The sequence below is a fragment of the Curtobacterium guangdongense genome (assembly GCF_049341845.1).
GTDB lineage: Bacteria > Actinomycetota > Actinomycetes > Actinomycetales > Microbacteriaceae > Curtobacterium > Curtobacterium guangdongense.
In genome coordinates this window covers 1-44,131 of record NZ_JBMPIT010000017.1, presented here as the reverse complement: position 1 = coordinate 44,131, position 44,131 = coordinate 1, and the positions used below count along the sequence as shown (strand labels likewise).

Below are 44,131 nucleotides of genomic sequence, written 5' to 3'. Positions count from 1 at the left end.
CAAGGAGTGGAGAACCAGCTATCTGCGGCTGGTGAGCGCTCCGGGTGTTTCCCGGTCTGTGCATGGGATTCGGCACCGTCCCGGGAATGGTTTGGACCGGTTCTCCCTCGTTACCGTTCCGTTATGCAACAGGCCTGACCGTCGTGTGCCCCGGACGTGCGGCAGCGGTGGTCTGGATTGCTCTGCGAGGATCGGGCGACGCAAGGGGGAGCAGGTGCAGACGAGATGGGTCATCGCCGTCGCGGTCGTGGCGGCCCTGGTGGGAGGCGGGATGTGGGTCGGTGTCGCAGCCTCGGATGACGGTGGTGTCCGCCGCATCGCCGACCGGATCGCGGTGCCGTCGGGATGGGAACTCCAGGACGAGGAACTGACCCGCGGGGCCGGACTCTGCCTGCAGCTGTCCGGGTTCGGGCATCCGTGTCCGTCGGTGACGAGGACGTACCTGGCCCCGCCGACCCTCGACGACGCCGCCTTCCGCGGCATCCTCGGTCGCTCCGATCTGCGGCTCCGACAGACCGGCCCGTGTGCCCCTGCCGATGGTGCCGGTCTCGAGCTGACGTGCGGCGCAGAGGGCTCCGATGGGCGCTTCACCGTGGGGGTGTCGTACACGACCCCGCGAGTCGGGTCGGCGGTTGGGTCCTTGCGGGTGTCGGTGGCACTCCGGACCCGGCCGCGGTGAGCTCGCTCGATCGCGGGCTCGTCCCCCTTCTCCAGAACCACGTGACGGACACAGCACCGCGGATCGCCGCGGTGCTGTGTCCGTTTCGTGGTTCGGAGCGGGACATGCCGTGCTGGACACCTCGATTGCAACGTTGTAGCGTCGTGGCGATCCCTGGTACCAACTCAAGGAAGAGCCATGACCACGACCTCCCCGACGCCCCGCCCCGAGTACCCCCGGCCGCAGTGCACCCGCGAGCGGTGGATGAACCTCAACGGCCGGTGGGGCTTCGACTTCGACCCGGGTGACTCGGGCTTCGAGCGCGGCCTGTCGTCTCCCGATGCCGAGCTGTCGCGGGAGATCACGGTGCCGTTCGCGCCGGAGTCCACGCTCTCGGGCATCGGCGACGTCGACTTCCACCACGCGGTCTGGTACCGCCGGCAGGTCACGGTCCCCGGTGAGTGGGACGGCCGCGTCCTGCTGCACTTCGGCGCGGTCGACCACGACGCGACCGTGTGGGTGGGCGGTCACGAGGTCGGTCGGCACCGCGGCGGGTTCACGAGCTTCACGTTCGACCTCACCGCCCGCGCCGGGGTCCGCGCCGGCGACACGGTCACCCTGACGGTCCGTGCCCGTGACTCGAAGGACGCACCGCAGGCACGCGGGAAGCAGTCCACCGAGTACGCGAACCACGACGCCGACTACACCCGGACGACGGGCATCTGGCAGACGGTCTGGCTCGAGCCGGTCCCCGAGATCGCCATCCTCCGTCCGCGGATCACGCCGGACCTCGAGGGCGAGCAGTTCGCGATCGAGGTCCCGCTGAACACCGGACTCGCGGGCGGACGCGTGCGCGTCGTCCTCTCCGACGACCGGGGCGAGATCGGCACCCACGAGGTCCGTGCCGACCTCACCCTGACGCCGCGTGCCACCGTCCGCATCCCTGTCGACCGGGTGCGCGTGTGGTCGATCGAGGACCCGTTCCTCTACGACGTGCGCATCGAGCTCCTCGACTCGGCAGGCGAGCTCGTCGACTCCGTCGGCAGCTACGCCGGGCTCCGAAGCGTCGCGATCGTCGGTCGGTCGGTGTTGATCAACGGCGAGACGGTCTTCCAGCGGCTCGTGCTCGACCAGGGGCTCTACGCCGACGGACTCCTCACCGCGCCGTCGGACGCTGCGCTCGTGCACGACATCGAGCTCAGCATGCAGGCCGGGTTCAACGGTGCGCGCCTGCACCAGAAGGTCTTCGAAGAGCGGTTCCTGTACCACGCCGACCGACTGGGCTACCTCGTGTGGGGCGAGTTCGGGGACTGGGGATGCAAGACGACCGGCCCGAGCGACGACCGGCAGCAGCCCGACGCCAGCTACGTCGCCGAGTGGCTCGAAGCGCTCGACCGCGACTACTCACACCCCGCCATCATCGGGTGGTGCCCGCTCAACGAGACGCGTCAGCACATCTCCGACCGGATCACCGTCCTCGACGACGTCACCCGCGCGATGTTCCTCGCCACGAAGGCGATGGACACGACCCGTCCGGTGCTCGACGCGTCGGGCTACGCGCACCGCGTGTTCGAGACCGACGTCTACGACTCGCACAACTACGACCAGGACCCGGCCACGTTCAGCGCGACGCTCGGGATGCTCGATCCCACGACGCGGACGGCGTTCACCAACACCGAGGACGACGGCGACCGCCACGTGGAGGGCGCTCGCCCGTGGAGCCTGCCGTACAACGGTCAGCCCTACTTCTGCAGCGAGTTCGGCGGCATCTGGTGGAACGCCGAGGCCGCTGCGGCCGCCGATGCCCCTGAGCAATCAGGCACGACGTCGTGGGGCTACGGGGAGCGGGTCCGCTCCCTCGACGAGTTCTACGCCCGCTTCGAGGGGCTCGTGACCGCGCTCCTCGGCAACGAGCACATGTTCGGGTACTGCTACACGCAGCTCACCGACGTGTTCCAGGAGCAGAACGGCGTGTACGACTTCGCCCGCGGACAGAAGTTCGACATCGAACGCCTCCACGAGATCCAGACCCGGCTCGCCGCAATCGAGGCAGCTGCTCGTCCCTGAACCGCCCCGACCGGCAGGCGTGTGCAGCCACGTCTGTCACTACAACGATGTACCACTTCACGAAGGAGTGAACCCGAATGTCCCCCCTCTCCCGCCGGCAGTTGCTGGTCGGCGGCGCATCGATCCTCGGCGGCGCGGTGCTCGCCGGCGGCCTCACCGGCTGCGCGACCGGATCGACCGCCGCCTCCGGCGCCGACCGACTCCAGTTCTGGCACCTGCTGACCGGCGGTGACGGGGCGAAGATGGCCGACCTCGTCAAACGTGCCGACGCAGCGACCGGAGTCGCCGCCCAGCAGACGGTCCTCGCCTGGGGAACGCCCTACTACACGAAGCTCGCGATGGCGAGCGTCGGGGGCCGTGCGCCGGACCTCGCGATCATGCACGCGAGCCGCCTCGAGGGCTACGCGCCCGGTGGTCTCCTCGACACGTGGGACGACGACCTGCTCGCCGAGTTCGGCATCCGTGAGTCGGACTACCCCGCGGCTGTCTGGAAGAAGACCTTCGTCGACGGGAAGCACTACGCGGTGGCCCTCGACGCCCACCCGTTCGTGCAGTTCTACAACACGGACATCCTCGACAAGGCCGGGGCGCTCGGCAGCGACGGCCGTATCGTGGACATCTCGAGCCCGGAGCAGTTGCTCGAGGTCGGTCGTGCGATCAAGGGGGTCACGAAGACCCACGGCATCTCGTACGGGTACCTCAACGACGGCGCCAACCTGTGGCGGATGCTCTACACGCTCTACCGGCAGCAGGGTGCCACGATGGTGTTCACGCCGGGCAAGAAGGCCGAGTACGAGAAGGACGCGGCGATGGCCGCGCTCGACTTCATGAAGAAGATGCTCGACGGCGACATCGCGGCGAACGCGGCCGACGGTGGCACCGCCCTCGCCGAGTTCGTCTCGAAGAAGTCCGGGATCATGTTCACCGGCGTCTGGGACACCCCGTCGATGAAGGACGCGAAGCTCCCGTTCGACGCCCGGCCGATCCCGACGATGTACTCCGAGCCAGCGGCCTACGCCGACTCGCACACCTTCGTGCTCCCGCACCAGAACGTCGTCGACGAGCAGAAGCGCCGTGACGCGCACGAGTTCGTCGCCGCGATCGTCAAGCGGTCGCTCAGTTGGGCGCAGGCGGGGCACATCCCGGCGTACAACCCGGTCACCGACAGCGCCGAGTACAAGAAGCTGCTGCCCCAGGCGCACTACGCGGGCGCCGCGGACATCGCGAACTACGACCCGCAGGCGTGGTTCACCGGCGCCGGCAGCGACTTCCAGACCGCGGTCGGGAACGCGTTGCAGGGCGTGCTGCTCGGCCAGACCAAGCCCGAAGCCGGATGGGACCAGCTGATGGGCGTCGTGAACAAGAAGCTCTCCGAGCCGAACCCGGCCGGCTGACGGACGAAGGAGTCCAGAACATCGTGGCATCAGCAACCGCAGGTCCGACCCCGCACGCAGTCAGTGCCGGGGAGCGCGACGCGTCCCGTGCCAGGGGCCGGACCGTCAAGCGCAAGCGCGACAACCGCGCGGGGTGGGCGTTCGTCGCCCCCTTCGTCGTGTTCTTCGTCGCGTTCCTCGTCGTCCCCATCGTCTGGGGCCTCTACCTCAGCTTCACCGCCACCAGCCTCACCGGTGCCGGCAACCACCTCGTCGGCTTCGCGAACTACTTCGAGGCCTTCGGGGATGCCGACATGTGGCGCTCGATGGGCAACACCGTCTGGTTCACCGTCCTGTCGACGATCCCGCTCGTGGTCGTCGCCCTCGCGATGGCGCTCCTGGTGAACACCGGCCTGCCGGGACAGTGGCTCTGGCGACTGTCCTTCTTCATGCCGTACCTGCTCGCGTCGACCGTCGTCTCGCAGATCTTCCTGTGGCTGTTCAACCCGCAACTCGGGCTGTTCAACCATCTGTCGACCTCGATCGGACTCCCGGCGAGCAACTGGCTCAACGACCAGAACATCGCGATGTACGCCGTCGTCGGCACCACGGTCTGGTGGACCGTCGGTTTCAACTTCCTGCTGTACCTGGCCGCCCTGCAGAACATCCCGGAGTCGCAGTACGAAGCGGCGTCGCTGGACGGAGCCGGCACCTGGCGGAAGCTCTGGTCGATCACGCTCCCGCAGCTGCGCGGCACGACCGGACTCATCGTCGTCCTGCAGATCCTGGCGTCCCTCAAGGTGTTCGACCAGATCTACCAGATGACCACCGGCGGACCGAACGGCTCCACCCGGCCGATCGTCGAGTACATCTTCGAGTCCGGGTTCACCGGGTACCGCTTCGGCTACTCGTCCGCGATCTCGTACATCTTCTTCGCGATGATCGTCATCATCTCGATCGCACAGTTCACCGCCGGGCGTCGTGGTGACGCCATCGCCCGTGCCGATCGGGCCGACGCGCGTCGCAAGCGCGCCGCCGTCCGTGCCGCCACGAAGGGACAGGCAGCATGAGCACCGCCACCATCGACCCGCAGTCGCTCCAGACGAGCACCCCCACGACGACCGTCCGGGTCAGGACCACGAAGCACCACGGGCCGAAGTGGGGGCCCGCACGTATCGGTGCGCTCGTCGTCCTGATCGTGCTGGCGGTTAGCTGGCTGCTGCCGATCCTCTGGGCGATCGACACCTCGCTGAAGTCCGAGACCGACGCTGCGGCCGCGCAGCAGTCCTGGATCCCGGCCGGTGGCTTCACGATCGATGCCTACGTCAAGGTGCTGACCCAGGGGCAGATCCCGGTCTGGATCTGGAACTCGCTGTTCACGTCCGTCGTCGTCACCCTCGTCACCGTGATCCTGTCGACGCTGGCGGCGTACGCGTTCAGCCGCCTCGACTTCTCCGGTCGGAAGTGGCTCTACGCCGCGATCATCGGCTCGATCATGGTGCCGCCGCAGGTGCTGATCATCCCGCTGTTCTACGAGATGCTGGCGATGAACCTCGTCGACACCTACCTCGGCATCATCCTGCCGCAGGTGATCGCGCCGGCCATGGTGTTCATCCTCAAGCAGTTCTTCGACCAGATCCCGGTCGAGCTCGAGGAAGCGGCGCGCGTCGACGGAGCCGGGCGCCTCCGGGTGTTCTTCACGATCGTGCTGCCCCTGTCGCGACCGATCCTGGCCGCCGTGGCGATCTTCGTGTTCATCGGGGCGTGGAACAACTTCCTCTGGCCGTTCCTCGTGACGAACCAGGCGAACCTGATGACGCTGCCCGTGGGGCTGCAGACCGTGAAGAGCGCGTTCGGCATCCAGTACGCACAGAACATGGCGACGGCGATGCTCGCGGCTGCGCCGCTCATCATCGTGTTCCTGTTCTTCCAGCGGCAGATCATCAAGGGCATCGCGACCACCGGATTCGGTGGGCAGTGACGTCCTGAACCGGCTTCACGACGGACGGGAGGCTCCCCACCGGTCACGGCCGACCCGCCGCTGGCGCGTCGGTCCGGAACCGGCCGGTGTGGGCCCAGGGGCCAGCTGGCACCGTGCCTCCCGTCCGTCTCGCTCAGCGCACCATGAGCACGATCCGGCCGAAGACGCTCCCGGCGTCCATCCGTCGGTGCGCGTCGACGACGGCGTCGAGCGGCAGGAAGGCCTCGACGACCGGCGTCGGTCCTCCGGCGCCGGCAGTGGCGAGGAGTGCGGCGCGGGCGTCGTTGCGCTCGGCACGAGGCACGGTGTCGAGACTGAACGTCGCGAACGAGAGCGACCGCTGGAACAGTCGCATGAGCGTCATGCCGAAGTCGGCCGGCGGGTAGCCGCCCACCACCCCGATCGAGACCGCGCGCCCGTTCGCCGCGAGCAGCTCGAGGAACGACGGCAGGTCGGGGCCCCCGACGACGTCGATCAGGACGTCGAAGGCCGACGGAGCCGGGCCGTCGTCCAGGGGGTGGCCGGAGCGGTCGAGGACGTGGGTGGCACCGAGGTCCAGCAGTCGCCGGCCCCGTTCGGGCGACGACGTGGTGACCGCGATGGTCGTGGCGCCGGCCTGCGCGGCGAGCTGGACGGCCGCGATCCCGAGGCTGCCGCCCGCGCCACGGACCAGGACCGATTCGCCTGCCGTCAGACGTGCGTGCCGGAGCGCGAAGTGCGCGACCGTCGCGGCGCTGCCGACCGCGACCGCATCGACGGCGGACAGGTCGTCCGGGAGTACCGAGACGTCCTCGAGCCGGGCCACGGCCAGCTCGGCGTACGCCCCGCTGGTGCCCGTGAAGCCCCACACCCGTCGGCCGATCCATGCGCCGTCGACGCCGTGGCCGACCGCGGTGACGGTCCCCGCGACCTCGCTGCCCGGGATCATCCCGACCGGGAACGAGCTCCCGAGGGTCCCGCGGCGGATCACCGCGTCGACCCCGCCGACCCCGATCGCCTCGACCTCGATCAGCACCGAGCCGGTTCCGGCGACGGGGTCCGGGTGCTCCGAGACGACGAGGCCCTCCGCCGGCCCGTACTCCTCGATCGACACTGCGCGCACGACGTCCTCCTCATGTTCTGCCGGCACCAGTCGGTCGGCGCGATCGACGGTAGTGGACGCGGGCGTCCACTTCCGTAGAGTGAGAGACGTGCCTGCCCCGATGCCTCACTTGCGCTCCGACGCGCTCGACAACCGCGACCGCCTGCTCGACGCGGCCAGGACGCTGTTCGACGAGGTCGGTCTCGGGGTGACGATGCGCGAGGTCGCACGACGCGCTGGAGTGGGGCCGGCGACGCTGTACCGACGGTTCCCGACGAAACAGGACCTGGTCGGCGCGGCGTTCGCCGAGGAGCTCCGGGAGTGCCGTGCGATCGTCGAACGCGGGGCGGCCGACCCGGATCCGTGGCGTGGGCTCCGGTCCGTGGTCGTCGACTCGAGCGAGCTGAACGCGAGGAACCACGCGTTCGTCGAGGCGTTCACGAACGACTTCCCCGACGCCGTCGACTTCGCTCGCCACCGGGCCGAACTGCTGCGGATCCTCGCGGGCCTCGCGCGACGGGCGCAGGCGGCCGGTGCGCTCCGCGTGGACTTCGTCCTCGACGACCTCGTCCTGGTGCTGCTCGCCGGACGGGGTGTGTCGCGCGCGCCAGCTGCGCAGCGGCTCGCGGCGGCGCGGCGCTTCGCCGTCATCGCGGTCGACGGCCTCCGCGCGGCGACCAGCTGACGGACGGGAGGCTCCCCACCAACCGGCCACGAGCCTCCCGTCCGTCAGTGGGTGGAGTGAGCCGGTCCGCGCAGCCGGCCGATGCCGGTCACGACCGTGACCACGACCAGGCCGAGGGCCAGGCCGGCCACGGCCGACAGCGCGGTGTCGACGGTCCAGGTGACGACCGGGCCGGCGGCCTCGATCGCGTGCTCGACGGCGTGCAGGACGTCGAGCGGGCCGTGCCAGAAGGTCTCGGCGAGGTTCGCGATCACCAGGTGACCACCCACCCACAGCATGGCGACGGTGCCGACGATGCTGATCACGCGGAAGACGGCCGGCATCGCGGCGACGATCCTGGCGCCGAGTCGCCGGGTGCGACGGGCCGGGCTCTTCATCATCTGGAGGCCGACGTCGTCGACCTTCACGAGCAGCGCGACGGCACCGTAGACGACCCCCGTCATCGCGAGGGCGATCACCGCGAGCGCGCCGAGCGTCGCCCAGAACCCGAGGCCGGTGTCGAGGCTCGCCAGAGCGATGAGCATGATCTCGGTGCTCAGGATGAGGTCGGTCCGGATCGCGCCGAACACCAGCTTGGGCTCGGTCGTCGTCTCCGCGGCACCGCTCTCGTGGTGGAAGCCGAACCACTCCATGACCTTCTCGGCGCCCTCGAAGCACAGGTACGTGCCGCCGAGGACGAGCAGCCACGGCAGCACCCACGGGGCGAACGCCGTGAGCAGGAGCGCCAGGGGGATGATGATGACGAACTTGTTGAAGAGGCTGCCGAGGGCGATCCGCCCGACGACCGGCAGTTCGCGCGCTGGTTCGAGGCCCTGCACGTACTGCGGGGTCACCGCGGCGTCGTCGATCACGACGCCGGCGGTCTTCGCGCTGGCCTTGAGGGCGGCCGACAGGATGTCGTCGACGACGGCGAGCAGGCCGACTGACATGCGTGGTCCTCCTGGGGATCGTGGCTGTCGGGACGCTCAGACTACTGGCGTTCGCGCACTCCCAGCGACCGCACGGGATCAGCACTGTCGGAGAGTCGGTTCAACAGTGTTGAATTCGAGTGCCACCAAGCAACGACGCTCGTCGACCGACCGGGCCGGACCTGTGGTGGTGACGAAGGGAAACGCACATGTCCGCACCGCTCACCGGCTCCTCCACCGTCGGCACGTGGCTCGACGACCCCACCGGGGGAGCCCTGCTCCGCGACCTGCTCGCGCCGGCCGGCCTCGACCCGGAGGTCCTGACGCCCGCCCGCGGCATGGCGCTGAACCAGCTCGTCGTGCTGTCCGGCGGGCAGCTGCCGCAATCGGCCGTCGACGACCTCGTCCGGGCTGCGAACGGTGGTGAGATGCCTGAATCCACCGAGGACGCGGGCTGGACCGAGCAGGTCACCGCAGGCCGGTTCGCGGGCAAGACCGTCGTCGTGACCGGCGCAGCGTCCGGGATCGGGCGCGCGACCGCCTCCCGCATCGTCCGCGAAGGTGGCCGGGTCGTCGCCGTCGACGTCTCAGTCGACCGCCTCGCGGAGTTCGCGGCCAGCACGGGCGGCGGTGCATCGGCCGCCGGCGGCGCGGTCGTCACCGTCACCGGGGACATCACGAAGCAGGAGGACATCGACGCGATCGTCGCCGCCGCTGGAGACCGGATCGACGCGCTCGCCAACGTCGCCGGCATCAACGACGACTTCTCGCCCCTCCACGAGACCTCCGACGCCACGTGGGACCGGGTCATCGGCATCAACCTCACCGGCGGGTTCAAGCTCTCGCGGGCGGTCCTGCCCGTGATGCTCGCCGCCGGGAAGGGCGCGATCGTGAACGTCGCCTCCGAGGCCGGGCTCCGCGGGAACGCGTCGGGCAACGCCTACACGGTGTCGAAGCACGGCGTGATCGGCCTGACCAGGAGCGCCGCGTTCATGTACGCGCAGCAGGGCATCCGGGTGAACGCAGTGGCCCCCGGCGGTGTCGCGACGGGCATCCCGATGCCGGCGCACGTGTCGGAGGTCGGTGCGGCACGCCTCGGCCCGTTCCAGGCGGCGATCCCCTCGCTCGCCACGGCGGAGCAGCTGGCCGCGTCGATCACGTTCCTGCTGAGCGACGACGCCGTGAACATCAACGGCGCGGTCCTCGCCTCCGACGGCGGCTGGTCCGTCCAGTAGCCCAGACGCGACTCACGCGGGGTCGATCAGCTCCTGCAAGAGCCGGCCGTACTTCGCGACGACCTGGTCGTGGTCGGCGGCGAGCAGCGTCTCGTCGCCGACCACCCAGAGCGCGTAGAGCAGCCCGCCGACCAGGCCGGCGGCGAGCGACGCGCGGAGGTCCGCGTCGGCGCCGATCAGTCGAGCCCGGAGCGGTCCCACGAAGGCGAGCTCGTGCTGCCGACGGAGCTCCTCGTTGATGCTGTCCGAGTCCGCCGCGCGCAGCATCGCGAGGAAGGTCGAGCGCACCTGGGGCCCGGCGTCGAGCACGAACCGGATGAAGCGTTCCCCGAGCGAGTCGAGTGGACCCTCCGAGATCGGGTGCTGCGGCCCGACGGACTCCAGGACGGCCAGGAACAGGCCGTCCTTCGAGCCGAAGTGGTGGATCACGAGTGCCGCGTCGGCGTCGGCCGCGCGGCCGATGTCGCGGAGTGACGTCCCCGCGTAGCCCCGGTCCACGAACAGCGTCGAGGCCGCGGCCAGGATGGCCGCCCGCTTGGTGGTCCGCGCATCCGTCACGTCGCGAGCATAGCCAGCCACGTCGCGGACGGGAGGTTCGGTGCGGGCCGGCACCGTGCCTCCCGTACGTCGGGTGCTCACGTTCCCCGCTGCTGGTCGCGTTCCCGCTCGCGCTCTGCGATGCGCTCGGCCGCGCGCTCGAGGCGACGGGCTTCGGTCCGCCGGTCCTCGCGCCGGACCCAGCGGATCGCCGCGGTCAGGAGCGGGACGAACACCGCCGCCCCGACGACGAGGACGATCGTCCACGTCCGGGCGTCGTCGACGAGCGCGGTGCGGATCCGGTCGCTGCGGACGCGAGGCTCGTCCGGGTGCGCCGGGTCGACCATCAGTTGGACGCGTTGCCCGACCCGGTAGACGCCTGCCTCGTCCGCGGAGTCGTTGTCCAGGCGCGTCGACGTGGTCACGCCGTCGATGCGGGTCCTGACGGTCGGGGTGTACTCGGTCCAGTCCGGGTCGCCGACGTGCCGCGTCTCGCGGATGTCGGTGACCAGAGCGGAGACGGTCCGGCCCTCGTCGCGCAGCTGGGTGTCGTGGTGCAGCGCGACGTACTTGCCGGGGGTCGCGAACAGTGCGCAGAAGACCGTCAGCCCGCTCGCGAGGATGAGCAGTCCGGCCAGCAGGAACCAGGCCAGGAGCGCGAGCCCCTTGCGGTCCTCGCGCGGCATCGTCCTGATCCACGTCCAGGCGCTGCGGGTGCGGTCGAACGGCCGTCGCCTGGCGCGTGGCCCCACGTGCGTCATCGGTGTTCCCCCCTCTCTGCGAGGATATCGGTGACCACGAGGGGGAACGGTGGCCGGACGACACGGGTACTCGAAGACGGGGCTGGAGAACCGCCGCCGGGAGTGGGTGCGTCAGCACCCGCGGCGTGCCTGGGTGTGGTGGTGGCTCACGTTCCTGCTGGTCTTCGTGCCGCTGCTGTCCGTGCCGGTGTTCGTCTTCGGCCTGCCGGTCTACGACCGCACGCATCCCGTCACGCTCGACTGCGCGGTGGACGGGGCGGCCGTCGGCATCACGACCGGCCGGTACTCGCACTCGCCGTTCGTGCGGTTTTCCTCGCCGGACTGCGGCGACCTCACGCTGTTCCGCGGTGTCACGCGGGACAACCAGGACGACATCGCGGCCGACGTCGAGCAGGGCAAGCGCTACCGGGTCACCGTGGGTGGCGGGTCGTACGAGTTGCGTGCGTTCATCCGCGTGCTGAAGCTCCGGCCGGAGATCGTGCGGTACGAGCGGATCGACTGAGGCTCAGTCGCGCAGCAGTGCCGCGACCGCCTCGACGACGACCGTGCGGCGCCGCGCGACGTCGACGTCACGCATCAGCGCGCCGTACTCGGGGGTGCTGCCGCTCCAGAACGCGGCGGTGTGGATCACGAGGCCGAGCAGCTCCGTCGCGGTGAAGCGGGTCGGGAGTCTGCCGTCCCGCTGTGCTCCTTCGATCGCCGCGACCTTGCCGGCGTTGCTCCTGGCGGCCGCCTCGATGACGCTGTCCTCGCCCCGCTCGAGCCGGTACCACGTCGCGAGACGCTGCACCCACGGGCGTCGGAGGTACGAGTCGTGCAGCCGCCCCGCGTACTCGGGGAGGTCGTCCGCGTCGATCTGCACCTCGTCGAGCGTCGCCGCGACCATGTCGTCGAACACCGCGTCGAACAGCAGCTCCTTGCTGCCGAAGTAGTGGTAGATCTGCGCCTTGTTGCTCGACGCGACCGCAGCGATGCGGTCGACGCGGGCACCGGCGATCCCGACGGCGGCGAACTCGTCGCGCGCGGCGAGCAGGAGTCGGGAGCGGGTCGCCTCGGCGTCACGGGGCATCGGCGATGTCATGCGGTGAGGCTATCAACCACCTGGTTGACAACGCTGCGTTCCGGGTGTTTCATCAATGCTAACCAACCAGTTAGTCAGAAGATCGCCATGACCGTCTTCCTCATCACCGGCGCCTCGCGCGGCCTCGGCCGCGCCGTGGTCACCGCCGCGCTCGCCGCGGGGCACCAGGTCGTCGCCGGCGTCCGCGATCCCGCGGCGCTGGATGACCTCACCGACCCGGCGCTCGTCCCCGTCGCGCTCGACGTCACCGATCCGGCGGCTGCCGAACGGGCCGTCGCCACCGCCGTCGATCGCTTCGGGCGACTCGATGTCGTCGTGAACAACGCCGGGTACGCCAACATGGGCAGCATCGAGGACGTCGACCCCGACGACTTCCGTGCCCAGGTCGAGACGAACCTGTTCGGTGTGGTGAACGTCACCCGCGCGGCCCTGCCGGTCACGCGCGAACAGGGGAGTGGAAACATCGTCCAGGTGTCCTCCGTCGGCGGCCGGCTCGCGACGCCGGGGCTCGCCGCCTACCAGTCGGCGAAGTGGGCCGTCGGCGGGTTCTCGTCGGTCCTCGCGGCCGAGGTCGCACCGCTCGGCATCCACGTCACGGTGCTCGAGCCGGGTGGGATGCGGACCGACTGGGCCGGGTCGTCGATGCGGGTCGACCCCGTGCGGCCCGCGTACGAACCCACCGTCGGGGCGGTCATCCGCGCGCACGGATCCGGGCTGATCGGTGCGAGCGACCCGGCGAAGGTGGCGGACCTGGTACTGCGCGTGGCCGCGATGGACGAGCCGCCGCTCCGGTTGCTCGTCGGGCCGGACGCTTGGCCGCTCGCCACCGCGGCCGGCAGAGACCTGCTCGCCGAGGATGAGCGGTGGCGCGACCTCAGCCTGTCGACCGCCGCCGACGACGTGCACGAGGGGCAGCTCGACCCGCTCGCGAACGCTTGATCGAGCTGTGGGGGTGTACAGGCTGATCCGTTTTTAGGTTAGGCTTACCTTGCCCGGCGGTCGCGACCCGATCCGCGGTCGCGCGCCGGAACCAACCGCCCCACGACACTGTGCGCGCTCGACCGCGCCCAGGAAGGACCTCCCGTGCGCCCGCTCCGCCCCCTCGCCATCGTCGCAGCCGCGGCAGCAGTCATGCTGACCGCCGCGTGCAGCTCCACGCCGTCCACCGACAGCACCGCAGCAGCCGAATCCGACGGCGCGTTCCCGGTCACGATCGAGCACGCGCTCGGCACGACGACCATCGACGCGAAGCCGAAGCGGGTCGCGACAGTGCAGTGGGAGAACCAGGAGGTGCCGCTCGCACTCGGTGTCGTTCCGGTCGGCATGGCGGCGGCGAACTTCGGCGACGACGACGGCGACGGAGTGCTCCCGTGGGTCACGGAGAAGCTCGAGGAGCTCGACGCGAAGACCCCGGTGCTGTTCGACGAGACGGACGGCATCGACTTCGAGGCCGTCGCCGACACGGAGCCCGACGTCATCCTGGCGCCGTACTCAGGCCTCACCGAGGACGACTACGAGACCCTCAGCGAGATCGCGCCGACCGTGGCATTCCCCGAGGCGGCGTGGGCGACGAACTGGCGCGAGTCGATCGAGCTGAGCGCGAAGGCGCTCGGCCTGGCGGACGAGGGCGACCAGCTCGTCGACGACATCGAGGGCGAGATCGACGCCGCCGTCGCCGAGTACCCGCAGCTGGCGGGCAAGAAGACGATGTTCCTGACCCACGTCGACGAGAGCGACCTCAGCAAGGTCAGCTTCTACACGACGAAGGACACCCGAGCGCTCTTCTTCCAGGACCTCGGGCTCGACGCCCCGAAGTCCATCGCCGAGGCGTCCAAGGGCAAGGAGTTCTCCAAGACGATCAGCGCCGAGAAGGTCGACACCTTCGACGACGTCGACGTCATCGTGACCTACGGCGACGACTCCCTCGTGCAGACGCTCGAGTCCGACCCGCTGCTGTCGAAGATGCCGGCCGTGGCGAACAAGGCGATCGTGGCGCTGCCCTCGAGCGACCCGATCGGCACAGCGGCGAACCCGACGCCCCTCGCGATCTCGTGGGTCCTCGACGACTACGTGAAGATGCTGGCGGACGCCGCCGACAAGGCATAGGTGGCAGTCGTCCGCGCCGACTGGCCCCGCGCACGGCCGAGGAAGCGGCCGGTGTGGCTCGTGCTGAGCCTCGCCGTGCTGGCGGCGCTGGTCCTGCTGTCCGTGACGGTCGGCGCCCGCGCCGTCAGCGCGGACGAGGTGTTCGCCGGGCTGACCGGCAACGCGCGCACCGTGGGGGAGGCCGCGGTGGGGGTGCGTCTGCCACGTACCGTGCTCGCGGTGGTGATCGGAGCCTCCCTCGCGTTGGCCGGGACCGTCATGCAGGGCGTGACCCGCAACCCGCTCGCCGACCCGGGGATCCTCGGCGTCAACACCGGAGCATCGCTCGCGGTGGTGACCGGCATGGCGTGGTTCGGCCTGTCCGCCGCGGTCAGCACCATGTGGGTCGCGGTGGCGGGAGCCGCGGTCGCCGCCGTGTTCGTCTACGTCGTCGGCTCGCTCGGTCGCGGGGGCGCGACTCCGCTCAAGCTCGCACTCGCGGGAGCCGCGTCCTCTGCGGCGTTCGCGTCCCTGGTGACCGCGGTGTCCCTGCCGCGCGGCGACATCGCCGAGGGCGTCCGGTCGTGGCAGATCGGCGGCGTCGGTGGTGCGACGTTCGACCGCATCGTGCAGGTGCTGCCGTTCCTGGTCGTCGGCGCGCTGCTCTGCGCCGCCACCGCCAAGGGGCTCAACACGCTCGCGCTCGGTGACGAACTCGCCGCCGGCCTGGGGGAGCGGGTCGCGATCACCCGTGCCGTCGCCGCGACCGGCGCGGTGCTCCTCTGCGGTGCCGCCACGGCGGTCGCCGGACCGATCGGGTTCGTCGGGCTCGTCGTCCCGCACGCGTACCGGTTGCTCGTCGGGACCGACCACCGGTGGTTGCTGCCGTTCTCGGCGGTGGGCGGCGCGGTGCTGCTCGTCGCGGCGGACGTCGTCGGACGGGTGATCGCCCGCCCGGAGGAGATCGACGTCGGCATCGTGACGGCGATCGTCGGCGCCCCGGTGTTCATCGCGATCATCCGTCGGAAGAAGGTGCGGACACTGTGAGCGTCTCGGTCCCCACCGCTGGTGTCGTCCGCGCGGTGCGTCGTCGCCGCGCGGCCCGAGCCGGCGTCGTCATCGGTGCGCTCGTCGCGCTCGTGCTGGTCGCGTTCACGGCCTCGCTCGTCGTCGGCGAACGCTGGTACCCCCTCGACGACGTCGTGCGCGTGGTCGCCGGGCAGGACGTCCCCGGCGCCTCGTTCACCGTCGGCCGGCTCCGCCTACCTCGTGCCGCGATGGGCGCGGTCACCGGGTTCTCGTTCGGGCTCGCCGGTGTCGCGATCCAGACCATGCTCCGCAACCCGCTCGCGAGCCCCGACGTGATCGGCATCAGCTCCGGCGCGAGCGCTGCAGCCGCGTTCGCGATCGTCACGCTCGGTCTCGGCGGGACCGCCGTCTCGGCATTCGCGATCGTCGCGGCCCTCGGCGTCGCGGTCGCCGTCTACCTGCTGTCGTACCGCGGCGGTGTCGCGGGCACACGGCTCATCCTGATCGGCATCGGCGTGGCAGCGATGCTCGAGTCCGTCACGGCGTACGTGCTGTCGCGCGCGGCACAGTGGGACCTGCAGGAGGCGACGCGGTGGCTGACCGGCAGTCTCAACGGCGCCGATTGGGAGGCCGTGGTGCCGTCCGCCGTCGCCCTCGCGATCCTGGGACCCGTGCTCCTCGGACAGGGACGGAACCTCGGCGCGCTGCGGTTGGGCGACGACGCGGCGTCCGCCCAGGGCGTCCGCGTCGAGCGGACCCGGGTGCTCGTGATCGTCGCCGCCGTCGGGCTGGTCGCGTTCGCCACCGCGGCGTCGGGGCCGATCGCGTTCGTCGCGTTCCTGTCCGGGCCGATCGCCGGGCGCCTCGTCGGAGCCGGGACGTCACCGCTCGTGCCCGCCGGGCTCGTCGGTGCCGCGCTGGTGCTCGTCGCGGACCTGGTCGGCCAGAACGCCCTGGGCGTCCGCTACCCGGTCGGCGTCGTCACCGGCGTGCTCGGCTCGCCGTACCTCGTGTACCTCATCATCCGCACCAACCGCAGGGGGACCTCGCTGTGACCACCGCCCACGAGCTCCGGACCACGTCCCTGACGCTGGGGTACGACGACCGCATCGTGATCGATGACCTGTCGCTCGACGTGCCCGCCGGCCGGATCACCGCGATCGTCGGGGCGAACGCCTGCGGCAAGTCGACGCTGCTCCGGTCGATGTCGCGGCTGCTGCGGCCGTCAGGCGGCCAGGTGCTGCTCGACGGCCGAGCCGTTCACGACACCCCCGCGCGCGAGCTCGCCCGGACGCTCGGGCTGCTCCCGCAGTCGCCGATCGTGCCGGAGGGGATCACCGTTGCCGACCTCGTCGGCCGCGGGCGACACCCGCACCAGCGGGCGTTCCAGCGCTGGAGCCGGGCGGACGACGAGGCCGTCGGCGCGGCACTCGACGTCACCGGCACCGCGGCGTTGGCTGATCGGGACGTCGACGAGCTGTCCGGCGGGCAGCGCCAGCGCGTCTGGATCGCCATGGCGCTCGCACAGGAGACCGACGTGCTCCTGCTCGACGAGCCCACGACCTACCTGGATGTCGCGCACCAGGTGGAGGTGCTCGATCTGCTCCGCGACCTCAACCTGCGGAACGGCACCACGATCGTCATGGTGCTGCACGACCTGAACCTGGCTGCCCGGTACTCCGACCACCTCGTCGCGCTCGCCCGCGGGACCGTCGCCGCTGCCGGTGCGCCCGTCCACGTGCTCACCGAGGAGACCGTGCGCACGGTGTTCGGACTCGACAGCGTCATCACGACGGACCCGGTTTCGGGCTCCCCGCTGATGGTGCCGATCGGGCGGCACCACTCGGCTCCTCGGTCCTGATCGCTACCAGCCCATCGTCCCCGGTTCGCCCTTGAAGGGGCCGACCACCCGGGACGTGATCCAGCCGCCGTAGAAGTCGCCCGCCTGTGCGCGGACCCGCTCGCCGGCGACCTCGCAGGAGTCCATCCGGGACGGGTACACCGCCACCCGGTCGAGCAGCTCGGCGTACCCGGGCTCCGGCGACGGGTAGGTCCATCCGGCGCGGGGGACGGTCGTGTCGCCGCCGTGCACGTCGAAGTACGCCGCGCGGCCCTTGTACTCGCACATGCTCGAGCCGGTCGTGCGGGTCAGGGCGCCGTCCGCGAAGTCGGTCACGGGAACGTAGTACACCGGCGGGTGACTCGTCTCGAGGACGCGCACGGCACTCGTGGTGTCCGCGACGACCGCGCCGCCGAGCCTGATGACGACCCGGTCGGACACGGGTTCGACCCTCGGTGGACGCGGGTAGTCCCAGACGGACTCCTGGCCGGGGCCCGGCGTGATCGGGGTGGGGTGCTGCATGACTCGGTGTCCTTCCCAGCGTCGGACGAGAACGCCACCGACGATACCCCTGGCGCCAACGCGCTCTGGTGCGTCCGCGAGCATCGTCGTAGGCTGGCCGCACAGCTGCCCCAGACCCCGGCCGCCGTACCAGTTCTGCCTGCCCCGACGCTCGTCGGTGCGTCAGGACCGGCCGCCGAGGGCCCCTGATCCGCTCTCGGTCGGTCGACTCCGTGGTGACACCGGGGCGACGCACTCCCCACCGCACCACGGCAGGTCGCACCGTGTCGACGGCGACACTGGATGCGACCGGGTCGGCGGAGTCTCGTACCCGACGAGGCCCCGCCGACCTCTCCGGACCGAGTCTCGCGCTCAGCGACAGATCACGGCGTGGACCGCGCGAGGACTGTCGCCCAGCGCGAAACTCGGGCCGACGGGCCGACGGGCCGACGGGCCGACGGGCCGGCGTCCCGCGTCAGTCGAGGCAGAACTCGTTGCCCTCGACGTCCTGCATCACCAGGCACGACTCGTTCTCGTCGTCGGCCGGCAGCAACCGCACGCGCGTCGCCCCTCGCTCGACCAGGCGGGCCGCTTCGGCCTCGAGCACCGCGAGCCGTTCCTCGCCGACCAGCCCGGTGCCGACCCGCACGTCGAGGTGCACGCGGTTCTTCACGACCTTGCCCTCTGGCACCCGCTGGAAGTACAGCCGCGGGCCGACGCCGTTCGGGTCGCTCGCGGAGTCCTCGTCGGCGACGTACCCGAGCACGTCGGCCCAGAAGCGCGCGACGCGCGCCGGATCGGCGCAGTCGACGGTGACCTGGATCTCGCGGACGCTCGCCATCGCCTCACCCTGGCCAGCAGCCGGACGGGAGGCTCGTGGCGGCGCGGCCACGAGCCTCCCGTCCGCCCCGTGGCCGGGATCCGGGCCGCGCGACGACAGATGTGTGACCGTTGCGGGCATGCCCGCGAAATGGGGGTGTACATTGCGGCTTTCCGCACCTGAATGATTCTCCGCTTCTGTGAGAATGTGTACATGACGACACCCGAGTCGCCTCTGGGTGGCCAGTACCAAGCCCCCGTTGCGAACCCCAATCAGCCCTACCTTCCCGGTCAGCCTGGACCTCAGCGACCGCTTCCAGGCCCGAAGGGTCTGGCGCTCGCGGCGTTGCTCGTCGGCATCGCGGCGTTCCTCTTCGGCCTCATTCCCGTGTTCGGCGCGATCGTCGGCATCGTCGCGATCGTTCTCGCCGTGCTCGCACTGCGAGGGAAGCAGCCGAAGGGGCTCGCGGTGACCGGGCTCGTTCTCGGGGCGGTTGCGGTGTTGTCATCGATCGGAGTGACCCTCGGGATCGGCGCGGCGGTCGACCAGGCGTCGAACAAGCCTGCTGTGGCCGTGACCGAGGAGGCAGCTCCTCGGAACGATGAATCCGCAGCACCTGCGGCCGCTGCGACGACCGCACCGGAGCCGGAGGAGACGACGGCGCCCAAGGCGGATGTCCCCGCAGTCCCAGCGGACTTCGCATCTGCACTCATCAAGGCGGGTAGCTATGCGCATGACATGAACATGAGCAAAGCGGGGATCTACGACCAACTGACCTCGGAGTACGGCGAGAAGTTCTCGGCTGAAGCCGCGCAGTACGCGATCGACAACGTGCAGGCGGACTGGAACGCCAACGCGCTTGCGAAGGCGAAGTCCTATCAGGCGGATATGGCGATGTCGCCCGAGGCGATCCGTGATCAGCTGACGAGCTCATACGGCGAGAAGTTCACCCCTGAAGAAGCGGACTTCGCCATCCAGCACCTGAACGACTGAGCAACGGGACCGGGCAGGAGCGTCCAGCGCAACGAAAAACACCCCGCACCACGGATATCCGTGGCGCGGGGTGTTCTTCGTTGTGCGGCGACGAACAGTACAAGCGCAGCCGCACACAGCGGGCACGGGCCGTCAGCCGCCCGTCATGTGCGCGACGGTCCGCATGGCGGTGGCGAAGATCGTGAGCACCGGGTTGACGCCGCCGTTCGTCACGTGCACGGAGCCGTCCGTGACGCGGAGGTTGTCGTGTCCCCAGACCCGTCCGTACTCGTCGACGACCGAGTTCGTCGGGTCGGACCCCATGCGGAGCGTGCCGGCCTGGTGCTGCCCGCCGGACGGTCCGGTGGGGGTACCGCCGACCTCGACGGCCGTCGTGGCTCCGGCCGCACGGAGCCACGACGCGGCCAGCGCGCTCGTCGCGTCACGGGCACGGAGGTCCTCGGCGTGCACGGAGCCACTCAGCCGGGCGACCGGGATCCCGTGCCGGTCGACGACCCGGTCGTCCACGCGGACGCGGGAGTCGGCTGAGGTGACCTCCTGGATGGGGCCCATCAGCCGCATGGTCCGGCGGACGAGGTGCCGCATGCCGTCCGTCGACCCCCGGCCGGTGCGCGGCAGGAGCCCCGCGCCGACGAGGTACCGGTAGGTGTTCGACGGGGTCGCGACGAACTCGTTCGCGATCATCCCGCCGCCGACGATGCCGGCGTTGCCGTGCCGGCGGTCGGTGGTCGCGATCGAGGGTCCTGGCCCGACGAGGTCCTCGACGACGTCGTCGAACACCCCCGTCGCGCCGCCGTAGACGTGTCCCTGCAGGTGTCGCCCGACGAGGTCGTTGCCGTTGCCGATGCCGTTCGGCTCCCGGTCGCTCCGGCTGTTCAGCAGCAGGCGTGCGGACTCGATCGCACCGGCGGCGACGACGACCTCGGCGGCGTCGACGTCCTGCTGCCAGGGCTTCCCGTCGACCGTGCCGACGAGGGTGACGCCGACGACCCGTCCCCCCGCGTCGGTGCGGAGTCGGGCCGCCCGGGTCTCGAGGACGATCTGTGCCCGGCCGGTCGCGAAGGCCCGGGGCAGCATCGTGTTCTGCGAGCCGTTCTTCGCGTCGACGGGGCAGGCGAACCCGACGCACATCCCGCAGTTCGCGCAGGCCCCACGCCCGAGCCACGGCGTGCTGTTCACGAGGAGCGGGACGTGCACCGTCCCCAGACCGAGGTCCGTCGCGGCCGCCGCGAGTCGTTCGCGCGACGGCCCGGACCGCACCGGCGGCATCGGGAGCGGTCGGGAGCGGTGTCCGGACCAGCGGCCGTCGTCGGGCCCGCCGCTCACGCCGAGCTCCCACTCGGCACGCGTGTAGAACGGCTCGAGGTCGTCGTAGCCGATCGGCCAGTCCGCCAGCGCGCTGCCGTCCGGGACGCCGTACGTCGTCGCCATCCGGAAGTCGAGCGGCGCGAACCGCCAGGCCTGCGCACCGTAGACGCGGGTGCCGCCGCCAGCTGTGAACGCGTTGTTGTTCCACCCGGGGTCGGCGGGGCTGATGGGCAGGCGGGTGCGCCCGTCGTCCGCGACGCGGAGGTCGAGCGGGTCGGTCGGGCCGGACAGCGGCGCCAGACCCCAGTCGGAGCGGGGGTTCCGCAGGTGGTCGCGGGCGAGCGTCGCGGTGTCCGGCCACGCGCCCGCCTCGACCACGAGGACGCGCCGACCGGCCTCCGCCAAGCCGCACGCCGCGACGCCGCCGCCGGCACCCGAGCCGACGACGACGGCGTCGTACCGGGGTTCCAGCTCGGACGGGTGCACCGTCACCGGCCGGTCCGTCGGCACTGGGACGGGGAGGGGCCACCCGTCGAGGGGCTCCGGCTGCCAGTCCACCGCGGGCCACGACGCCGGATCGGCCCAGTGCCCACCGGCGACGAGCTCGGCGAACCAGTCCCAGTCGGTGCTCGCCGACCCGTGCTCGGCGACGTCGCGGAACCGCGCTGCCCACTCCGGGCGTTCCGGGAGCAGCGAACGGAGGAAGTCGACGCCGGCTGCCGAGGAGCCGGGGACCACCTCGTCCACGCGCTCCTGAAGTCGTGTCGCGGTTGCGTCGTCGAGCTGGGGATCCGGCACCGGGACTCCTTCGTCGTGGCGGTGATCGCCCTGTACGTCTACCACGGACGCGGCATGGGGTGTACTTTTTGAACGTGTTCGAAAATGATGACGCGCCGCTCCCCAAACGTGAACGCACCCGCGCCGCCATCCGCGCGGTCGCGATCCGGTCGCTGCGCGAGAAGGGCTACGACGCCACGACGATGCGGGGGATCGCCGAGGAGGCCGGGCTGTCGGTCGGCAACGCGTACTACCACTTCCCGACGAAGGACCACCTCGTCCAGGAGCTCTACGTGGACGTGCAGCACGAGCACGGAGCGGCCGCGCTCCCGCTGCTCGACACCACGGACGACCTCACAGCGCGCATCGGCATCGTCCTGCGCACCGGGCTCACGAACCTCGCCGGCTACCACGCGATCGCGCCGCAGTTCCTCGCCGCGGCGGTCGCACCGAACTCGCCGATCAATCCGCTCGCGGCGGAGTCGTCCGAGGCACGCGACCTCGTGCTCGACCTCTTCACGCAGGCCGTCGGCGGCGCCAGACAGCAGCTTCCGGGGCGCCTGGCCGAGGACCTCCCCTCGGCGCTGTGGATGGGGTACCTCCTGCTGGCGCTGTTCTGGACGTACGACACCTCCGACGCGCAGGCCCGGACGCACCGGCTCGTGGACGCCATGCTCCGTGTGCTCCGGTTCGCGCTCCCGATGCTCCGGATCCGGCCGTTCCGCGCCACCGTGACCGAGATCGTCGGCATCGTCGCGGGACGTGCGGCATGACCGGGGCGGCAAACCCGACGTGGTCGGACAGCTGGTGGCTCGTGCTCCGCGCGCTCGGGTGGCTGCTCGGCGTGACCCTCCCCGTCACCGTCGTGCTCGCGCTGTCGATCCCCGGTGCGCTTGAGGGGTGGGGGATGCAGCCCCAACCGTGGTGGCAGGCGATCGTCAACGTACTGCTGTGGATGCTCATGGTCGTCGCCCTGTCGTCGTTGCCCGCGGTGCTCGCAGCCGTCGTCGCGTGGCCGTTCACGATGCTGCTCGGACGGGCGATGCGCTCGGTGCGGTCCCGGACGCTGCACGTCGTCGCGACGTCGGCGCTCGCCGGGGTCCTCGCCGCGCTCCCGCTCGCGTTCCTGCCGGCGTACGTCCTGTTCGTCCCGATGTCGATCGCGGCGGGTGCTGCCGCCGCCCTCGCGCGGAACGGCGAGTTCCGTCGCGCCGACCGCCTGGCCGCGGCCGCCGCCGCAGCCGCACACGAGACCGACGAGACCGAGAGTGCGCCTGCTGGCTCATCCTGACCAGCGCCGCACACCGCGGCGAGGAGCGTGAGGGCCGCACGGCGACGACGTCGTGCACGAGGAGGACCCATGTACTTCCACGCTCAGACCTGGATCAACGAGATCCCCGCCGGAGACCCGGACCCCGCTGCCGCGAACGCACTGCAGGAGGGCCTCGGCGGTCAGTTCGGTGAGATGCGCACGATGATGCAGTACCTCTTCCAGGCGATGAACTTCCGCGGCCCGGCCGCGAAGCCGTACCGCGACCTCATCCAGGGGGTCGGGACCGAGGAGATCAGCCACGTCGAACTCATCGGGACGACGATCTCCCGGCTGCTCGACGGCGCACCCGGCTACTCGGGCAAGCTGACCGACCCGCTGGACACCCCGGGAGCGACGGGCGCGACGCCGCTGAACATCGCCCTCGACACCGGCAACATCCACCACTACCTCGTCGGTGCCCAGGGCGCGCTGCCGGTGGACGCCGCCGGCAACCCCTGGAGCGGCAGCTACGTCTACAACTCCGGCAACCTGCCGCTCGACCTGCTCTACAACCTGATGCTCGAGTCGACGGGGCGCCTGCAGAAGTGCCGCATCTACGAGATGACGGACAACCCGACCGCGCGCGCCACGCTCGCGTACCTGATCGTCCGCGACCAGGCCCACGAGAACGCCTACGCGAAGGCGCTCGAGTCGCTCGGCGTCGCGTGGAACTCCCTGCTGCCGATCCCGAAGACGAACGCCGAGCGGTTCCCGGAGGTCAAGACACTCGTCGACCTGGGCCTGCAGAGCAAGCAGTACAGCTTCGACCTCGACGGGGCGTCGGAGGCGGCGAAGATCTTCCGCGGGGCGTCGCCGTCCGGCGACGGCACCGACCTGGTGGCGGACGAGCAGGCGCCGAAGGGCGTGCCGTCCTTCATCGCCGACGAGCGGCTCGAGGAGTTCGCGCCGGGACTCGACGCCGACCTGCTGGCCCTCATCCAGCAGACGGCGGAGCTGGAACTCGACCAGGCCGAGACCAGCCTGTACGGCCCGGTGAGCTGACCGGAGACGGACGGGAGGCTCGTGGCGACACCGCCACGAGCCTCCCGTCCGTCATCTGCTCGCGCTGGTCGTGGTCCTCCCCGCTAGGTTTGGCCACATGACGAAGCGCGTGATGATCGTGGTCCGGCTGGTGCTCGCCGTGGCCGTCCTCGTCGCACAGGTCGCGCAGCTCAGCGTGTCGATCCGCCTCGACCTCGGCATCGTCAACTTCTTCTCGTACTTCACGAACCTCAGCAACACGATCGCCGCGGTGGTCTTCATCGTCGGCGCGGTCCGGCTCGCCCGCGGGGTGCCGGACACCCGCACGTGGAGCATCGTCCGGTTCTGCTCCGTCGTGAACATGGTCTTCGTCGGCCTGGTCTTCAACACCCTGCTCGCCGGCCTGGACCTCGGTCCGCTCATCCCGTGGGTGAACGTCACGCTGCACATGGTGATGCCCGCGATCGTCCTGATCGACTGGCTCGTGCTCCCGCCGACGGTCCGACTCGCGTGGCGGGACGCCTGGATCGGCCTCGTCTTCCCGGTCGTCTACAGCGTGTACTCGCTCATCCGCGGGCCGATCACCGGCTTCTACCCGTACCCCTTCTACAACCCGGCGGCGGTCGGCGGGGTCGGCGGACTGGTGCTGTACCTGCTCGCCCTGATCCTCGCGCTGGCCGTCCTGTCGGTCCTGCTGCTCGGGCTCGGGCGGATCACCGGTCGATACCGGAGCCGCGAACCGGGTACCGTACCAGGATGAGCTCCGAGACGACCAGCACCACCGAACCCACCGACGAGGGGCCCGTGGTGACGTTCGCCGACCTGGGGCTCAGCGACAACGTCCTCAAGGCCGTCAAGGAGATCGGGTACGAGACCCCCTCCGCGATCCAGGCCGCCACCATCCCGACGCTGCTCGAGGGGCGCGACGTCGTCGGCCTCGCGCAGACCGGTACCGGCAAGACCGCGGCCTTCGCGCTGCCCGTCCTGTCCCGCATGGAGTCGGGCTCGAAGCTGCCGCAGGCACTCGTGCTGTCCCCGACGCGCGAGCTCGCCCTGCAGGTCTGCGAGGCGTTCGAGCAGTACGCGTCGCACATGCGCGGCGTGCACGTCCTCCCGGTCTACGGCGGCCAGGCGTACGGCGTCCAGCTCTCCGCGCTCCGCCGTGGCGTCGACGTGGTCGTCGGCACGCCCGGGCGCATCATGGACCACATCGCCAAGGGCACGCTCGACCTGTCCGAGCTGAAGTACCTGGTGCTCGACGAGGCCGACGAGATGCTCAAGATGGGCTTCGCCGAGGACGTCGAGACGATCCTCGCCGAGACCCCGGACACCAAGCAGGTCGCGCTGTTCTCCGCGACGATGCCCGCGCAGATCCGGCGCATCTCGAAGCAGTACCTGAACGACCCGGCGGAGATCACCGTCAAGGCGAAGACGACCACGTCCGCCAACACGACGCAGCGCTACCTCATCGTGTCGTACGCGCAGAAGGTCGACGCGCTCACCCGCATCCTCGAGGTCGAGGACTTCGAGGGCCTCATCATCTTCGTGCGCACGAAGAGCGAGACCGAGAACCTCGCCGAGAAGCTCCGCGCCCGCGGGTACGCCGCGGCCGCGATCAGCGGTGACGTCGCGCAGGCCCAGCGCGAGCGCACCGTGAACCAGCTGAAGTCCGGCAAGCTCGACATCCTCGTCGCGACCGACGTCGCCGCCCGTGGCCTCGACGTCGACCGCATCACCCACGTGGTGAACTTCGACATCCCCGTCGACACCGAGTCCTACGTGCACCGCATCGGCCGCACCGGTCGTGCCGGCCGCAGCGGTGCCGCGATCAGCTTCGTCACGCCGCGTGAGCGCCGCCTGCTCACCGCGATCGAGAAGGCCACGCGCCAGCCGCTGACCGAGATGACGCTCCCGAGCATCGAGGACGTCAACGTCACCCGCCTGACGCGCTTCGACGACGCCATCACGGCAGCGCTCGAGTCCCGCAGCCGCATCGAGGCGTTCCGCGACATCATCGCCCACTACGTCGAGCACCACGACGTGCCGGAGCAGGACGTCGCCGCAGCACTCGCCGTCGTCGCGCAGGGAGACACCCCGCTGCTGCTCGACCCGGCCGAGGACGCCCTCCGGCGCCAGGTCGAGCGCGACCAGCGTCGCGACGAGCGCAAGGGCCGCGAGCGCGAGGCGGACGGCGGCGACCGTCGCCGTCGCTCGGTCCCGATGACCCCGTACCGCATCGAGGTCGGCCGGCGTCACCGCGTCGAGCCGCGCCAGATCGTCGGTGCCCTCGCGAACGAGGGCGGCCTGCGCCGCGACGACTTCGGCGCGATCCGCATCCAGCCCGACTTCTCCATCGTCGAGCTCCCGACGGACATGCCGGGCGACGTGATCGACAAGCTCAGCGAGACCCGGATCAGCGGCCGGCTCATCGAGATCAAGCCGGACCGTCGTGGCGGCGGTGGCGGGTACCGCCGCGGACCGCGTGACGACCGTGACGACCGCCGCGATCGCGACGACCGTCCGGCGCGCAAGCCCCGCTACTAGACCCCACCGATCACGGACTGGAGGCACTGCGCACGACGTGCGCAGTGCCTCCAGTCCGTGTCGTGGTTGCGGGAGTCCGCAGATCGCACCGCACATCGTCCTCCGGCGGTTCCGCGCGGCGCTGCGTGGTGCTTCGCTGGCCGCGTGCGCGACGCAGGGAGCCGCGCGGACAGGGGATCGATCGTGTACAGAGCAGTGTTCACCGCCGCAGCAGCGGCCGTGCTCGTCGTCGCCGGGGCACTCCCGGCGCAGGCAGCACCACGTTCCAGCACGCCGGGGACGCCGACCTCGGTGTCGGTGACCGGGACGGCGACCGACGCCGACGTCACGTGGGACCTGCCGCGGTCCGGGGCGAAGGTGATCGGGTGGGCGGTCACCGTCCGTCCGGCCGAGCACCAGCCGCGGCACGGGGTCGACCTGCTGCGGGCATCGGCGCGGTCCGACCACTTCGGCCACCTGACGGCCGGCACGACGTACTCCTTCACCGTGCGGGCGGTCGGTGCCCGGGGCGCCGGGCCTGCCGCGACCGTGCGGTACCAACCGGTCGCGCCCACTCCGGTGGGGCAGTCGCTGTTCGCGCTCGACGCGGCGGGGAACGTCGTCCGCTACCCGACGACGGGCACCGGCGCACCGACCACGATCGCGCCGAACGGTGCCGGCTACACGGCGAACGACGAGGGCGACGTGTTCGTGCCGTCGGCCGACCGGACCTCGATCGTGATGTACCCGGAGGGCGGGGGCGCTGCACAGACCATCGCGACGGGTCTGCACCTCACCGCTGATCTCCGGACGGACCTCACGGGCAACCTGTACTGGGTGGACAGCGTCACGGGCGGGGTCGTGAAGCTCCCCAGGGCCGGTGGGCCGGCGACCCCGTGGGTGTCCTTCGGGCCGGTGCCGAACTCGGGCACCACGACCCTGTGGGCCGTCGGACGGGACGGCACCGTGTCGACCTGGACGAGCACGACGACGACGGCCTCGGTCGTGACCAGGACCCCGGCGGGGACGACGACCACCAGGACCATCAGCTCCGGTGCGACGGGGGCCTTCGGCTACGTGCGGGCGCTCCTCGCCGACGGCCACGGCGGGCTGTACGTCGACTGGAGCTCGCCCGGTGGAGCGGGTTCGTACATCTGGGCCGCGCTGCCCGCCGGTGCGACCACCTGGGTCTCGGCCGAGCCCCGGCTGGCGTTCGAGTACGGCGCGACGAACTCGTCCTCGTTCCGGCTGCTGCAGTCGGAGGAGTGGTGCACCTCGCCGGCCGAGAACTCCGGGCAGTGCTCGGTCGACCGGTCGATCCCGTCGCTGCTCGTCCGGGCGCTCGACGGCACGACGTCGTCGGTGCCCGTGTCCGGGCTGACCGCCGGGTCGCGCGGGTCGAACGTGGGTGCTGCGGACGAGGCCGGCGACGTGTTCATCGACGTCGACCAGGCGCCGACCGCGGGACTGTGGCGGGTCCCGGCTGCCGGGGGTGCGGCGCAGCAGCTGTCCACCGCGCAGTTCTCCCGCTTGCTGGTGATCTAGGGCCGCTGCCGGGCGGGGCCGGCTGCCGAATCGCGCGTGGGAGGTCGAATCGCGCGTAGGAGGTCCGGATTTCCGACCCCCTACGCGCGATTCCGCCTGCTACGCGCGGTTCGGCCAGGTGGGCGGCACGCCCGCCCGCGTCAAGCGAGGCCGGCCGTCCGGCGGCAGACCTCGTCCCACGGGGTCGGCTCGATGCCGAAGTGCTCGCGGGACAGGGTGTCGTCGAGCACGTACGGCGCTGTCCACTGGTAGCTCATCTCGGCGATCTCCTGCATCATCGGCGACACGAGCCCGATCGCCCGGATCGCTCCAGCGGGCAACCGCCGCACCGTCACCGGGGGCTTCCCCGCGGCGGCCAGCACGTCGGTCAGGGCCTCGACCTGCGACTTCGGCGGGTTCGACGGGACGTGCCAGACCTTGCCGAGCGCCTGCTCGTCGGCCGCCGCCGCGACGATCGTCCTTGCGACGTCGAGCACGTCCGTGAAGGTGTGCGGCAGGTCGGTGCGTCCGACCATCGTCACCGCCTTGCCCTGCAGCGCCGAGGGCAGCACGCGGGTGATGTGTCCGTTCTCGCCGATGCCGGGGCCGACGTAGTCCGAGCCGCGGACCTCGACGGTGCGGATCCGCCCGGCACGGTGCAGCTCGAGCGCGTCGTGCCACATCCGAGCCCGGAGCACGCCCTTGTGGTCGGTGGCGGCGTCCGGCATGCCCTCGCGCATCGGGGTGGCGACCGGGCCGTACGGGTAGAGGTTGCCGGTGATCGCGTACACGGCGCCAGTTCGTTCGGCCGCCGTCAGCAGCGAGGCCGCGAGTGGGGGCCAGGTCTGCTCCCACTGCGTGTAGTTCCCCGGGTTCGCGCAGTTGTACAGGACCGCCGCACCCTCGGCGGCCCGGGTGAGCGCCTCGGGATCCGACGCGTCCAGGGCGACGTGACCAACATCCTCTCCCCGCGGGCTCGGCCGGCCCGCCGCTCCGCGGGCTCCGCGGCGGTCCGGAACCGGCCCGAGGGGGCCCAGGCCGGTGTCCCGGCCCGAGCGGGTGGCGACCGTGACGCGCTCGCCGCGGGCCGCGAGCAGTGCCGCGACGTGTCGGCCGACGGGTCCGGCGCCGATGACCAGGTGGAGCTCCGACATGGTGTGTCCTTCCGGATCGTTGGGAGAGCAGTGCTCTCGTTTCCTCGAGCATGACACCGCTCCGAGGCAAAAGCAAGAGCAGTGCTCTCTCTTGTGTGCAGTGCTCTCGCGTGGCAGGGTTGGGGCATGGCAGACCGGACTCCGACCGCACGTGACCTCGCTCGCGAGACGATCCGGACGCGCATCCTCGACGCGGCCCGGGCACGACTCACGGACGAGGGGCCCGCGCAGCTGAGCTTGCGTGCCGTGGCACGTGACGTCGGCATGGTCTCGTCGGCGACCTACCGGTACTTCCCGAGTCGCGACGACCTGCTCACCGCGCTGCTCGTGCAGGACTACAACGAGCTCGGCGCAGCCGTCGAACGCGCGGACGCGGCGCACGACCGTGCCGACGTCGGCGGCCGCTGGGTGGCTGCGTGCCGCGCGATCCGGGAGTGGTCGGTCGCGCACCCCGGCGACTTCGCGCTGCTCTACGGCAGTCCGGTGCCCGGGTACGCGGCGCCGCAGGAGACGATCGAGCCCGCCACGCGCGCGACGCTCGTGCTGGTCCGGATCGCGCTCGACGGCACGGCCGGGAGGCCCGGGTCGGGTCCGACAGGCGCGTCGGGACCCGGGGTGGCCGGGTCGGGCCCGGATGCTGCCGGGCCGTCGCCGGGTGCGGCCGGGCCGGTGGTGGCCGATGCGGTGGCGTACATCCGGGCGCTCGGGTACGTGGAGGACATCGACGACGAGGTGGTCATGCGGACGCTGATGGCGTGGACGTCGCTCTTCGGCACGGTGTCGTTCGAGCTGTTCGGCCACTACGTCGGGTCGGTGTCGGACCACGCCGCGTACTTCGACCTCGTCGCCGAGCGGCTCGCTGCGGACATCGGGTTCGTGGCGGTGGCATCAGGGGGTCCCAGTCCTGCTGTGGACGGTGCGGATCGTCCCCAGATCGGGGCGGCACGCTGACGCGCCGGGCGCTCCTGGGGTAGACAGGTCCCGACGCCGAGACCGACCCGACGGCCGGACCAACCACCCGCAGCCGTGATCAGGAGGCATGTTGCAGCGCAGCAAGAGGCCCGTCGGGGCCCGTCGATGACCTCGATCGACGTCAGCAGGCAGGACCGCCGTCGACTCGGGCGCGGGACCTCCCGCCGTCGCATCGTGACGGTGCGCACCGTCGCGCTCCTCGCGTCGCTCGCCGGCATCAACTACGTGGCGTGGCGCTGGGCCGCGTCCGTGAACTGGCACTCTTGGTGGATCGCGGTGCCGCTGATCCTCGCCGAGACCTACAGCGTGATCGACTCGCTGCTCTTCGCCTTCGGCGCCTGGCGGCTGCGTGAGCGTGGTGAACCGCCCACGACGCAGAGCACGGACGTCACCGTCGACGTCTTCATCACGACGTACAACGAGCCGGTCGAGCTCGTCGTGCGGACCGCCACCGCCGCGAAGGCGATCACGTACCCCCACGCCACGTGGATCCTCGACGACGGCAACCGCCCCGAGATGCGCCGGGCTGCCGAGGAACTCGGCATCGGCGTGATCACCCGGGGGCAGGACTGGATCGACCGTCCTCGTCACGCCAAGGCCGGCAACCTCAACAACGCGCTGCTGGCCACCCAGGGCGAGTTCCTGCTCATCCTCGACGCCGACCAGGTCCCCGACCCCGCGATCCTCGACCGCACCCTCGGGTACTTCAAGGACCCGCAGATGGCGCTCGTGCAGACCCCGCAGTGGTTCGAGAACGTGCCGGACGCCGACCTGCTCGGCAGTCAGGCGCCCCTGTTCTACGGCCCCATCCAGCAGTCGAAGGACGGCTGGAACGCGGCGTTCTTCTGCGGGTCGAACGCGATCCTCCGTCGTGAAGCGCTGATGCAGCTCGGGATCTCGCGCTACGTCGCCGAGGTCGAAGCGTCGGTGCAGCGCACGATCAAGACCTCGCGCAAGCTGCTGTCCCGTGCGCGGGAGACCGAGACCGACGACCGCGTGCTCGGGGCCCTCGACGACGCCGAGGCCGTGGTCGACCGGGCCCGCGACGCGATCACCCGTGGGGAGCCCCTCGGTGACGTCACCTACGAGTTCCAGCGCGGCATCGACGCGATCGCCTTCCGGTTCGCGGCGGCCGACCTCGAGTCGGTGCGCGACGACCTGCAGGAGCTCGCGGCGATGTCCACCGATGCGGGCACGTTCGCAGGGCTCGACGACGCGGCGCTCGACGTGCTCGGGCAGCGCGGCGCGTCACCGGTCGCCGCCATCGAGTCGATCGCCGTGCTCGCGCGGGCCGTCGACGTCAACCGTGGCGACGAGGCGCAGGCGATCATGCCGCTGGCGACGATCTCCGTGACCGAGGACATGGCGACCGCGATGCGCCTGCACGGCCTCGGCTGGAAGTCCGCGTACCACGACGAGATCCTCGCGAAGGGCCTGGCGCCGGAAGACCTGCCGACGATGCTCGTGCAGCGCCTCCGGTGGGCGCAGGGCACGATGCAGGTGTTCTTCCGCGAGAACCCGCTCGTGCAGAAGGGGCTGTCGTTCGGGCAGCGCCTCATGTACTTCTCCACGATGTGGAGCTACTTGTCGGGGTTCGCGGCGATCGTCTACATCGCCGCGCCGGTGCTCTGCCTGTCGTTCGGGGTGGTGCCCGTGCAGGCGTACAGCGTGGACTTCTTCGCACGGCTGATCCCGTTCCTGGTCCTCAACCAGCTGCTCTTCTGGGTGGTGGCCGCCGGCAGACCGACATGGCGCGGGCAGCAGTACTCCCTCGCGCTGTTCCCGGTGTGGATCGAGAGCGTCACCAGCGCGTTCGAGAACGTGTTCCGCGGCAAGCCGCTCGGGTTCCGGGTCACGCCGAAGGTGCGCGACGAGACCGAGCAGAAGCCACGGTGGGACCTGGTCCGCCCGCAGCTGTTCGCGATGGGCGCGCTCGTCGCGGCGCTGATCCTGATCGGCATCCGGTACCTCAGCGGCCAGGCGTCCGGGATCGCTCCGCTCGTGAACACAGCGTGGGTGGTGTTCGACCTCTGCATCTTCAGCATCGTGATCCGCGCCGTGCTCTACCGCGGCCCGTCGACCCCGGTGCAGTCCGAGCACGAGTCGAGCACCGCGGGGGGTCCGCTGTGAGCGCCGCGTTCGACGTCCCCGCGACCGTGGAGTCGCTCGACACCGTGCAGGACCGCTTCGCCGCGTGGTGGGACGGCCTCGGCATCGACGACGTCCGTCCCCGTTTCGCGCTCGAGACCGCCGTGGCGGAGATCGCGGCGAACATCGTCGAGCACACCCTCCGCACCGACCAGGAAGCCGGACGGCGCTACTCGGTCGAGCTCGACGCGACCGAGCACGCCGTGACCGCGGTGCTCCGCGACAACGGGCGTCCGGCGGACGTCGACCTCAGCGCCGTGACGATGGCGGACGTCGACGCGGAGAGCGGGCGTGGTCTGGCGCTCGCGATCGCCGCGCTCGACCGACTCGAACACCGGCACGAGGACGGCCACAACGTCTGGACCCTGGTGTGCGCACGGTGAGGGCAGCGCTCGTCCGCGCGGTCGCCGTCCTGGTCGCGTCGGCGAGCCTCCTCATCGGCGGAGCACTGCCGGCACAGGCCGTCACGGCGTCGACTCCGGCCCAGCCCGCCACCGGGAAGACCTGGTTCGGACCCGACCTCGACTGGGGCTCCGACGCACCCGACGGGTACGAGGGCCGGCTCGGCGCGACCCCCTCCAGCTACGGCGTCGAGATCGACTACCCGATCGACCGGAGCGCCGAACGAGAGCTGTTCCGCTCGACCCGGGCGGCTGCGACGCAGGGCGCGACCCTCGTCGTGAGCCTCGAACCCGACGTGTCGCTCCGGTCCCTCACCAGGGCAGACGCGCGCCACGCCAACGAGCTGCTGCAGGAGATCCACCGGCAGTACGACACGACGGTGCTCGTCCGGTTCGCGCCGCAGATGAACGGCACGTGGGTGCGGTGGGGGCAGCAGCCGACGCAGTTCGTCACGGCGTTCCGCACGCTGGCGGGGCAGGTGCACGCGGGGACCTCGGGCGCGGCGATGGTGTGGTCGCCGTCGTACGGCGCCGGGTACCCGTTCGGCGAATCAGCCGGACGACTGCAGGACCTCTCCGCGACCGACGTCGCGAAGCTCGACACCAACGGCGACGGGCAGCTCACCACCGCCGACGACCCGTACGAGCCGTACTGGCCGGGCGACGCATCGGTCGACTGGGTCGGCATGTCGATGTACTACTTCGGCAAGGGCAAGGCGACCGAGGCTGCGGGCCGCGACGTCCCGCTCACCACGAACGACGTGCCGGAGTCCGGTGAGGTCCAGGCGCGCTTCGACGAGACCTGGGGCTACGAACAGCCGCAAGCACGCGGTGACTTCTACGACCGGTTCGCCGTCGGGCACGACCGTCCGATGCTCCTCGACACTGGTGCGCTCTACGACCACTCACTGCGGGGCGCCGCGGAGCTCGACGTCAAGCAGGGGTGGTGGCGACAGGTCTTCACCGCGCTCGAGGACCGTCCGCTCATCCGGGGTGTGACCTTCCTCGAGACCAACCGTCGCGAGCCGGAAGCCGGCAACCGCGTGGCCGACTGGCGCGACACGGCCGTGCCGGGCATCGCCGGGTCGTTCCGGACGGACCTCGAGGCCGCCGACCGGTTCGTGTTCGGCCCGGTCACCGAACGGGTGACCCCGCAGGACGGCAACGCGGCGACGAACCAGCAGCTCGACACCGGCGGCGACCAGATGGCGTGGATCGTCTGGTGCGCCGTGGCACTGGCGATCGTGTTCCTGCTGAGCGGGGTGTTCGGCAGGCTGCTGCCGAGCTGGCGGTACCCCGACGACGGCAAGCCTGGGCGCGACCTGCGGCTCGACCTGTTCCGCGGCTTCATCATCCTGGCGGTCGTGATCACGCACATCGAGATCGGCGGCCCGTACTCGTACATCACGCTGCACGCCGTCGGAGCGATCACCGGCGCGGAGATGTTCGTGTTCCTGTCCGGCATGGTCCTCGGCATGACGTACCCGCTGGCGATCAAGAAGTTCGGCGAGTGGGTGGCCGCGCTCGGGGCGTGGAAGCGTGCGCGAAAGCAGTACCTCGTCACGCTGGCGGTGATCGCGGTCGTCTTCGCGCTGAGCTTCGTGCCGTTCCTGAACACCGGCGCGATCACGACGTTCACGGACCGGGGGACCGGCACCGGCGGCGTGGGTGCCGAGGGGCGCGTCTACGACCTCTACCCGAACGCGATGCAGCTGCTCGCCTACCCGCCGCCCTGGTACGCGATCCGGCAGTTCCTGCTGCTCGAGATGGGTCCGTGGCCGTTCAACATCATGGGCCTGTTCGTGGTGCTGAGCCTCTTCATCCCGCCGCTGCTCTGGGTGATCCGCCGCGGGTTCTGGTGGGCGGCGCTCCTCGTCAGCTGGGCGCTGTACGTCTTCCAGGCGCTCGTCCCGGGGTTCCAGCCGCTGAACTCGCAGTTCGAGTCCGTCTTCCCGCTGCTCACCTGGCAGGTCGTGTTCACCCACGGGCTGGTGCTCGGGTACTACCGGCGGCAGATCGTCGGCGCGCTGACCGGCCGGCTCGGCAAGGTCCTCATCGGCGTCGGGATCTGCGGCTACGCCGGCTTCCTGGTCTACGTCTGGGCAGCGAACCACTTCGGGTTCACGCCGGTGCCGTTCCCCGCCTCGATGTACGACGACCTGTACAACACCGCGTACCAGCGCGTCGACCTGCAGTGGGGCCGACTGGTCGACATCGCGTTCTTCGCGATCGTGTCGTACGCGATCCTCACGGTGTTCTGGAAGCCGATCGCGGCGGCCATCGGGTGGCTGTGGATCCCGATCGGGCAGGCGAGTCTCTACGTGTTCGTCTGGCAGGTGTTCTTCGCGCTGGCCATCGCGTCCATCCCCGGTGTCGACTGGGGCAACGCCTGGATCGGCTTCGCGACCCACTCGGCGCTGATCCTGCTCGCCTGGTACATGGTCCGCAAGAAGTTCCTGTTCAGCGTGATCCCGCGCTGACGCGGCCGATTCGCGCGTAGGAGGTCGAATCGCGCGTAGGAGGTCGGATCTTCCCGCCTCCTACGCGCGATTCGGCTTTCCATTGCGCGCCCGATGGGTCGGAACGCACGCACACACAGGACGGGAGGCATGGTGCCAGCCGGCACAGTGCCTCCCGTCCGTCGGCGATCAGCGCTGCCGCGTCGTCTCCGTGAAGAGGTCGTCGAAGAGCCCGGGTTCGTCCGTCTGCTCCTCGCCGAACTTCCACTTGCGGCGCATGCGCCGGAACGTCGTGATGCGGACCGGCTCGATGCCCGGCTCGGTGTCGTAGCTGCTCATGGTCCTTCCGCTCCTGATCGGTTCCCCGTATGCATCCCCGCGGCGAGGCTACGTCCCTGCGCTCCGGGCGGACCGGATTCCGGGAGAAGAATCACCTTGTTGCGCTCCATGGACAATCGGACGAGCAGCAGGCACTGCTCCCCCTACTCTGCCGTTCAGGGCCTGCGGGCGCCGCGGTCGAGCGCCGTGATCACGCGCTCGACGACGCGCACGAACTCGGCCCGGTCCCGATCCGAGAAGGAGGCCACCAGCGCGTGCAGATGCTCGTTCGTGCTGTCCATCGCGGCTGCGGAGCGTGCCCGGCTGGTGTCGGTCAGCTCGATCAGCCGGCTGCGTCCGTCCTCCGGGTGCGGTCGTCGCTGCAGGTGCCCGGACCGCTCGAGCCGGTCGACCGCCGCGGTGACCGCCGGGCCCGTGATGCCCAACGACGTCACCGTCGCCTCGCGGACCCGCGTGGGTGCCGACCCGCGGCGTGGCGCTCGGTCGGCTGATGGACCAGATGATCCGCATCGAGATCTCGGCCCGCGATCCCGAGACCGCGGTCCGTGAGCTCGCGGCCGTCGGCATCGGCCGGCAGTGGAGTTCGCGGCGCACCGCGGACGAGTACTCGTTCCGGTACTCCGCGGTGGGCGACGACGAGGTCACGATCCGTCGCTCACGCGTCCGCGGTCTGCTGCGCGGAGTCGTGGCGCCTGGCGACGACCTCGTCGTGCAGTGGACCACCGACGGCTCCGTCGTCATCGACGCGACGGGGACGCGCTTCGAGCTGCGGCACGACGAACCCGTGCTGTCGCCGTCGGACCAGGAGTACGTCTTCGTCGGCACCGACCAGGACCAGCGGGTGGTGCACCTCGGACGCGCCTTCGTCGAGGTCGTCGCCGCCGAACGGTACGGCGCCGCTCCCGGTCCGCTCGTGTTCGACCGCGTCCACGTCGTCGACGAGGCGGCGCTCGGACCCTGGCGCGAATCGCTCGGCGCGCTGTCGCGCGCACTGCGTGACGGTGTGGAGTCCGATGCCTGGGCCGAGGCGAAGCAGGCGGCCGCCGAAGCGTTCCTCACGATGTTCCCGCCGCGGCTGGACGCCCTGCCCGCCGAACTCTCGAGCCCACGGAACGCACGGCTCAAGTCCGTCGTCGAGTACCTCCACGCCCACATGCGCGACTCGATCGCGGTGGCGGACCTGGCCGACGTCGCCGGGCTCAGCGTCCGGTCGGTGCAGGAGTCCTTCGCGCGGGTCCTCGGTGTCTCACCGCTGACGTACCTCCGTGAGATCCGGCTCGACCGGGTCCGCGACGACCTGCTCGCACTCGATCCCCGGACCGTGACGGTGGGGGACGTGGCGCATCGGTGGGGGTTCGCACACCTCGGGCGCTTCTCCGCCGCGTACGTCGACCGGTTCGGCGAGTACCCGAAGCAGACGCTCCGCCGCTGATCGTCCCGAGCGGTCAGTCGGCTGCCGGCGGCGCCGTGCTCCGTCGCACCTGCAGGGTCGTCGCGAGCCGGACGTGCTCGGGGGTCGGCTCGCCGCGGAGCATGGAGAGCAGCATCTCCACCGCACTGGCGCCGAGTTCCGCGAGCGGCTGCGCGACCGTCGTCAGGGGTGGTGTCGTCATCGACGCCTGCGGGACGTCGTCGAAGCCGATCACGGAGACGTCCTCGGGGACGCGGAGTCCGAGGTCGGCGGCCGCGTGCAGCACACCGATGGCGGAGGAGTCGTTCGCGGCGAACACCGCCGTGGGGCGGTGGGGGCCCGCGAGGAGTTCCCGGGCGACGGCGGCCGCGTTGCCCTCCTGGTAGTCGCCCGCCCGGAGGAGTGCGTCGTCCACCGGGATCCCCGCGGCGGTGAGGGCGGCGCGGTACCCGGCCTCGCGCAGCTGCGCGGACGCGAGGTCGGCGCGGCCGTGGATGTGGGCGATGCGCGTGTGTCCCAGCGCCAAGAGGTGCTCCACGGCGATGCGTGCGCCGCCCTCGTTGTCGGTGTCGACGGTGGCGTGTCCCTCCGGCCCGGTGTGGGGGTCGATCGCGACCACGGGGATCGACGAGCTCGGCAGCGCGGTCGACGGCGTCACGACGATGGCCCCGTCGATGAGGGTGCCGGAGAGGCGGGAGAGCGATCGCCGTTCCCACCCGGGTTGGCTCGCGCCGGTGACGAGTCCGGCGTACGCGAGCAGCTCGTAGCCGGTGCCGGTCGTCGCCGACGAGATCCCGCGGAGCAGCTCCGTGGAGAACGGCTCGAACTCGGGCACGAGGATGCCGATCACCCCGGTGCGCGAGCTCCGGAGACTCCGCGCGACGAGGGACGTCTCGTAGCCGAGGCGCTCCACGACCTCCTGCACCCGCAGCATGGTGGCGGGGGCGACGCCGTCGCGGTGGTTCACGACCTTGGAGACGGTCGGGATCGACACCCCGGCTGCCCGTGCGACGTCCGCGATCGTCGCCCGCCCAGGGCTGCTGTCCACACCGGGAGCGGTCTCCATGTGCTCACCGTACCGCCGATGCCCTCTCACGACCGACCGCGGGCATCACGATAGAAAACGTTATCGATATCGATTGACAAAGCATCGCAGCGCCTGGCACGCTCTCCGCAGCGGCAGCGATGCCGCAGCGGCACCCGATGCCGCGGCGGCACCCGATGCCGCGGCGGCACCCCGTGCCGCAGCTGTCAACGACGACACTTCAGGAGCTCCACGATGACGAGGAAGATCCGAGCCACGGCGGCCATCGCGCTGATCGGGGCCACAGCACTGCTGGCGACCGGCTGCTCGAGCGGTGGCAACGCCGCTGACAGCAACGGCAAGGTCACGATGACCTTCTGGCACAACTCCACGACCGGACCCGGCAAGGCGTTCTGGGAGAAGACCGTCAAGGACTTCGAACAGGACCACCCCGACGTGACGATCAAGATCCAGGCGATCCAGAACGAGGACCTGGACGGCAAGCTCCAGACCGCGCTCAACTCCGGATCGGCCCCCGACGTGTTCCTGCAGCGCGGCGGCGGCAAGATGAACGCGATGGCCCAGGCCGGCCAGCTCATGGACATCACCGACTCCATCGGCAAGACCGCGAAGTCCGAGGTCAGCGCCGGTGCGTTCAAGGGCTACGAGCTCGACGGCAAGACGTACGCCATGCCCGTCGACGTGAACCCCGAGGGCATCTGGTACAGCCAGGACCTCTTCAAGCAGGCCGGCATCGAGGGCACACCGACCACGATGGACGAGCTCAACGCGGACATCGCCAAGCTCAAGGACGCCGGTATCCAGCCGGTCGCCGTCGGTGCGAAGGACGCATGGCCAGCGGCGCACTGGTACTACAACTTCGCGCTCCGCGCCTGCAGCGAGAAGACGCTCAACGGCGCCGCGAAGGACCTGAAGTTCACCGACAGCTGCTGGAAGGCCGCCGGTCAGGACACGAAGGACTTCTTCGACACGAAGCCGTTCAACGACGGCTACCTCACCACCGCCGCGCAGCAGGGCGCCGGCAGCTCGGCCGGCCTCATCGCGAACCACAAGGCCGCGATGGAGCTCATGGGTGCATGGGACCCGGGTGTGATCTCCTCGCTCACCCCGGACGGCAAGCCGCTGTCCGACCTCGGCTTCTTCCCCTTCCCGGAGGTCTCCGGCGGCAAGGGCGCACCCGGCTCGATGATGGGCGCCGTCGACGGGTACTCGTGCTCGGCGAAGGCCCCGAAGAAGCAGTGCACCGAGTTCCTCAACTACATGACCGAGAAGCCCGTGCAGGAGGCGTACTACAAGGCCTTCAACGCCATCCCCGCGAACGAGTCCGCACAGTCGGTCGTCACCGAGCCCTACCTGAAGACGGTGCTCGCCGCGTACAACAAGGCCCCGTTCGTGTCGAACTACCTCGACACCCTGTACGGCCAGAACGTCGGCAACGCGCTGAACACCAGCGTGGTGAACCTGCTCGCCGGCAAGGGCGACGTCGACGACATCGTCAAGACGGTCAACCAGGCCGCGGCGAAGGGCTGACCGCACCCATGGCCACATCAGTCGCCCCCCGCCCGTCCGGCTCCAGCGAGCTGACGGGTGCGGGGAAGGACCTGACCGGGGCCGGCGGCACGACGCCGTCGGCCCCGGCCGGCCGGGGCCGGAAGAAGCCGGTCGCCGACGTCCGCAAGCGGGTCGAGATCGCCCTGCTCGCCGGACCCGCGACGATCATGTTCGTCGGGTTCGTGATCCTCCCCGTGGCGCTCGCCGCCTACTACGGCTTCTACAAGTGGCAGGGCTACGGGGCACCGACGGACTTCGTCGGCCTCGACAACTACAAGATCATCTTCACCGACCCCGACTTCCGCGGCGTGCTGCTGCACAACGGGTTCATCGTGATCGGATCGCTGCTCGTGCAGGGCCCCATCGCGATCATCCTCGCGCTGCTGCTCAACCAGCGGATCCGGGGCCGAGGGCTCATCCGGGTGCTCATCTTCGTGCCGTACGTCATCTCCGAGGTGATCGTCGGCACCGGGTGGAGCCTCATGCTCTCCACGAGCGGCGCCGTCAACGACCTGCTCCAGGCGATCGGCCTCGGGGCGCTGCGGAACGACTGGCTGTCGAACCCGGACATCGCGATCTGGACCCTCCTCGCGATCATCTCGTGGAAGTACATCGGCTTCGCGGTGATCCTGTTCCTGGCCGGGCTGCAGAGCATCCCCGAGGAGCTGTTCGAGGCCGCCCAGCTCGACGGCGCCGGCTACTGGCAGATCCAGCGGCGGATCACCCTGCCGCTGCTCGGCCCGACCATCCGCATCTGGGCGTTCCTGTCGATCATCGGCTCGCTCCAGCTGTTCGACCTCGTCTACATCATCTGGGGGCAGTACATCGCCTCGACGGCCGGGACCTCGACCATGGCGACGTACATGGTCGCCAACGGTCGGAACTCCGGCAACTACGGGTACGGCAACGCCGTCGCCGTGGTGATCTTCCTCATCTCGCTGGCGATCGCACTCGTCTACCAGCGGTTCGTCCTGCGCCGCGACACCGCCGGCGCCCTCACGGAGAAGGCAACACGATGACCGCAACCACCGCCGGCGCACGGGTCGCCGCACTGGCGGAGAAGGCCACACGATGACCGCCACCGCATCGATCGTCGCTCCCCGACGCGGCCACAAGCGGCCGAGCGACGGGCCGGTCCGCCGCGAGCGCAACCTCGGCACGTACTTCATCGCGCTGCTGTTCATCGCGGTCTGCATCGGCCCCGTCGCGTACATCGTCCTCGGCGGCTTCCGCACGAACGCGCAGATCACCGCGAGCCCCGCCGGGCTCCCGGCACCGTGGAACTTCGGCAACTACGCCGAGGTCCTGTCGAGCGGCGTGTTCTGGCAGCAGCTCGGCAACTCCCTCATCGCGGGCGTCACCACCACGGTCGGCGTCGTCGTGCTCGGGCTGATGGTGAGCTTCGTGCTCGCCCGCTACCGGTTCCGGGGCCGCGGCGTGCTGTACTCGCTGTTCGCCGCCGGTCTGATGTTCCCGATCACCGTCGCGATCACGCCGCTCTACCTGCTCGTGAAGGACCTCGGCCTGACGAACACCCTGGCCGGCGTGATCCTGCCGCAGATCGCGTTCGCGCTGCCGACGACCGTCATCATCCTGGTGCCGTTCCTGCGGGCGATCCCGGACGAGCTCGAGGAAGCGGCGTCCATCGACGGGGCGAGCCGCCTGGGCTTCTTCTTCCGGATGGTCGTGCCGCTGTCCCTGCCCGGCGTCGTCACGACGGGCATCCTGGCCTTCATCGGCAGCTGGAACAGCTACATCCTGCCGCTGTTCATCCTCAACGACGCGTCGGCCTACACGCTGCCGCTCGGGGTGCAGGCGTTCTCGTCGCAGTACTCCGTCGACACCGCAAGGGTGCTCGCGTTCACGTCCCTGTCGATGATCCCCGCGCTGGCGTTCTTCGCGGTGTTCCAGCGTCGCATCGTCGGCGGTCTGACCGGGGCGGTGAAGGGATGACCGCCACCGACGCGACGGCGTCGGCAACGGGCGGCCGGGAGGCTCGCCCCGCGTCGACGACGCCGGTCACCGCGACCGACGGCCGGGCCGCCACCGACGGTGCGTCCGCGACCGACGCTGCGTCCTCGACCGACGGCCGGGACGCGACGCGTGGCGGGGCCGACCCGAGCCTCCCGTCCGCCCCGAGCCGACCATCGGACCGGATGCCCGCTCCGGACCGCGCCGCCGCCCTGCTGGCGGCCATGACGCTCGAGGAGAAGACGGCGCAGCTCGTCGGGTACTGGCTCGACCAGAACGGCGTCGTCGCACCCATGCAGGGCGAGATGACGACCCAGGCCGACGGCCGCACCCTCGCCGACATCACCCGTGACGGCATCGGCCAGTTCACGCGCGTCTACGGCACCCGCCCGGTCGAGCCCGACGAGCGCGCCGCCTGGCTGTGGGACGAGCAGCGGCGCCTGAAGCGCGAGACCCGCCTGGGCATCCCGGCGCTCGTGCACGAGGAGTGCCTGACCGGCCTCGCCGCGTGGAAGGCCGCGACCTTCCCGACGCCGCTGGCGTGGGGCGCTGCCTTCGACCCGGACCTCGTCGAACGGGTCGGCGCCGTGATCGGCGACTCGATGCGCCGGCTCGGGGTCCACCAGGGCCTCGCACCCGTGCTCGACGTCGTCCGCGACCCGCGCTGGGGACGGGTCGACGAGTGCATCGGCGAGGACCCCTACCTGGTCGGCACGGTCGGCACCGCCTACGTCCGGGGATTGCAGAGTGCCGGGGTCGACGCGACGCTCAAGCACTTCCTCGGGTACTCCGCGTCGCAGGCGGGTCGCAACCACGCACCCGTGCACGCCGGAGCGCGGGAGATCGCGGACGTGTTCCTGCCGCCGTTCGAGATGGCGCTGCTCGACGGTGGCGCCCGGAGCGTGATGAACTCCTACGCCGAGATCGACGGCGTGCCCGTCGCGGCGAACGCCGACCTGCTGACGGGGTTGCTGCGGGACCGCCTCGGCTTCGAGGGCACCGTCGTGGCCGACTACTTCTCGGTGGCGTTCCTCGAGGTCATGCACGGCATCGCCGCCGACCGCGGCGAGGCCGCCGCGATGGCACTCGAGGCCGGCGTCGACGTCGAGCTGCCCACCGGTGACGCGTACCTGGCACCACTGGTCGAACGCGTCCGCGCAGGCCTGGTCGACGAAGCGCTGGTCGACCGTGCGGTGCTGCGAGTCCTCCGCCAGAAGGAGCGGCTCGGGCTGCTCGATCCCGACGTGTTCGAGGACGAGCCGCCCACCGGCATCGACCTGGACACCGCGGCGCACCGGGACCTCGCACGGCGGCTGGCGGCGGAGTCGCTCGTCCTGCTGTCGAACGACGGTGTCCTGCCCCTGGGAACCCTGCCGGGGCGCGTCGCGGTGATCGGCCCGAACGCCCACCGTGCCGAGGCCCTGCAGGGGTGCTACTCCTTCGCGAACCACGTGCTGGCCGACCACCCGGAGCTGCCGCTCGGCTTCGCGATCCCCACCGTGCTCGAGGCACTGCGCGCGTCCCTCGGCGGCACGGTGTCCACCGCGGTCGGCTGTGCCGTGGAAGGCGACGACCGCTCCGGCATCGCCGAGGCCGTCGCCGTCGCGCGGGACGCCGAGGTCGCGGTTGTCGTCGTGGGGGACCAGGCGGGACTGTTCGGCCGCGGCACCGTCGGCGAGGGCAACGACACCGCATCGCTCGACCTGCCCGGCGTGCAGCGCGAGCTGGTCGAGGCCGTCGTCGCGACCGGCACCCCGACCGTGGTGGTCCTGCTCACGGGGCGCCCGTACGCGATCGGGTGGGCGCTCGACGGGCCGGGACCGCGTCCGTCCGCCGTCGTCCAGGCGTTCTTCCCGGGGGAGGGCGGGGGACTGGCGATCGCCGACCTGCTCACCGGTGCCGCTGCGCCGTCCGGCCGCCTGCCGGTCTCGCTGCCCCGGGCCGCCGGCGCGCAGCCGTACACGTACCTGCACCCGAGGCTCGGCGGTCCCTCGGACGTCACGGCCGCCGACTCGACACCGGTCCGGCCGTTCGGCTTCGGCCTGGCGTACACGACCTTCGCGTACCAGGACCTGGTCGTCGACGACACCGTCACGACCGACGGCACCTTCACCGTGACGGTCACGGTCCGGAACACCGGGCAGCGCGAGGGCTCGGACGTCGTGCAGCTCTACGGGCACGACGTGCACGCCAGCGTCACCCGTCCGGTCGTCCAGCTGCTCGGGTACGCCCGCGTCGACGTGCCGGCGGGGGAGTCCCGCCGCGTCTGCTTCACCGTTCCGGTGCAGCGCTTCGCGTTCAGTGGACGCGACCTGCGGAAGGTCGTCGAGCCGGGGGACGTGCAGGTGTGGGTCGCGTCCCACGCGGCGGCGTCCCGGCCGGGAGGCCCGCTCGAGTCCGGCGGGATCGTCGCGCTGTCGGACGGGTCGGCTGCAGTGCCCCTGCCGGGCACCGCCACGGAGCGTGCGACCCTGCGGGTCACCGGGCCGGTGCACGAGGTGCAGCTGACGGATCCCCGCCTCGTCACCTGGACGGTGGGCTGAGCCCGCGGCGCGTGCCGCGTGCGCGCCGCGTGCCGCGCCCGCGCCCGCGCGCCCGCGCGCCCGCGCGCCGCGCGCCG

At 70.8% G+C, this 44,131-nt stretch carries 41 protein-coding genes; 29 read left to right on the top strand and 12 right to left on the bottom strand.

Translation table 11 applies throughout. The features are described 5' to 3' along the window. The first annotated feature begins 214 nt into the window (after window positions 1–214). The 5 genes from ACO0E1_RS18255 to ACO0E1_RS18235 all read left to right on the top strand — a co-directional run bounded on the left by ACO0E1_RS18255 (window position 215) and on the right by ACO0E1_RS18235 (window position 6,079). Window positions 215–679 (top strand): hypothetical protein, encoded by a 465-nt coding sequence (locus ACO0E1_RS18255; protein WP_422875464.1) that lies wholly within the window; start codon window positions 215–217, stop codon window positions 677–679. A 177-nt stretch (window positions 680–856) separates the two neighbouring features. Next, window positions 857–2,725: a glycoside hydrolase family 2 protein gene (locus ACO0E1_RS18250; RefSeq protein WP_422875463.1), complete on the top strand. Its 1,869-nt coding sequence runs from the start codon at window positions 857–859 to the stop codon at window positions 2,723–2,725. A gap of 77 nt (window positions 2,726–2,802) precedes the next feature. Next, the gene (locus tag ACO0E1_RS18245) at window positions 2,803–4,119 is read left to right on the top strand and encodes an extracellular solute-binding protein (protein ID WP_422875462.1); all 1,317 of its coding nucleotides are present in this window, start codon (window positions 2,803–2,805) and stop codon (window positions 4,117–4,119) included. 23 nt (window positions 4,120–4,142) lie between these two features. Continuing rightward, window positions 4,143–5,168, top strand: coding sequence for a carbohydrate ABC transporter permease (locus ACO0E1_RS18240; protein WP_422875461.1), 1,026 nt, complete (start codon window positions 4,143–4,145; stop codon window positions 5,166–5,168). Continuing rightward, entirely contained in the window at window positions 5,165–6,079 is a 915-nt protein-coding gene (locus ACO0E1_RS18235; protein ID WP_281267019.1) for a carbohydrate ABC transporter permease, read from the top strand. Before ACO0E1_RS18240 ends, ACO0E1_RS18235 begins: the two co-directional genes overlap by 4 nt. 133 nt (window positions 6,080–6,212) lie before the next feature. Here ACO0E1_RS18235 and ACO0E1_RS18230 read toward each other — a convergent pair whose 3' ends face one another. Next, the gene (locus ACO0E1_RS18230; protein WP_422875460.1) at window positions 6,213–7,181 is read right to left on the bottom strand and encodes a zinc-binding dehydrogenase; all 969 of its coding nucleotides are present in this window, start codon (window positions 7,179–7,181) and stop codon (window positions 6,213–6,215) included. An 88-nt stretch (window positions 7,182–7,269) separates the two neighbouring features. Here ACO0E1_RS18230 and ACO0E1_RS18225 point away from each other — a divergent pair, with 88 nt between their 5' ends. After that, window positions 7,270–7,845 carry a TetR/AcrR family transcriptional regulator gene (locus ACO0E1_RS18225; protein ID WP_422875459.1) on the top strand — a complete coding sequence of 192 codons (576 nt, stop codon included), beginning with the start codon at window positions 7,270–7,272 and terminating at the stop codon, window positions 7,843–7,845. Between the two features lie 44 nt (window positions 7,846–7,889). Here the strand turns inward: ACO0E1_RS18225 and ACO0E1_RS18220 are convergent, their stop codons facing one another. Continuing rightward, entirely contained in the window at window positions 7,890–8,774 is an 885-nt protein-coding gene (locus ACO0E1_RS18220) for a DUF808 domain-containing protein (RefSeq protein WP_422875458.1), read from the bottom strand. Window positions 8,775–8,962: 188 nt separating this feature from the next. On the opposite strand from ACO0E1_RS18220, the gene ACO0E1_RS18215 reads away from it, so the two are divergent. Further along, on the top strand, window positions 8,963–9,988 hold the full coding sequence (locus ACO0E1_RS18215; protein ID WP_422875457.1) for an SDR family NAD(P)-dependent oxidoreductase: 1,026 nt from the start codon (window positions 8,963–8,965) through the stop codon (window positions 9,986–9,988). A gap of 12 nt (window positions 9,989–10,000) precedes the next feature. Here ACO0E1_RS18215 and ACO0E1_RS18210 read toward each other — a convergent pair whose 3' ends face one another. Together ACO0E1_RS18210 and ACO0E1_RS18205 are read right to left on the bottom strand one after the other, a co-directional pair. Next, the gene (locus tag ACO0E1_RS18210) at window positions 10,001–10,546 is read right to left on the bottom strand and encodes a TetR/AcrR family transcriptional regulator (RefSeq protein ID WP_422875456.1); all 546 of its coding nucleotides are present in this window, start codon (window positions 10,544–10,546) and stop codon (window positions 10,001–10,003) included. 77 nt (window positions 10,547–10,623) lie between these two features. Further along, entirely contained in the window at window positions 10,624–11,286 is a 663-nt protein-coding gene (locus ACO0E1_RS18205) for a DUF3592 domain-containing protein (RefSeq protein WP_422875455.1), read from the bottom strand. Between the two features lie 49 nt (window positions 11,287–11,335). Here ACO0E1_RS18205 and ACO0E1_RS18200 point away from each other — a divergent pair, with 49 nt between their 5' ends. Continuing rightward, complete coding sequence (locus ACO0E1_RS18200; protein WP_422875454.1) at window positions 11,336–11,788, top strand: hypothetical protein; 453 nt, start codon at window positions 11,336–11,338, stop codon at window positions 11,786–11,788. 3 nt (window positions 11,789–11,791) lie between these two features. Here ACO0E1_RS18200 and ACO0E1_RS18195 read toward each other — a convergent pair whose 3' ends face one another. Continuing rightward, window positions 11,792–12,367: a TetR/AcrR family transcriptional regulator gene (locus ACO0E1_RS18195; protein WP_422875453.1), complete on the bottom strand. Its 576-nt coding sequence runs from the start codon at window positions 12,365–12,367 to the stop codon at window positions 11,792–11,794. Between the two features lie 87 nt (window positions 12,368–12,454). Between ACO0E1_RS18195 and ACO0E1_RS18190 the strand changes: the two genes are divergently transcribed. From ACO0E1_RS18190 to ACO0E1_RS18170, 5 genes are all read left to right on the top strand, one after another. Then, a complete protein-coding gene (locus tag ACO0E1_RS18190) occupies window positions 12,455–13,306 on the top strand; it encodes an SDR family NAD(P)-dependent oxidoreductase (RefSeq protein ID WP_422875452.1) in 852 nt (283 codons plus the stop codon). Between the two features lie 144 nt (window positions 13,307–13,450). Beyond that, complete coding sequence (locus ACO0E1_RS18185; RefSeq protein WP_422875451.1) at window positions 13,451–14,473, top strand: iron-siderophore ABC transporter substrate-binding protein; 1,023 nt, start codon at window positions 13,451–13,453, stop codon at window positions 14,471–14,473. Continuing rightward, on the top strand, window positions 14,474–15,499 hold the full coding sequence (locus tag ACO0E1_RS18180) for a FecCD family ABC transporter permease (RefSeq protein WP_422875450.1): 1,026 nt from the start codon (window positions 14,474–14,476) through the stop codon (window positions 15,497–15,499). Next, on the top strand, window positions 15,496–16,536 hold the full coding sequence (locus tag ACO0E1_RS18175) for a FecCD family ABC transporter permease (protein WP_422875449.1): 1,041 nt from the start codon (window positions 15,496–15,498) through the stop codon (window positions 16,534–16,536). Before ACO0E1_RS18180 ends, ACO0E1_RS18175 begins: the two co-directional genes overlap by 4 nt. Further along, on the top strand, window positions 16,533–17,342 hold the full coding sequence (locus ACO0E1_RS18170; RefSeq protein ID WP_422875448.1) for an ABC transporter ATP-binding protein: 810 nt from the start codon (window positions 16,533–16,535) through the stop codon (window positions 17,340–17,342). Before ACO0E1_RS18175 ends, ACO0E1_RS18170 begins: the two co-directional genes overlap by 4 nt. Window positions 17,343–17,345: 3 nt before the next feature. Here ACO0E1_RS18170 and ACO0E1_RS18165 read toward each other — a convergent pair whose 3' ends face one another. Further along, the gene (locus ACO0E1_RS18165; protein ID WP_422875447.1) at window positions 17,346–17,843 is read right to left on the bottom strand and encodes a DUF427 domain-containing protein; all 498 of its coding nucleotides are present in this window, start codon (window positions 17,841–17,843) and stop codon (window positions 17,346–17,348) included. A 454-nt stretch (window positions 17,844–18,297) separates the two neighbouring features. After that, entirely contained in the window at window positions 18,298–18,663 is a 366-nt protein-coding gene (locus ACO0E1_RS18160; protein WP_422875446.1) for a VOC family protein, read from the bottom strand. Window positions 18,664–18,855: 192 nt separating this feature from the next. On the opposite strand from ACO0E1_RS18160, the gene ACO0E1_RS18155 reads away from it, so the two are divergent. Next, on the top strand, window positions 18,856–19,635 hold the full coding sequence (locus ACO0E1_RS18155; protein WP_422875445.1) for an Ltp family lipoprotein: 780 nt from the start codon (window positions 18,856–18,858) through the stop codon (window positions 19,633–19,635). 132 nt (window positions 19,636–19,767) lie between these two features. Here ACO0E1_RS18155 and ACO0E1_RS18150 read toward each other — a convergent pair whose 3' ends face one another. After that, window positions 19,768–21,741: a GMC oxidoreductase gene (locus ACO0E1_RS18150; protein WP_422875444.1), complete on the bottom strand. Its 1,974-nt coding sequence runs from the start codon at window positions 21,739–21,741 to the stop codon at window positions 19,768–19,770. 74 nt (window positions 21,742–21,815) lie between these two features. Between ACO0E1_RS18150 and ACO0E1_RS18145 the strand changes: the two genes are divergently transcribed. The 6 genes from ACO0E1_RS18145 (at window position 21,816) to ACO0E1_RS18120 (ending at window position 28,081) form a co-directional block, all read left to right on the top strand. Next, complete coding sequence (locus ACO0E1_RS18145; RefSeq protein ID WP_422875443.1) at window positions 21,816–22,493, top strand: TetR/AcrR family transcriptional regulator; 678 nt, start codon at window positions 21,816–21,818, stop codon at window positions 22,491–22,493. Next, window positions 22,490–23,011: a hypothetical protein gene (locus ACO0E1_RS18140; RefSeq protein ID WP_422875442.1), complete on the top strand. Its 522-nt coding sequence runs from the start codon at window positions 22,490–22,492 to the stop codon at window positions 23,009–23,011. The genes ACO0E1_RS18145 and ACO0E1_RS18140 overlap by 4 nt, the downstream gene beginning before the upstream one ends. 69 nt (window positions 23,012–23,080) lie before the next feature. Continuing rightward, the gene (locus ACO0E1_RS18135) at window positions 23,081–24,034 is read left to right on the top strand and encodes a manganese catalase family protein (protein WP_422875441.1); all 954 of its coding nucleotides are present in this window, start codon (window positions 23,081–23,083) and stop codon (window positions 24,032–24,034) included. A gap of 97 nt (window positions 24,035–24,131) precedes the next feature. Next, entirely contained in the window at window positions 24,132–24,773 is a 642-nt protein-coding gene (locus ACO0E1_RS18130) for a Pr6Pr family membrane protein (protein ID WP_422875440.1), read from the top strand. Further along, window positions 24,770–26,557 carry a DEAD/DEAH box helicase gene (locus ACO0E1_RS18125; RefSeq protein WP_422875439.1) on the top strand — a complete coding sequence of 596 codons (1,788 nt, stop codon included), beginning with the start codon at window positions 24,770–24,772 and terminating at the stop codon, window positions 26,555–26,557. Before ACO0E1_RS18130 ends, ACO0E1_RS18125 begins: the two co-directional genes overlap by 4 nt. Window positions 26,558–26,740: 183 nt before the next feature. Beyond that, a complete protein-coding gene (locus ACO0E1_RS18120) occupies window positions 26,741–28,081 on the top strand; it encodes a fibronectin type III domain-containing protein (protein WP_422875438.1) in 1,341 nt (446 codons plus the stop codon). Between the two features lie 140 nt (window positions 28,082–28,221). Here ACO0E1_RS18120 and ACO0E1_RS18115 read toward each other — a convergent pair whose 3' ends face one another. Then, window positions 28,222–29,214, bottom strand: a complete 993-nt coding sequence (locus tag ACO0E1_RS18115) for an NAD-dependent epimerase/dehydratase family protein (RefSeq protein WP_422875437.1) — start codon at window positions 29,212–29,214, stop codon at window positions 28,222–28,224. A 126-nt stretch (window positions 29,215–29,340) separates the two neighbouring features. On the opposite strand from ACO0E1_RS18115, the gene ACO0E1_RS18110 reads away from it, so the two are divergent. From ACO0E1_RS18110 to opgC, 4 genes are all read left to right on the top strand, one after another. Beyond that, complete coding sequence (locus ACO0E1_RS18110; RefSeq protein ID WP_422875436.1) at window positions 29,341–30,165, top strand: TetR/AcrR family transcriptional regulator; 825 nt, start codon at window positions 29,341–29,343, stop codon at window positions 30,163–30,165. 126 nt (window positions 30,166–30,291) lie between these two features. Continuing rightward, window positions 30,292–32,316, top strand: a complete 2,025-nt coding sequence (locus ACO0E1_RS18105) for a glycosyltransferase (protein ID WP_422875435.1) — start codon at window positions 30,292–30,294, stop codon at window positions 32,314–32,316. Beyond that, entirely contained in the window at window positions 32,313–32,717 is a 405-nt protein-coding gene (locus ACO0E1_RS18100; RefSeq protein WP_422875434.1) for an ATP-binding protein, read from the top strand. Before ACO0E1_RS18105 ends, ACO0E1_RS18100 begins: the two co-directional genes overlap by 4 nt. Beyond that, window positions 32,714–35,215 carry an OpgC domain-containing protein gene (opgC, locus tag ACO0E1_RS18095; RefSeq protein ID WP_422875433.1) on the top strand — a complete coding sequence of 834 codons (2,502 nt, stop codon included), beginning with the start codon at window positions 32,714–32,716 and terminating at the stop codon, window positions 35,213–35,215. The genes ACO0E1_RS18100 and opgC overlap by 4 nt, the downstream gene beginning before the upstream one ends. 168 nt (window positions 35,216–35,383) lie before the next feature. Here the strand turns inward: opgC and ACO0E1_RS18090 are convergent, their stop codons facing one another. Beyond that, window positions 35,384–35,533 (bottom strand): hypothetical protein, encoded by a 150-nt coding sequence (locus ACO0E1_RS18090; RefSeq protein WP_281267051.1) that lies wholly within the window; start codon window positions 35,531–35,533, stop codon window positions 35,384–35,386. A 155-nt stretch (window positions 35,534–35,688) separates the two neighbouring features. Continuing rightward, the gene (locus tag ACO0E1_RS18085) at window positions 35,689–35,958 is read right to left on the bottom strand and encodes a MarR family winged helix-turn-helix transcriptional regulator (RefSeq protein ID WP_422875432.1); all 270 of its coding nucleotides are present in this window, start codon (window positions 35,956–35,958) and stop codon (window positions 35,689–35,691) included. A 65-nt stretch (window positions 35,959–36,023) separates the two neighbouring features. Here ACO0E1_RS18085 and ACO0E1_RS18080 point away from each other — a divergent pair, with 65 nt between their 5' ends. Continuing rightward, window positions 36,024–36,965, top strand: a complete 942-nt coding sequence (locus tag ACO0E1_RS18080; protein ID WP_422875431.1) for an AraC family transcriptional regulator — start codon at window positions 36,024–36,026, stop codon at window positions 36,963–36,965. 13 nt (window positions 36,966–36,978) lie between these two features. On the opposite strand, the gene ACO0E1_RS18075 is transcribed toward ACO0E1_RS18080, so the two are convergent. Then, a complete protein-coding gene (locus ACO0E1_RS18075; protein WP_422875430.1) occupies window positions 36,979–38,010 on the bottom strand; it encodes a LacI family DNA-binding transcriptional regulator in 1,032 nt (343 codons plus the stop codon). 213 nt (window positions 38,011–38,223) lie between these two features. Here ACO0E1_RS18075 and ACO0E1_RS18070 point away from each other — a divergent pair, with 213 nt between their 5' ends. The 4 genes from ACO0E1_RS18070 (at window position 38,224) to ACO0E1_RS18055 (ending at window position 44,054) form a co-directional block, all read left to right on the top strand. Further along, the gene (locus ACO0E1_RS18070; RefSeq protein WP_422875429.1) at window positions 38,224–39,519 is read left to right on the top strand and encodes an ABC transporter substrate-binding protein; all 1,296 of its coding nucleotides are present in this window, start codon (window positions 38,224–38,226) and stop codon (window positions 39,517–39,519) included. 8 nt (window positions 39,520–39,527) lie between these two features. Continuing rightward, complete coding sequence (locus ACO0E1_RS18065) at window positions 39,528–40,559, top strand: carbohydrate ABC transporter permease (RefSeq protein WP_422875428.1); 1,032 nt, start codon at window positions 39,528–39,530, stop codon at window positions 40,557–40,559. A 52-nt stretch (window positions 40,560–40,611) separates the two neighbouring features. After that, complete coding sequence (locus ACO0E1_RS18060) at window positions 40,612–41,493, top strand: carbohydrate ABC transporter permease (RefSeq protein ID WP_422875427.1); 882 nt, start codon at window positions 40,612–40,614, stop codon at window positions 41,491–41,493. Between the two features lie 203 nt (window positions 41,494–41,696). Next, a complete protein-coding gene (locus tag ACO0E1_RS18055) occupies window positions 41,697–44,054 on the top strand; it encodes a beta-xylosidase/alpha-l-arabinosidase (RefSeq protein ID WP_422875465.1) in 2,358 nt (785 codons plus the stop codon). The last annotated feature ends 77 nt before the right edge of the window (window positions 44,055–44,131 follow it).

What these genes read in the sequence shown, in the direction of transcription:
- ACO0E1_RS18250 (WP_422875463.1), top strand. Translation starts at nt 857, where the DNA reads ATGACCACGACCTCCCCGACGCCCCGCCCCGAGTACCCCCGGCCGCAG.
- ACO0E1_RS18245 (WP_422875462.1), top strand. Translation starts at nt 2,803, where the DNA reads ATGTCCCCCCTCTCCCGCCGGCAGTTGCTGGTCGGCGGCGCATCGATC.
- ACO0E1_RS18235 (WP_281267019.1), top strand. Translation starts at nt 5,165, where the DNA reads ATGAGCACCGCCACCATCGACCCGCAGTCGCTCCAGACGAGCACCCCC.
- ACO0E1_RS18220 (WP_422875458.1), bottom strand. Translation starts at nt 8,774, where the DNA reads ATGTCAGTCGGCCTGCTCGCCGTCGTCGACGACATCCTGTCGGCCGCC.
- ACO0E1_RS18215 (WP_422875457.1), top strand. Translation starts at nt 8,963, where the DNA reads ATGTCCGCACCGCTCACCGGCTCCTCCACCGTCGGCACGTGGCTCGAC.
- ACO0E1_RS18205 (WP_422875455.1), bottom strand. Translation starts at nt 11,286, where the DNA reads ATGACGCACGTGGGGCCACGCGCCAGGCGACGGCCGTTCGACCGCACC.
- ACO0E1_RS18195 (WP_422875453.1), bottom strand. Translation starts at nt 12,367, where the DNA reads ATGACATCGCCGATGCCCCGTGACGCCGAGGCGACCCGCTCCCGACTC.
- ACO0E1_RS18190 (WP_422875452.1), top strand. Translation starts at nt 12,455, where the DNA reads ATGACCGTCTTCCTCATCACCGGCGCCTCGCGCGGCCTCGGCCGCGCC.
- ACO0E1_RS18165 (WP_422875447.1), bottom strand. Translation starts at nt 17,843, where the DNA reads ATGCAGCACCCCACCCCGATCACGCCGGGCCCCGGCCAGGAGTCCGTC.
- ACO0E1_RS18160 (WP_422875446.1), bottom strand. Translation starts at nt 18,663, where the DNA reads ATGGCGAGCGTCCGCGAGATCCAGGTCACCGTCGACTGCGCCGATCCG.
- ACO0E1_RS18155 (WP_422875445.1), top strand. Translation starts at nt 18,856, where the DNA reads ATGACGACACCCGAGTCGCCTCTGGGTGGCCAGTACCAAGCCCCCGTT.
- ACO0E1_RS18140 (WP_422875442.1), top strand. Translation starts at nt 22,490, where the DNA reads ATGACCGGGGCGGCAAACCCGACGTGGTCGGACAGCTGGTGGCTCGTG.
- ACO0E1_RS18135 (WP_422875441.1), top strand. Translation starts at nt 23,081, where the DNA reads ATGTACTTCCACGCTCAGACCTGGATCAACGAGATCCCCGCCGGAGAC.
- ACO0E1_RS18130 (WP_422875440.1), top strand. Translation starts at nt 24,132, where the DNA reads ATGACGAAGCGCGTGATGATCGTGGTCCGGCTGGTGCTCGCCGTGGCC.
- ACO0E1_RS18125 (WP_422875439.1), top strand. Translation starts at nt 24,770, where the DNA reads ATGAGCTCCGAGACGACCAGCACCACCGAACCCACCGACGAGGGGCCC.
- ACO0E1_RS18115 (WP_422875437.1), bottom strand. Translation starts at nt 29,214, where the DNA reads ATGTCGGAGCTCCACCTGGTCATCGGCGCCGGACCCGTCGGCCGACAC.
- ACO0E1_RS18110 (WP_422875436.1), top strand. Translation starts at nt 29,341, where the DNA reads ATGGCAGACCGGACTCCGACCGCACGTGACCTCGCTCGCGAGACGATC.
- ACO0E1_RS18105 (WP_422875435.1), top strand. Translation starts at nt 30,292, where the DNA reads ATGACCTCGATCGACGTCAGCAGGCAGGACCGCCGTCGACTCGGGCGC.
- ACO0E1_RS18090 (WP_281267051.1), bottom strand. Translation starts at nt 35,533, where the DNA reads ATGAGCAGCTACGACACCGAGCCGGGCATCGAGCCGGTCCGCATCACG.
- ACO0E1_RS18080 (WP_422875431.1), top strand. Translation starts at nt 36,024, where the DNA reads ATGGACCAGATGATCCGCATCGAGATCTCGGCCCGCGATCCCGAGACC.
- ACO0E1_RS18075 (WP_422875430.1), bottom strand. Translation starts at nt 38,010, where the DNA reads ATGGAGACCGCTCCCGGTGTGGACAGCAGCCCTGGGCGGGCGACGATC.
- ACO0E1_RS18070 (WP_422875429.1), top strand. Translation starts at nt 38,224, where the DNA reads ATGACGAGGAAGATCCGAGCCACGGCGGCCATCGCGCTGATCGGGGCC.
- ACO0E1_RS18065 (WP_422875428.1), top strand. Translation starts at nt 39,528, where the DNA reads ATGGCCACATCAGTCGCCCCCCGCCCGTCCGGCTCCAGCGAGCTGACG.
- ACO0E1_RS18060 (WP_422875427.1), top strand. Translation starts at nt 40,612, where the DNA reads ATGACCGCCACCGCATCGATCGTCGCTCCCCGACGCGGCCACAAGCGG.
- ACO0E1_RS18055 (WP_422875465.1), top strand. Translation starts at nt 41,697, where the DNA reads ATGCCCGCTCCGGACCGCGCCGCCGCCCTGCTGGCGGCCATGACGCTC.